The following is a 56,028-nucleotide window of genomic DNA, read 5'->3' as shown; positions in this document are numbered from 1 at the left end:
TCTTCGTCGTGGCCGGAAGCCGGCGAAGACCCTGAAGGTAACCGTCCGTCCGCGGGACCGCACCCCCCACGGGAGTGCGCGGCAGCGCCCGTACGGAACGAGTCCCGCCGGTCCCTGCCCCTTCCCGGCAGACCATGGCCGAGAATGGCCGACAATGATCTCCATGCGCCCGCTCCCGCCTCCACTGCTCGAACGTGCCCGAGCCCTCGCGGCCCCCGGAACGCGCCGGCTGCTGGGGATCGCCGGAGCACCAGGGGCGGGGAAGTCCACGCTCGCCGCCCGTCTCGTCGACGCCCTCGACGGCCTGGCCGTCCTCGTGCCGATGGACGGATTCCACCTCGCCCAGTCGGAACTGCTCCGCTTGGGCCGCGCCGACCGCAAGGGCGCACCCGACACCTTCGACGCCGACGGCTACGCCGCCCTCCTGACCCGACTGCGCACCCCGCCCGCGGCCTCCACCGTCTATGCCCCGGCCTTCGACCGAAGCCTTGAGGAGCCCGTCGCGGGCAGCATCCCCGTCCCCCCGGACGTGCCCCTGGTCGTCACCGAGGGGAACTACCTGCTGTACGGGGAAGGTCCCTGGGCGGCGGTCCGACCCCTGCTCGACGAGGTCTGGTTCCTGGAACTGGACGATGTGGTGCGCCACCGACGGCTGATCGGCCGGCATCTGCGTCACGGGAAGGAGCGCCCCGCGGCCGAGCGGTGGACGCTGGGGTCCGACGAGTCCAACGCCCGACTGGTGGCCCTGGGCAGGGACCGCGCCGACCTGATCGTGTCGATGGACTGACGGGCCCGCGAACCCGTTCGCGTTACCGGCACGGCACCCGCAGGGGTCGCCGTGACGACACCCTCCGCGATGAGGCGTGTCAGTCGTGGTGGGTAGGCTCGAAAGCGGGCAGGGATCGGCGCAGGAGCCAGGTGGGTGGAGCGTCGGATGAAAGGCGGTTGATGTGGGGTTGTTCCGGCGAGGACCGAAGCGGGATCGACAGGATGCGCCGCGGGACACCGAGTTTCCCTACTTCTCCGTCGACGAGGGCGCTCGGTTCAGGGGACAGGTGCGCGAGGCGTTCGCCGAGCAGGGGTTGGAAGTGACGGTCTTCGCGGACGCCGTCACCGACAGCGCGGGCCGCCAGTTCGGGCTCGCCAACCTCGCCGCCGTACTGCACAACGACGACCGGGGCCCGCGCTCCTGGCCCGAGTTGGTGCGCCGACACGTCGGCATGGTGCTGCGGACGATGGACGCGCCCTCGGCGCTCGACACACTCCCCACCGAACAGATCCGGGCGCAGCTCTATCCCCGGGTGCTGGGCGCGGACGGCTTCGATCCACGGAACTTCACCTATGCGCGCACGCTCGCGCCCGGGCTCCACGAGATCATCGCGCTCGACCTGCCCGAAAGCGTCATGATGCTCACCGACGAGGCGCTCGAACCCCTCGGCGACCTTCCCTACCTGCGGGAACAGGCCCTCTACAACCTCCGCGGACTGCCCATCGAGGCCCATGAGACCGTCAAGGGCGACGACGGCATGCGCTTCGAAGTCATCCTCGGTGACTCCTTCTACACGGCCAGTCGGGTACTGGCCCTGGAGAGCGTGGTCCGCGAGGTCACCGGCGACACCCTCACGGACGACGGCGCGCTCGTCGCCATGCCCTTCCGCCACCAGTTGGCCTTCCACGTCATCCATGACACCCGGGTCATCCCCGCACTCAACGCCATGGCCTCCTTCGCCGCCTCCGGGTTCACCGATACGCCCGGTGCGATCAGCCCCTACGTCTACTGGTGGCGCAACGGCGTGCTCACCCAACTCAGCGACCGCGAGGAGGACGGCGACGGACTGCGGATCGTCGTCGGCGAGGAGTTCCGGGCGCTGCTGGAGCGGCTGGTCGCGGAGGACGAGTGAGCGCCACAGCCCGGGAGGGTCCCGGGGCGGGCCCCGGCGGGGATGCGGTCGCGTCACCCGCCGGGCGGAGGGATCATGGGCTCATGTCCACCACGCCCGCGCCCTTCACCGCAGCCGACTACCGGGCCAGGATGGCGCGCGCCGCCCGATCCGCCGCGGACGCGGGGCTCGCCGGTGTGCTGGTCGCGCCCGGCCCCGACCTGGTCCACCTCACGGGCTACCGGCCCACGGCGGCCACCGAACGGCTCACCGTGCTCGTCCTGCGGGAGGGCCGGGACCCTGTGCTGGTCGTCCCCACGCTGGAAGCCCCCGATGCCGAGCAGGCCGCGGGCGCTGCGGCGCTGACCCTGCGGGACTGGACGGACGGCCACGACCCGTACGCCGTCACCGCTCCGCTGCTGGTGTCCGACGGCAGATTCGCCGTCAGCGACAACACCTGGGCCCTGCACCTGCTCGGATTCCAACAGCTCCTGCCGGCCAGTTCCTATGTCGCCCTCACCGAAGCACTGCCCATGCTGCGGGCCGTCAAGGACGCACACGAGTTGGAGCGGCTCGCCGCTGCGGGCGCCGCGGCCGACGCCACGTACGAGGAGATCATCAAGGTTCCCTTCGCGGGCCGCAGGGAGATCGACGTCGCCGGGGACCTGGCCTCCCTGCTGCGGCAGTTCGGTCACTCCCAGGTCGACTTCACCGTCGTCGGCTCCGGCCCCAACGGGGCCAACCCCCACCACGAGGCGTCGGAGAGGACCATCGGCGTCGGCGACATGGTCGTCCTCGACTTCGGCGGCCTCAAACACGGGTACGGCTCCGACACCACCCGTACCGTCCACGTCGGCGAACCGTCCCCCGCCGAACAGCACATCCACGACGTCGTACGGGAGGCACAGCAGGCGGGGTTCGCCGCGGTGCGCCCTGGGGTGGCCTGCCAGGAGGTGGACCGGGCCGCCCGCGAGATCATTGAGGAGGCGGGCTACGGGGACCTCTTCATCCACCGCACGGGCCATGGCATCGGGGTCACCACCCATGAGCCGCCCTACATGATCGAGGGCGAGGAACAGCCGCTCGTGCCGGGGATGTGCTTCTCCGTGGAGCCGGGGATCTACCTCCCGGGCAGGTTCGGGGTCCGCATCGAGGACATCGTCACGGTGACGGACGACGGTGGGCGCCGACTGAACAACACCGACCACGCGATGGCCGTCGTCGGCTGACCCCGACCCTCGGCCGTGGGGTCCTGGTCAGCCCGCGTCCAACTGGGCCAGCAGATCGTACGGGTACGGCAGCGGGCGCGCTTCCGCTGTTCCATGCAGCGAGCCTAGGAGATGGAGCGCACTCCAGGGCAGGTCGTCGTCAGAAGTCAGCGAGGACCGCACAGGAGTGACCGGCCAGCCTCAACAGCCCTTCGGGTCCCGGCGCTTGCACCGGGTCCCAGGCCGCGAGCACCCGGCCGCCCCGACCGAGCGGGATCGCCACGGGCTCCTCGGACAGATTGACGGCGATCCTGACCTCGCCCCGTCGCACCGCCAACCACCCGGCCCGTTCGTCGTACGCCACCTTCACCGCTGCGAGGTCGGGATCGGCCAGGTCGGGTTGGGCGCGGCGCAGGGCGATGAGTTCCCGGTGCCAGGCCAGCAGTCGGGCGTGCGGCGGGCGTTCGCGTTCGGACCGGTCCAGCCGTGAGCGTTCGTACGTGGCCGGGTCCTGGGGGTCGGGGACCTCCGCTTCCACCCATCCGTGCGCGGCGAACTCCCTTCGCCTGCCCTCCCGGACGGCCGCTGCCAACTCCGGATCGGTGTGATCGGTGAAGAACTGCCAGGGGGTGCCGGCACCCCACTCCTCGCCCATGAACAGCATCGGCGTGTAGGGGCCGGTCAGCACGAGCGCTGCTGCACAGGCCAGCAGTCCGGGGGAGAGGGACGCCGCCAGTCGGTCACCGAGGGCCCGATTGCCGATCTGGTCGTGCGTCTGCGCATAGCCGATGAAGCGGTACGCGGGCGTGTGCGTCACATCGACCGGGCGCCCGTGCGTCCGGCCGCGGAAGGTCGAGTACGTACCGTCGTGGAAGAACCCGTGGGTGAGCGTCTTGGCGAGGGCGGCCAGCGGTGCGACGGCGAAGTCCGCGTAGTAGCCCTGGGCCTCACCGGTGAGCGCGGTGTGCACGGCGTGATGGAAGTCGTCGTTCCACTGGGCGTGCAGTCCGAGCCCGCCGATCTCGCGCGGGGCGGTGGTCCGCGGGTCGCAGCGATCCGATTCGGCGATCAGGGACAGCGGCCGACCCAGTTCGCGGGAGAGGGCGTCGACGGCGGTGGACAATTCCTCCAGAAAGGTCAGCGCCCGGTCGTCGGCGAGGGCGTGGATCGCGTCCAGCCGCAGGCCGTCGAGCCGGTAGTCCCGCAGCCAGGCGAGTGCGCTTCCCGTCAGATAGGCGCGGACCTCGTCCGAGCCCGGCGCGTCCAGGTTCACGGCTGCTCCCCACGGCGTCGGGTGCGTGGGCGTGAAGTACGGGCCGAAGGCGGGCAGGTGGTTGCCGGACGGGCCGAGGTGGTTGTGGACCACGTCGAGCACCACGCCGAGCCCGTGCCCGTGGGCGGCGTCGACGAAGCGCTTGAGCGCCGCGGGGCCGCCATAGGGTTCGTGCACCGCCCAGGGCGCGACGCCGTCGTACCCCCATCCGTGCACACCGGGGAAGGGGCACACCGGCATCAGCTCCACATGGGTGATGCCGAGGTCGACGAGTTCGTCCAATCGGGCGGCTGCCGCGTCCAGCGTGCCCTCGTGCGTATAGGTGCCGACGTGCATTTCGTAGAGCACCGCGTGGCGCAGGTCCCGGCCCGCCCAGTCGTGGCGCCAGGCGTGGGAGTCGGGCAGGACCACGGCGCTCGGTCCGTCCGGCCCGTCGGGTTGGCGACGCGAGCGGGGGTCGGGCAGGACGGGGCCGTTGTCCAGGGCGAAGCCGTAGCGTGCTCCCTCGCCCGCTTCGGCTTCGACGCTCCACCAGCCGTCCCGGCCCGGCATCCGCGCCAGCGCCCTCTCGGCGCCGTCGAGCCAGAGCGTCACCCGTTCCAGGGCTTTGGGCGCCCATACGTCGAACTGCACTGGTGGTCCCCTCGTCGTCGGTACCGGCCTCCACCGCGTTCACCGGGAACGGGCCGGGCCCGGTGGGGCCTGGTTCCGGTGGAACCATCCTGGCAAGCACGCCGTCCGATGCGCCCCGCCCGCGCCGGCGACGCGCCGAACGACAGCCGCCCGTGGGGTCCGGGGCAGCGGACGTGCCCTCAGCCGGTCCCGTGGGCCGCGGCGTTCGCCGTGGCCGCCCGGGCGATGTTGCGTGCCATGCCACCGAAGACGACGGAGTGGAACGGCGACACGCTCCACCAGTAGGCGTGGCCCAACAGTCCCCGGGGATGGAAGACGGCCCGCTGCCGGTATCGCGTACGCCCCCGGTCGTCCTGGTCGGTCCGCATCTCCAGCCAGGCGAGACCCGGCAGCCGCATCTCGGCCCGTAGCCGCAGCAGCCGCCCGGGCTCGATCTCCTCCACCCGCCAGAAGTCCAGCGAGTCGCCCACCCGCAGCCGCTGTGCGTCCCGGCGCCCGCGTCTGAGCCCCACCCCGCCGACGAACCGGTCCATCCACCCCCTGATCGCCCAGGCGAGCGGGAAGGAGTACCAGCCGTTGTCCCCGCCGATGCCCTCGATCACCCGCCACAGGGCCTGCGGCGAGGCGTCGACCGCGAGCTCCCTGCGGTCGGTGTAGAGACTTCCGCCGGCCCAGTCGGGGTCCGTCGGAAGGGGGTCGCTGGGCGCTCCGGGGAGGGAGGCGGATGACCAGCGCGTGGTCACGTTGGCGTCCTGGACCCGCTGGAGCGCGAGCGTCAGCGCCTGCCGGAAGCCGAACGGCCGGCCGGGCAGGTCGGGAACGTACTCGGCGATGTCGTGCTCCCGACAGATCACCTCGTGGCGCAGGGACTCGGTTAGCGGGCGGGCGATCGAGTGCGGTACGGGGGTGACCAGGCCGACCCAGTGGCTCGACAGCCGGGGCGTGAGCACCGGGACCGGAACGATGAGCCGTCGGGGCAGCTTCGCGATGGCCGCGTACCCCCGCATCATGTCGAGGTAGGTGATGACGTCCGGTCCGCCGATGTCGAAGGTGCGGTTGACGTCCTCGGGCATCCCGGCCGAGCCGACGAGGTAGCGCAGCACGTCCCTGACGCCGATCGGCTGGATCCGGGTCCGCACCCAACTGGGCGTGACCATCACGGGGAGGCGTTCGGTCAGATAGCGCAGCATCTCGAAGGACGCCGAACCCGATCCGATGATCACCGCGGCCCGGAGCACCGTCGTCGGGACCGGAGAGTCCAACAGGATGCTGCCCACCTCGGCCCGGGAGCGCAGATGGGGCGAGAGCGTGTGGACGGGAACCCCCTGCGGGGTCAGCCCGCCCAGATAGACGATGCGCCGCACCCCTGCCGCATGGGCCTGCTCGGCGAAGATGCGGGCGGCCTCCCGGTCGGTGCGCTCGAAGTCCGATCCGGTGCCCAGGGCGTGGACCAGGTAGTACGCCACGTCGATGCCCTGCATGGCACGCGCCATGGACTCCGCGTCGAGCACATCGCCGCGAACCGACTCCACGTCCTTCGCCCAGGGGTGGTCGCGCAGCTTCTCGGGGGAGCGGGCGACCGTCCGCACCACATGGCCGGCGGCGAGCAGTTCCGGGACCAATCTGCCGCCGATGTAGCCGGTGGCTCCGGTCACCAAGGCGTGCAGTGCGGGGCCCGGCCGGGTCGTGGGGTGGTCGGTTCCTCGCCGGGGGTCCGAACCGTCCCCGCGGGGCGGCTCCGGCTCCTTCGGTCGGTCCGTCGTCATGGCGCTCTCCCTCCGCCCCCATCCTCGGGGATCGCTCCGCCGTCCGCCCTTCGAAGAGCGGTGCCCGTCGACGGGCGGCTGCCCGCAGCCGAACGCCGTCATGCACGGTGCCGGTGGGACGGCGCCCGGATGGCCCCGCGCACGTCGGCGCCCGATGGGGCCGGACGGCCGTCGTGGTGCCCGGTACGACCCGGCACCACGACGGCCACGGCAGGAAGGGTCAGTCGGTGCCCGGTCCGACGGGGGCGGGGACCAGGTGGATGCGTTCGCGGACCACCGGGTGTCCGGCCTTGGCGAAGTTCGCCGCCATGGGGAAGTTCCCCTGGTCGGTGGCGCCCGCGATGAACTCGGCGCCCTCCGCCGCCAGCACACGGGTGCACTCGACGAGCAGGTCGTAGGCGTAGCCGTGGCCGCGCTGTTCCGGGACGACGCCGATGAAGCCGATGCACGGGCCGGACGGGTTGTGCGCGGGGATGTGCAGGCCCACGAGGTCGCCCCCGGGCGTGTGGGCCAACTGCCACCAGGCGCGCGGTGAGGGGCACCAGTGGAAGAAGTCCAACTCCTCCTGCGCCGCCTGGTCGACCCCTCCCTCGGCGATCGCGTGCAGGGCGTGCGCGTCGAGCGTCGCCGAGTGCACCCGGCGCAGTACATCGAGGATCACGGCGTCATCCGGCTCGGGCCGGAACACCAGCCGTCCCGGACGTTCCGGCAGACCGCACTCGGGTGTCCAGCGGTACTGGTAGCGCTCCACGAAGACGCGCATTCCCGCGGCCCGGGCCACCCTCAGCCGGGCCTCACCGGCCGCGCGGAGCACGGGGTCGTCCCGCCAGTCGGCGGGCAGGTTGAGCAGATAGCCGACCGAGTACGGGGAGGTGCGCAGCAGTTCCGCGCCCGCCTCCTCCTCGCCGTCGGCGAAGTCGAGCCAGTTCAGTTCGATGGGCGCGGGGTCCTCGGGGCCGCCCCACCAGGCGGCCCGTGCGACGACCTTTCCGTCGCGCAGGGCGACCCGCTGCCACGCGGGTCGGAAGGTCACTCGGGACAGTGCTTCGCCGACCCCGAGCGGGTCGGGCAGGGAGTCGAAGAGATGTGCGTCGCGCTCGTCGAGCGCGCGGATGACCAGATCGGTCATGGAGGAGCCTCCGGGAAGAGATGCGTGTGAGCGCTCCCGGTCAGAATGCGAACGCCGGGCGGACGGGGCGGGAGCGCGGGAACTGTGGGGTGTGCACGGCACTCGCCTCCTCTCCGTCGGTCCTGGGCGTGGTGAGCACGCTAACCGGTCGATCGATGGGTCGTCCAGCTATTTCGCCGGGACAGGTCGTCGGGTCCGGCGGGCAGTGCTCGCGCCGGCCCCTGCCGGTCCTCGTCGGCCAGGGGCGCGACTGCCGGCTTTTTTCTGGACACCTTCCGCCCGGCCGCGGACAATTGAGGATGTGACGTCGCCCCCCGAGTTCCCCACGCACTCCGCTCCCGTGCGGCTGTCGGACGCCGAGCGGGATCGTGTCGTCGGTGTGCTCAGGGAGGGCGCGGCCCAGGGCAAGTTGTCCCACGACACCTTTCTGCGCCGGATGGAACTGGCGCTGGTCGCCCACCGGCCGGAAGAGCTGAAGGCGCTGACCGCCGACCTCGGGGCCGAGGGGAACCTCTCGCACCGGATCGTCGGCGCGGTCGGTGGGGTGTCCGCGTTCTTCGTCCGGCTCCGCAGGGCCTGGCACACGGAGAAGCTGCCGCCGTTGTTGTTCCCCGAGCCGGGCCCCTACCCCCTGCGCATCGGCCGGGATCCGGGCAACGGGCTGCGGTTGAGTCATGAGAGCGTCTCGCGGTCGCACGCCGAACTCGCCCTGAACAACAGCATCTGGCTGCTGCGCGACCTCGGCTCCACCAACGGAACCACGGTCAACGGGCGTCGGGTCACGGGCGCGGTGCCGGTCAGGGACGGCGACATGGTCGGCTTCGGCCATATGTGCTTCCGGCTGACCGAGCGCTGATCCCGCTGATCGGCGCTCTCTCCGAGGGCCCCGCCCGTGCCTCGGCGAGAGGCACTGCCGGACCGTCAGGCATCGGACCGTCAGGCATCGGACCGTCAGGCATCGGCCCGCACCAGGAGCGCGACGGGCCCCGGTCCGAAGAGGTCGCCCGCCCGTACCGGACCGCCCGTCAGTCGCCGTCCCGTGGTCAGCAGATCGGTCCACACCCCTTCCGGCAGCAGCACTTCGGTGTCCGCCCAACCACCCGCCCGCTCCAGCCGCAGCGACAGCCGGGTGACGGCCGCCACCACCTGTCCCGTGCGGCAGTAGGCCACGCAGTGCGCGGCGGCCGATCCTCTGACGGACAGGGGCGCATAGGTTCCCGAGGCGCCGAAGACCTCCGGGCGTTCGGCGCGCAGCCGTAGCGCCGCGCAGGTGAGCGCGGTCTTCTCGTCCGCGGCCTCCTCCGTGAACGGTGTCCGGTTGTCCGGATCGACCAGGGCGAGATAGGTGCGTTCGGTGCCCTGGTAGAGGTCGGGCACCCCCGGCACGGTCAGCTGGAGCAGGGTCGCGGCCAGCACTTGGGCCCGTACGTGGGGTGCCAACGCCCGCGCGAAGAGGGCCACCGAGTGCAGCGGATGCCCGGCCGGGCCGGCCGCCACGAAATCCGCGAGGGCCTGCTCGTAGGCCGGGTTCGGTTCGGTCCACCCGGTGTGGAGTGCAGCCTCCCGGGCTCCCTTGAGCAGCGCGGACCGCAGTCGTTCCCCGTACGGAAAGCCGAATCCGATCGCGGTCTGCCAGGTGACCCATGCGAGGTGCCCGTCGGGTGCCCGGCCCCCCTCCTGGTGGGCACTCTCCGCGGTGATCTGGCGCAAGAACTCCTCCCATCGCTCCGGACACTGGGACAACACGGCGATCCGGGCCCGTACGTCGGCACTCCGCTTGGTGTCATGGGTGGTCAGCACCACGCCCCCGGTGGGCCAGTCACGGGCCTGGCGGGCCCAGTGGGCGTGGAACTCGTCAGGTCCGACCGCCGGTCGTCCCGGATCGCCCCCGACCTCGTTCGCCGAGATCAACGGCGTGTGGCGGTAGAACGCCGTGTCCTCGACGGCCTTGGCCCGCACCGCGGAGCAGGTCTGGGCGAACCGCACCCGGAAGGCGACCCCGGCGGGGCTGTCCCCGAGCCGTCCGAGGGCCAGGTCCCGCACGGTGTCCACCGCCGTGGCCTCCTCGGCCACCGAGAAGGCCGCCCGGGCGCCGGCCGCGGCCTTCAACGGCAGCGCCGTCTCGTCACCGCTGCCGTACGGGCGGTAGACCGGCACCCGCACCAGCAGTTCGCGCACGGCGGCCCGCAGTGCCCACGGCGCATGGTCCCGAAGGGCCAGGTCCTCGGCGCACGCGCGCTCGGCCAGTCGGGTCAGTGCCGCGGTCTCGGCCGCCAGCTCCCGGGTGACGACCCGGTGGGCGGCGCGGCGAACCGTCGCGTCCCAGTACCCGCCGCGATCGCCGGCCGGATCCGCGTACCGCCGGAACTGGCCGGCCAGCGCGTCCGCGCCCACGGGGTCGGTGAGCAGCCCGTCGATGTGCCGCAGTGCGTCGTACCCGGTCGTGCCGGCCACCGGCCAGGTCGGCGGCAGCCGCTCGGCACCGGTGAGGATCTTCTCGACCACGGTCCAACAGGCGCCACCGGTTGCCGCGTCGAGCCGTTGGAGATAGCCCTCCGGGTCGGCGAGGCCGTCCGGATGGTCGATGCGCAGTCCGCTCACGACCCCGTCCCGGACCAGTTCGACGACCTTCGCATGAGTGGCGTCGAACACCTCCGGGTCCTCGACCCGTACCCCGATCAGCTCGGAGACGCTGAAGAACCGCCGGTACGTCAGTTCCGTTCGGGCCAGGCGCCACCAGCCGAGCCGGTACCACTGGGCGTCCAGCAGTGCGGGCAGCGCGAGTCCCTCGGTGCCCGCCCGCAGCGGGAAACGGTGGTCGCCGTAGTGCAGCTCACCGCCGTCGACGGTCAGCGACTCCAGTTCGCCCCCGATCGGTCCTCCGAGCACCGGCAGCAGCACCCGCCCGCCGCCCGCGTCCCAGTCGATGTCGAACCAGCGCGCGTACGGGGACGAGGGGCCCTCGCGGAGCACCTCCCAGAGCGCACGGTTGTGGCGCGGTACGGCCGCCATGTGGTTGGGCACGAGGTCCAGGACGAGGCCGAGGCCGTGCTCCCGGGCCGTCGCCGCGAGCGCCCGCAGCCCCTCTTCGCCGCCGAGTTCCGCCCGTACCCGGGTGGGGTCGGTGATGTCGTAGCCGTGCGTGGACCCCGGAAGCGCCTCCCATACCGGCGACAGGTGCAGATGGGAGATGCCGAGGGAGGCGAGGTAGGGCACGGCCGCCGCAGCGGATGCGAAGGGGAAGGCGGGCTGGAGCTGGAGGCGGTAGGTGGCGTTGGGCGTCATGGTGGCGTACGTACCCGCCCGGGCGGGTTCTGTGTCACGCCGGACGGCGCCGGACGGGTGGTGGGACCTCGTTCGTGGCCGGCCAGGTGAGCCTGGGAGCGCCGGGCTACGCCGGCCGCCGCAGCACCAACAGACTCCGCCCCACCAGCGTCATCAGCTCCCCCGCGTGCACTTCCTTCCCCTCGTCCACCACGGACCCCTGCGCACTGGCGGTGTCGACCACGATCCGCCAGTGCGAGCCGTGGTCGACCGGAACCCCGAAGTCCACCTCCCCGGGACTCGCGTTGAACATCAGCAGGAAGGAGTCGTCGCGGATGCGCTCGCCCCGGGGACCGGGTTCGGAGATGGAGTTCCCGTTCAGGAACACCGACAGGGCCCGGGTGTGCCGGGACTGCCAGTCCCGTTGCGTCATCTGTTCCCCCGAGGGGCTGAACCAGGCGATGTCGGTGAGGTCGTCATGGGCGTCGTCGACCGGGCCGCCGCGGAAGAACCGTCGGCGTCGGAAGACCGGATGCTCACGCCGCAGCCACACCATCGCCCGGGTGAACGCGAGCAGCGAGTCCCCGCCGTCGTCCTTTGACGCCTCCCCTGGCGCCTCCCCCGAGCCGGGCCAGCGCACCCAGGAGACCTCGTTGTCCTGGCAGTACGCATTGTTGTTGCCGCCCTGGGTGCGCCCGAACTCATCGCCGTGGCTGAGCATGGGAACGCCCTGCGAGAGCATCAACGTGGCGATGAAGTTGCGCATCTGACGCATCCGCAGCTCCCGCACCCGCGGATCGTCGCTCTCCCCTTCGACACCGCAGTTCCACGAACGGTTGTGGCTCTCGCCGTCCCGGTTCGACTCGCCGTTCGCCTCGTTGTGCTTCTCGTCGTACGAGACCAGGTCGCGCAGGGGAAAGCCGTCGTGGCAGGTGACGAAGTTGACGGAGGCGAGCGGCCGTCGGCCGTCGTTCTGGTAGAGGTCGGACGAGCCGGTCAGTCGGGAGGCGAACTCCGCGAGCGTGCGCGGTTCACCGCGCCACAGGTCCCGTACGCAGTCGCGGTACTTGCCGTTCCACTCGGTCCACAGCGGCGGGAAGTTCCCGACCTGGTAGCCGCCCTCTCCCAGGTCCCACGGCTCGGCGATCAGCTTCACCTGGCTCACGACCGGGTCCTGCTGGACGAGATCGAAGAACGACGAGAGCCGGTCCACCTCGTGGAACTGTCGTGCCAAGGTGGCGGCCAGATCGAAGCGGAAGCCGTCCACGTGCATCTCGGTCACCCAGTACCGCAGCGAATCCATGATCAGTTGGAGTACGTGGGGGCTGCGCATCAGCAGTGAGTTCCCGGTGCCGGTCGTATCGGTGTACAGCCGGCGGTCCTCCTCGGCGAGACGGTAGTAGGAGGCGTTGTCCAGACCGCGGAAGGAGAGGGTCGGGCCGAGCTCGTTGCCCTCCGCGGTGTGGTTGTAGACCACGTCGAGGATGACTTCGATGCCCGCCCGGTGGAGCGCCCGTACAGCCTCCTTGAACTCGGTGACCTGTTCGCCCCGGTCACCACGGGAGGCGTACGCATTGTGGGGGGCGAAGAACCCGATCGTGTTGTAGCCCCAGTAGTTGTTCAGACCCGCGTCGACGAGCCGATGGTCGTGGATGAACTGGTGCACCGGCATCAGTTCCAGCGTGGTCACGCCCAGTTCCGTCAGATGCGAGATCACCGCGGGGTGGGCCAGGCCCGCATAGGTGCCGCGCAGTTCCGGCGGCAACTCCGGGTGGAGCTTCGTCAGGCCCTTGACGTGCGCCTCGTACATCACGGTGCGGTGGTAGTCGATGCGCGGGGACCGGTCGTCGCCCCAGTCGAAGGAGGTGTCGACCACGACCGAGGCCATCGTGTGCGGTGCCGAGTCCCGCTCGTCGGGGGAGTCCGGACGGCCGAAGCGATAGCCGTACACCGACTCGCCCCAGTCGATGCTCCCGCTCATGGCACGGGCGTACGGGTCCAGCAACAGCTTGGCCGGGTTGCATCGGTGCCCCCGCTCCGGCGCGTACGGACCGTGCACCCGAAAGCCGTACCGCTGCCCGGGCATCACTCCCGGTAGATATGCGTGTCGGACGAAGGCGTCGGCCTCGCGCAGCTCCACCCTCGTCTCGGAACCATCGTCGTCCAGTAGGCAGAGTTCAATGCGCCGCGCGGCCTCCGAGTACACCGCGAAGTTGGTGCCCGCGCCGTCGTGGGTGGCGCCGAGGGGGTACGCCTGTCCTGGCCAGACCTGCATGCGTAGGGCCCTTCCGCGTCTGTTCCGGGCGATCGTCGGTTCAGGCCCGGCGCACCACAGTGCGCTTGGTCTGAATTCTCCCTAAAAGTATCGCTGGATCCCCCTATGAGAGCGGGGGGCGACGCGGTCGCTTCCGCCGTCAACCTGGCGACGGCGGGCTTCCCCCGGAGGAGGAGCAGGGTCGTACCCCTATGAATCACCTCACTACGGCAGATCTCGCCAGCAAGAACGCACCTGAGACAGAAGGGAGTTGGGAAATGAGCGCGTCGATCCGGCTGCACCCCGTCCCCTCGGGCGAGTAGTCTTCCTTGATCGTTGGGTGGGGGACGGAAGGCGGTGCGCGGGTGAGCTCTGGAGGGCTGGAGCTACCCCCTGGTGACACGGGTCACGAGGGGGGCGCCCCCGAGATTCCGCCCGGTGCGGTCTCGCTCGCCCGGCCCCTGGAGATCGGGGCCGAGCTGGAGTGGGACGCCGACGCCTGGAGCGAAGTCCGGACCCGAGCCCAGCGGGCGGGGCGGGCCTACATCTGGCTGAATCTGGTGGAACAGCGGCTGCGCGCCGTCGTGGCGGGGGTGCTGCGCCCCATCTATGAGCCGGTCCACGGCAGCGAGGACTGGGTGGTGGCCGCCGCGGGCCCCGCCGGACAGGAGTGGGTGCAGCGGGCCGTCGCGGTGCGCGAGGTCTCCCGACGCAAGGGCTATCTGCTCGACCCCGCCGATGACAACGTCCTCTCCTTCCTGACCCTGCCCCAGCTGCGGGAACTGATGGTCCAGCACTGGCCGTGCTTCGAGCCGTACTTCGACGAGCGACGCGATGTGGAACTCGCCCTCGACGAGTTGGAGGTCACGCGCAACGTCGTCTCGCGCAACCGTGCCCTCAACGAAACCGTCCTGGCCCAGGCCGAACGGGCCTCGGCCCGGCTGCTGGACATGCTCGGCAGCGGAATCGGCGCCCGCTCCGCGGACCGGCTGCCCGTGGACGCGGTCGAGGACCTCGTCGGAGACCGCTACGCCGATGTGGTCTCGGTGCACCCGGACCGGGTGCGGCTCCAGCGCCAGCTGCCGGCCGAGGACCTCTTCGGTGGAGCGCGCCGCGTGGACGCCGTCGGGATCGGCCTCAACCTCCTCGTCCAGAACTTCTCGGGCCGCCGGCTGGTCCGGCTGGCCGAGTCGGGTTGCCGGGTCCGGCTGCTCTTCCTCAACCCGGCGAGCAGCGCGGTCAAGCGGCGCGAACGCGAGCTGGGCATCAGGAAGGGCGAGCTCAGCCGCACGGTGGAGATGAACATCCTCCATATGCGGCGGGTGCGCTCACGACTGCGCGACCCCGGCGCGTTCGAGATCCAGGTCTTCGACGAGACCCCCCGCTTCACGGCCTATCTCGTGGACGGGGACGGGCCGGACGGAGTGGCCGTGGTGCAGACGTATCTGCGCAAGGCGCGCGGTATGGAAGCGCCCGTCCTGGTGTTGCGCGGAGGCGCCCGCAGTGTGGTCCGACCCGGTGCCGAAGGGGACCACGGGTTGTTCCAGACCTACCGCGAGGAGTTCGAGTCGGTCTGGGCGGACTCGCGACCTGTCTCCTGAACGCTTCGGCGTCGGGTCCCTGTCTCGGGGCGGGTGCCGGGCCCGCGGTGTCCAACGGTGGTTGCGCCCCCAACCGTCGCCCGCGGTTCGCCCCGACCCCGCGGTCGGGGGTCCGCAGCCGTTGTCAGTGGCCCGTGCGAAGGTGGGAACCCACTGGGGGAGAGCACCACAGCACACAGGAGGGGGCCACGATGGCTTGGCATGCAAAACCGCTGGTCGGCTTCGACCTGGAGACGACCGGCACGGACCCGCTGCAAGCGCGGATCGTGACCGCGGCCGTCGTCCAGGTGGGAGAGCGCGATCCGCTGGAGCTGCGCTTCTGGCTTGCGGACCCAGGGGTCCGCATCCCCGAGCAGGCGTCGGCGATCCACGGGATCAGCAGCGAGCGGGCCGCGGCCGAAGGGCGACCGGCGCGCGAAGTGGCGGACGAGATAGCGACCGCGCTGTGCGGGCACTGGGAGCGAGACATCCCGGTCGTCGCGTACAACGCCGCCTTCGATCTCACCCTGCTCTCGGCCGAGTTGCAGCGGTACGGTCTGCCCTCCTTGAGCGAGCGCCTTCAGGGGCGGTCCATCGGTCCCGTGATCGACCCGTACACGATCGACCGTGCCGTGGACCGCTACCGCAAGGGCAAGCGGACACTGGAGGCCGTCTCCGCCGAGTACGGCACACCGCTCGACGACGCCCACGACGCCATATCGGACGCAGTCGCCGCGGTACGGGTGGCCAGGGCGCTGGCGAAGCGTCATGCCCAGGTGGCGGCGCTCGACCCCGAGGAGCTCCATCAGCGTCAGATCGGCTGGTACGCGGAGTGGGCCCAGGACTTCGAGGCCTTCTTGAGGAGCAAGGGCACGGCCGACGCCTCCGTCGACGGCGCCTGGCCGGTGCGCGATCTCACCCCGGCGATCACGTGATGATCCTTTGAAGGACCTCGTCCCCAGGAGCTGACCCGGATGGACGCGGACGAACGCGCGGGGGGCGCTTCGTCGATGAACGCGTCCACCACGGGGTGCCGTCGTCTGCGTCGACGCGGTGGGGCACCAGCGGGGGAGGACCGCCGTCTCCGGCGGTCCCTCGGTCCGCTCGCCCGTGGGGCAGTGCGGTCGTGTGGCAGTGCTGTCGTGCGGTCGTCGTCAGAACGGGTACCAGCGGACCTCCGGCTCGTCCTCGCGCAGCGACCGGACCCTCCGTCGGAACTCCTCCAGCGCCTTGGGGTTGCTCGGGGCGTGCTGGGCCACCCACGCACAACTCGCCGTCTCCCGCGCGCCGCGGAGCACCGCACATCCGGACCACTCCCGCACGTCCCACCCGTACGCCTCGACGAACGACTCATACGCCCGGGCCGGCAGTCCATAGCGGTCCTTGGACAGCGCCATCACCACCAGATCGTGCTCGCGCAGATCCGACGAGAAGGTCTCCAGGTCCATCAGCACCGGCCCGGTCGGGCCCACATGGACATTGCGCGGTAGCGCGTCCCCGTGAATCGGACCGCGGGGCAGATGGGGTGTGAGCCGAGCCGAGGCCTCGGCGAAGCCGTCCCTGCGCGCGCGCAGGAACTCCGCGTCCCGCGGGTCGATCGCATCTCCGGCCAGCCGGAGCCAACGCTCCACCCCTCCCAGCAGTTCCCGCGGAGGGAGGGCGAAGCCGGGCGCGGGCGAGGCGTGCACCCGGCGCAGCAACTGCGCCAGATCCGCGGGTTCGGCGGGCCGCACCGCCTCCGGAAGCCGATGCCACATGGTCACCGGATGACCGTCGATCAGCCGTGCGCCGGGCCAGGCCGGTCGCACGGCGGGCACCCTGGACTCCGCCAGCCATGCGCCGACGGCAGCCTCCCGCTCGGCACGCCCGAGCAGTTCGTCCGTCCGACCCACCTTGATGACCACATCGCCCGAGGCGAAGACCGCGTTCTCACCCATGGCCAGCAGAGTTGCGTCAGCGGCCACCCCCGCCGCGACCAGCACCTCCCGTGCCCGTGCTTCATCCATCGCCGTGCCTCTTCCGCTTGCCTTCTGCTGATCACTGGTCCCACCGGTCACACCGGTTCTAACCCGCCAAAGTCTCGCATCCACCCCCCGACCTCCTTGACGAAGCCCGGGCCCGTCAGCACGATGACGTAAACCGTCGTTCAACCACAGATCAGGATCAATCTCCGTAAAGAAGGTCAAAAAAGCCTAAGGAGTTGAATCTGTGACATCGGCGAGCGCGGAACCGCGGTCCGGGAAGCAGACGGACCGAGGGGCCTGGTTTCTGGTCCTTCCCGCACTGATCCCGATCCTCGTGCTCAGCGTGGGACCGCTCCTCTACGGAATTGCGCTCGCCTTCACTGACTCGCAGGCCGGCCGCACCGCCCCGACCCAGTGGATTGGCACCCTCAACTTCCGTGACCTGCTGAAGGACACCCTCTTCTGGGACTCCTTCGGCATCGGGCTGCTGTGGGCCGTCGGAGTGACCGTCCCCCAGTTCCTGCTCGGTCTCGGTCTCGCCCTCCTCCTCAACGAGGAACTACGGCTGCGCTGGCTGGCCCGGGCCCTGGCCATCGTCCCGTGGGCGATGCCCGAGGTGGTCGTCGGCATCATGTGGCGGCTCGTCTACAACCCCGATGCGGGAATCCTGAACGAGACGATCCGCGACCTTGGACTCGGCGACGGCCGCGATTGGCTGACCGGACTGGGCACGGCGCTCCCCGCCGTGATCCTCGTCGGCATCTGGGCCGGAATGCCCCAGACCACCGTCACCCTCCTCGCCGGACTCCAGAACACCCCCGACGAACTCCACGAGGCAGCCGCCCTGGACGGCGCCGGTGCCTGGCGGCGGTTCTGGACCGTCACCTGGCCCGCCGTCAAACCCATCGCCCTGGCCATCAGCGCACTCAACTTCATCTGGAACTTCAATGCGTTCGCGCTGGTCTACGTGCTCACCAACGGCGGCCCCGGTGGGCGCACCCGCCTCCCGATGCTGTTCGCCTACGAAGAGGCATTCCGCTACGGACAGTTCGGCTATGCCGCCGCCATGGGATGCGTCATGGTCGCGGTGATCTCGGTGCTGCTCGCCGTCTATCTGGTGAGCCGGATCAGGGGAGGGGAAACGCGGTGAACCGGACCGGTGCCTTCGCCAGGACGGGACAGTACATCGCCCTGGCGGGCTATCTCGTCTTCTTGGCCTTCCCCTTCATCTGGCTGATCTCCACCGCCTTCAAACCGGCCCGGGAACTGGGCTCGCTCCACCCCACCTGGATTCCCCGGGACCCCACCCTCGACAACTTCCGGCAGGCCTTCGACGAACAACCACTGCTCCAGGCCGCCGCGAACAGTCTGATCGCCGCCTGCTGCACGGCGGTCATCGCCGTCGCCATCGCCACCCCCATGGCCTATGTGATGGCCCGCCATCGCAGCAGACTCTCCACGGCTGCCACCGGATGGGTGGTGATCAGCCAGGCCTTTCCCTTCGTTCTGGTGATCATCCCGCTCTTCCTCGTCCTGAAGAACCTTCGGTTGATCAACACCCTGTCGGGATTGGTCTTGGTGTACGTCGTCTGGTCGCTGCCGTTCGCGCTCTGGATGCTCGCCGGATATGTCCGGGCCGTCCCGATCGAACTGGAGGAGGCCGCGGCGGTGGACGGCGCGGGCCGACTCCGTACGCTCGTCTCCGTCACCGGTCCGTTGCTCGCGCCCGGTATCGCCGCGACGGCACTCTTCGCCTTCATCACCGCATGGAACGAGTTCTTCTTTGCGCTCGTCCTGCTGAAGACACCGGAGAAACAGACCCTGCCGGTCGTGCTGACGCACTTCCTGGGAGCCGAGGGCGTGGCCGACCTCGGCCCGCTCGCCGCCGCGGCCTTCCTGGCCACCCTTCCCTCACTCGTGGTCTTCGCGTTGATCCAGCGACGCATCACCGGGGGAATGCTGGCGGGGGCGGTGAAGTCCTGATGCGCATCCGTCCCGTACCGACGTCTGTCCGTTCGGCCCTGATCCGCATCCGTGCGGTGGCACTCATCGTCGTCTGTGCACTTCTGCTCGGCGGCTGCGCCGCGGACCGGGAGCGGACGACGGGCCAGATCCGGCTGCGCTTCCAGTCCCTCGCCTGGCAGAAGGAGTCCGTCGACGCCAATGAGCAACTGGTCCGGGAGTGGAACGCGCGCCATCCGAATGTTCAGGTCGACTACGTCCAGGGCAGTTGGGACAGCGTCCACGACCAGTTGCTGACCTCCTTCGAAGGCGGCGAAGCGCCCGACGTCATCCATGACGCGTCCGACGACCTCGCGGACTTCGCCTACGGCGGCTACCTCGCCGACCTCCGTGAGTTGCTGCCGCAGCGCCTGCGGTCCGACATCCCGGCCCGGAGTTGGGAGACGGTGACGTTCGGACGGGGCGTCTACGGCGTTCCCTTCCTCCAGGAACCCCGGGTCCTGATCGCCCAAGAGCAGATCCTCCGCGCTTCCGGTGTCCGCATCCCCACCCCGGAACGGCCCTGGAGTTGGGACGAGTTCCGTGCGGTGTGCAAGGACATCACCGCCATGCTGGGCGAGGGGAGGTACGCGGTCGCGTGGCCGCTCAAGGAGCCGGTGTCGGTCACCCTCAACCTGGGGCTCTCGGCCGGCGGGCGTCTCTTCCACCGCGGCCCCGAGAGCACCGCGAACTCCCAGAACACCGAGAACACCGAGGACGCCAACAAGGTGAGGGTCGACTTCACGACGGCCGACGGAGTGGTTCCCCGGACGATCCACGACCAGGTCAACGAGGACGGGACCGCCTCCCGCAGTGCTCTGGGCATGGGTGGATCGGACGCACTGCCGGGGTTCTTCGGCGGCAAGTATGCGATGGTGCCGCTCGGCTTCTCCTACCGCCAGCAGATCGTGCAGCAGGCTCCACCCGGCTTCCCTTGGACGGTGCTGCCGATGCCGGTCGGTGCGGAGGGTGCGGTGCAGGGGGTGAGTCCGCAGACCCTGTCCATCGCAGAGGACAGCCCGTACAAGCGGGAGGCGATGCAGTTCATCGACCACATGCTCCAGCCGTCCAACATGACCCGACTGGCCCGGGGGGACTGGATGTTGCCGACCGGACTGGCCGCGCTGGCGGACCCTTCGTTGCGGGTGCGGCGGTACGGCTGGTCCGTGGGGACGGAACTCGCCCGCGGGCTGCGATCGGCCCCCGCCCAGTCGGTGCGCGGCTATCCGGAGTGGAAGGACAAGGTGGCGACCCCCGCGTACCAGGAGTACTACAGCGGTGCGATCGACCTGGGTGAGTTGCGGGAGCGCCTGGTCGAGGACGGGAATCTGGTGTTGGCCAGGTACCAGCGCTGAGCACGGACGGCCCGAGCTTGCACGGAACGTATCGTCTCGTTTAATCTGAAGTCATGAACGCGCCACGACCTGCCCACATCGCCATGTTCTCCATCGCAGCGCCGGGCCACGTGCACCCCAGCCTTGAGGTGATCCGGGAACTGGTCGCACGCGGACACCGGGTCAGCTACGCGATCCCGGCCTCCTTCGCGGACCGCGTCGCCGAGACGGGTGCCACGCCCGTGGTCTACGACTCGACCCTGCCGACCGAGGACGACCCCGACGCATGGGGCACCGAACTGATCGACAACATCGAGCCCTTCCTCGCCGATGCGATCCAGGCGCTGCCGCAACTGGCGGCGGCGTTCGAGGGCGACGAACCGGATCTCGTCCTCCATGACATCACCGCCTACCCGGCACCCGTACTCGCCCTACGATGGGGCGTACCCGCGGTCGCCCTCTGGCCCAACCTCGTGCCCTGGGAGGGCTACCACGACGAGGTGTCAGGACCGATGGCCGAGGAACTGAAGAAGACCGAGCGCGGAGGGGCGTACTACGCGCGCTTTCGTGCCTGGCTCGACGAGAACGGGCTGCACGACACGGACCCGGACCATCTCGTGGGCCGGCCCCGGCGGGGGATCGTCCTCATCCCCGCGGCGCTCCAGCCGCACGCCGACCGGGTGGACACCTCAGTCTTCACCTTCGTCGGCGCCTGTCAGGGAGACCGTGCCGACCAGGGCCAGTGGCACCGCCCCGAGGAAGCGGAACGGGTGCTCCTGGTGTCGCTCGGCTCCTCCTACACCAAACACCCCGCCTTCTACCGGGAGTGCGTACGAGCCTTCGGCGAACTGCCCGGCTGGCACACCGTCCTCCAGATCGGCCGCCACGTCGACCGGGAGGAGTTGGGAGAGCTCCCGGCGACGGTGGAGGTCCACCCATGGGTGCCGCAACTCGCCGTACTGCGCCGGGCGGACGCCTTCATCACCCATGCCGGGGCGGGCGGCAGCCAGGAGGGACTGGCCACCGCGACCCCCATGGTGTGCGTCCCGCAGGCCGTCGACCAGTTCGGCAACGCGGACATGCTGGTGGGTCTGGGCGTGGCACGCCGGCTCGACTCGACCACGGCCACCGCCGAGCAGGTGCGGAAGGCCGTCCTCGACCTGGTGGACGATCCCGAGGTGGCCCGCCGGCTCGCGGAGATCCGTGAAGCGATGGCGCACGAGGGAGGGGCCGGCCGGGCGGCCACCCTGATCGAATCGGAACTCCTCCCCACCGGTTGACCGGTGGCGGCGCTTCCGCGCCGAGGGGCGGGATCCCCCCAAGGATCCCGCCCCTCGCCCTGCCACCCACAGGACTTCACACGGTCACGGGCGTTCGACTTCCGTCGTCGTCCTGACCCTCCACCGCGGGTGCGGCCTCCGGTCCGCTCTCGTCGTGCGTCATGTCCGGCAGCCACTCCAGCCACTTCGGGAAGTACCAGTTGTGCTCCCCGAGCAGTGCCATCGCGGCCGGCAGCAGCACGCCCCTGATCACCGTCGCGTCGATCAGCACCGCTGCCGCCAGACCGACGCCCATCTGCTTCATCGACTGCATCGACAGGGTTCCGAAGATCGCGAACACTGCCACCATGATCACTGCCGCGCTGGTGACCACGCCCGCCGTCGTCACCACCCCATGGGTGATCGCCTCCCGGGTCGTCCGGCCCTGCATCCGGGCCTCGCGAATCCGTGACACCACGAAGACGTGGTAGTCCATCGACAGGCCGAACAAGATGACGAAGAGGAACAGCGGCAACCACGCGACGACCGCCCCCACCCCCTCCGCGCCGACCAGCGAGGCGCCCCAACCGTGCTGGAAGACCGCGGTCAGGATGCCGTAGGCCGCCCCGACCGAGAGCAGGTTCAGCACGATCGACGTCACCGCGATCGTCAGCGAGCGGAACGACAGCAGCATCAGGACGAACGCGAAGACCACCACGAAGACGAAGACCGGGGTGACCGCGCCGGTGATCTGGTCGTTGAAGTCCTTCGAACGGGCCACCTGACCGGTGATGGGCGCCTCGACCCCGTCGACCTCGCCGAGGGTGGCCGGCCTGACCTCGTCGCGCAGGAGGTCCAGGCTCCTGGCGGCCTCGTCCTGGTCGGCGCCCCCGATCAGCGGCACGTACACGAACGCCAGATCCTCGGCATCGTGCACCACCACCTCGACCGGGCCGCCCGAGGCACCCGAACTGACCGCCCGGTCGCGGAACTCGGCGATCGCCCGCTTCACCGGCGCCGCATTGATGTCGTGCGCCTTCACCACGACCTCGGCGGGCTCCGCACCGCCGGGGAACGCCTCGTTGATGCGTTCGTACGTCGCCACGATCGGCATCGAGTCGCCGAACTCCTGGTTCAGCTTCAGGTCCTGCGTCTTCATGCCGAGCGCCGGCAGGGCGACCGCCACCAGGGCGCCCGTCGCCACCAACAGGGAGACCACCGGGCGCTTGAGCACCCCGCCGAGCACCGCGCTCCAGAAGCGGCTCTCGCCGTTGCCGCTCCCCTTCAGCTTTCCGATGAAGGGGACACGGCCCTTCTCCACCCGGTCGCCCAACAAGGACAGGAGCGCGGGGAGGACCGTCACCGAGCCGACCATGGCCACGGCGACCACCATCAGCGACGCCAGACCCATGGACTCGAAATCGCCAACTCCGGTGAAGAGCATTCCTGCCATCGCGACACAAACCGTCACGCCCGAGACCACGATCGCCCGACCGCTGGTGGCAGCAGCTATCTGGAGGGCGGTCTGGGCGTCCCGCCCGGCTGCCCTCTCCTCCCGTTCGCGCCGTAGGTAGAACAGGCAGTAGTCGACGCCCACCGCCAGTCCGACCAGCAGCATGATGGAGTTGGCGGTGTCACTCATCGGCATGATGTGGCTGACGACCGACATCAGGCCCATCGTCGCCATGATCGCCGTGATGGCCAGTGCCACCGGCAACAACGCCGCCACCAGGGCCCCGAACGCGATCAGCAGGATTCCCAGGGCCACCGGCACGGCCGAGAACTCGGCCTGCTGGAAGTCGTCCCCGAAGGCGTCGTCGAAGGTCTTGGTCATGCTGGCGCCGCCGATCTGCTCGATCCGCAGCCCGGAATGATCGTCCTGCACCCCCTCGACGGCCTTCAGCACCGGTTCGATCCGGTCCGTTGCCTTCTCGGGGTCGCCCCGCATGTCGAACTGGACGAGCGCGCTGCGCCCGTCCTCGGAGATGCTCTTACTGGTGTAGGGGGAGGTCACCCCCGTCACCTCGCCGGTGGCCTGCACGGCCTTGATGACCGCGTCCACGGCTGCCCGGAACTCGGGTGCGGAGGTCTTCAGTGCGCCGTCCTTGGCCTGCACCAGCACGGACTCGCTGACCGGCTCCTCGATGCCGGCCCGGTCGGCTATGCGGGCGGCCTGGCTCGTCTCGCCATCGAGCTGCTCACTCCCGTTGATGTCCTGCCGTCCCATGGCGGAGCCGGCCACCATGGAAACCAGTACGAACAGCACCCAGATGCCGACGGCCGCCCAGCGGTGCCGTGCGCTCCAGCCCCCGGCCCGTGCGGCGAACCCGCGCGGTCTTCTTGCCGCGTTCTCCATAACAGCCTCAATCCCCAGTGGGTGCGGTCGTGTTGCCTCGGTCCACGACGCTACGGCGGCACCCGCCGCCACCTCGTCGTACTGTCCGACGAACCTGGGATCGGGCTTCTACTCCCTTGGGATGCATGTATCCCTCAGAGGAACGGTCCGGGTCCCTTACATCTATTTCCGGCCAGATGTGAAACCCGTTCACATGAACTTTGCAACCCCCTTTGAGGAGTTGGCCTGTTGTAGTTGTGAATTCTTGTTGCCAAAGTCACAGATGGTGGAACCGCTTGAACTGGGCGCGTCAATCGGCCAAGGTTTCGAGCCATCTCCCGGAGGATCTCGCGACCGGGACATGCCCCCCACACACCTGCTGACGAGGAGATCCTCTCCATGGCAACTCACAGACGGAAAAGCAGGATCAAGTCAACGTCGGCCATGGCAGCCATCGTGGCCGTGTCCGGCGGCCTGTTCTTCGGCACGACGTTCGCCGGGGCCTCCACGGCGCCGGAGGGCGTGGTGTACGGCGTCAACGCCGAGGGCGCGGTGGCCGGAAGCTATATCGTGCTGCTCGACGAGAAGGCGGACAAGCGCAGCCTCGCCCAGGAGTACGGCGGCAGACTGAAGCGCGACTACAGCTCCGCCGTCAACGGCTTCTCCACCACCGGAATGACCGAGGACGAGGCCAAGAACCTCGCCCTGCACCCGGCCGTCGCCAAGGTGGTCCAGAACAAGCGGTTCAGCATCTCCGCGACGCAGACCAACCCGACCTGGGGCCTGGACCGCATCGACCAGGTCACGACCGCGGGCGACCGCCGCTACACCTACCCCGACACCGCGGGTGCGGGAGTGACGGCGTACGTCATCGACACCGGGGTGCGGGTCAGCCACCGCGACTTCGGCGGCAGGGCCACGCACGGGTTCGACGCGATCGACAACGACAACATCGCCACGGACGGCAACGGTCACGGCACGCACGTGGCCGGCACCATCGCGGGCGCCCGGTACGGAGTCGCCAAGCAGGCGAAGATCGTCGCCGTACGGGTGCTCGACGACCGTGGATCAGGCACCACCGAGCAGGTCATCGCCGGGATCGACTGGGTCACCAAGAACCGCAAGGGGCCCTCGGTCGCCAATATGAGCCTCGGCGGCAGCGCCGACCCGGCGTTGGACGCGGCCGTCCGCAGGGCGATCGCCTCCGGCGTCACCTTCGGCGTCGCGGCCGGCAACGAATCCCAGAACGCCAGCCTCGGGTCCCCCGCCCGGGTCCGGGAGGCCATCACCGTGGCGTCCTCGACCCGTACGGACACCCAGTCCGGCTTCTCCAACTTCGGCGGGATCGTCGACCTGTACGCCCCCGGTTCGGACATCCTCTCCACCTGGCACATCAGCGACGGTGCCACCAGAACGATCTCCGGAACCTCCATGGCCACCCCGCACGTCGTCGGCGCGGCAGCCATCTACCTGGCCAACCACCCAGGCGCCACCCCGGCGCAGATAGCCAAGGCCCTCACCGACGGCGCCACCCCCGGCAGGATCTCCAACGCCGGTCCGGGCACGGTCAACAAGCTCCTCAAGATCGTCCCGTAACCGAGCGGTGCCCCTGCCGCACTGACGGCGGTCGCCGTACCCTCCCCCACGGGGTGCGGCGACCGTCCTACGCTGAGCTCCATGACGACCAGATACGCACTCCTCCTGCGCGGCATCAACGTCGGCGGCAGCAGGAAGGTCCCCATGGCCGCCCTCAAGGGGGTTCTCACCGACCTGGGCCACGCGGACGTGACCACCTACCTCCAGAGCGGCAACGCGGCCTTCAGCAGTGCGTCGGGAGACGACGAGGAGGCGCTCGCCACCGCCGTGGAGCACGCCATCGAGAAGCACTTCGGCTTCGCGGTGGACTGTCTGGTGCGCGACCACGCCTATCTCACGTCCGTACGGGACGACTGCCCGTTCCCCGCGGAGGCGCTGGAGCCCAAACAACTCCACGTCACCTACTTCTCCGAACGGATCGCGGCAGACCGGTTGGCCGCCGTCGACCAGGCGTCCTTCGCCCCCGAGGAGTACCGGCTCGGGGACCGCTCGCTGTATCTGTACGCGCCCGACGGCCTCGGCCGGTCCAAGCTCGCCGAAGCGCTGGCCAAGCCGCGACTGCTGCCCGGGGTCATCGCGACCACCCGCAACTGGAACACCGTCCGCAAGCTGGTGGAGCTGACCGCTCAGTGACGGTGGCGCCGCGAGTGACGGCGCCAGGTGAACCCGCCGGGCAACCGGACCGCCGCTCCGCGCCTGCCGTGGCTGTCCCGGGTGAGATGGGCCCTGCGCCCGCCCAGGCTGAGGGACCAGCCGTGGGTGCCGATGGTGAGGTGGAGCAGCTTCGGGATCAGGGTGATGCGCTTGTGGTAATGAAACGACATGTCGGCCTCCTTCCCCCGATCCTGCCTCGCGCACGCCCTTCGTACGTCACCGGGACGCCACGAAACGGTCACCGGCCCACTGGCGCGCGGTCGCAGGGGCACCACCCGGCATCCACCCGACACCCCCCGGCACCACCGGGCACGACAGAAGCCGGGGCCCGTGGGCCCCGGCTCCGGCTTCCCCGCCCCCGGTCCGGGAAAGTTCCTGGTGCTCGACCCGGCGACCTATGCGAACGCGGCCATCTGACCGCCCACCAGCGCCGGCAGGGTCTCCTCGTACCGCTGCAACAGCAGCCGGGCCAACTCCGGCGCCGGACCAAGCACGTCCGCCAACACGTCCGCGCCCCGGGCCCCCTCCGCGATGCGGTCGGGCAACCGGCCCGGCGCGATCACATAGGGAGCCACCGCGACCCGCTCGAATCCGTCGGTGCGCAACGAGCGCACGACCTCATCGGTACGGGGAAGGAGTGCGGAGGCGAACGCGGGCCGCACAGCGCACCAACCGGTACGCCGCAGCTCCCGCGCTATGTTTGCGATCACCGCGATCGCCTCCGGGTCTGTGGAGCCCGCCGAGGCCAGGACCAGCCCCGTCGAGCGCTTGTCGGCCTCCCGGAGCCCCGCCTCCCGCAGCCGGCGCTCCAGAGCGGAGAGCAGCAGCGGGGACGGGCCGAGGACCTCGGCCTGATGGATCCGTAGCCTCGGCAGCCGCGCGGACGCCTCCCGCAGTACGGAAGGGATGTCCGACTTGGCATGGAAGGCCCGGGTCAGCAGCAGGGGAAGTGCGATGACGTCCTCGACGCCCTCCCTGGCCAGCCGTTCCAACACCCGCGGCACGCTCGGGGTGTTGAAGTCCAGGAAGGCTACCTCCACGGACAGCTCCGGCCGGTTCGACCGCACGCGCCGCAACAGCGCATCGACGGTCGAGGCGTGGCGCGGATCGCGACTGCCGTGGGCGATGACGAGAAGGACGGGAGGACGCATCACACCACTCAGTTCCTGACGAGGAGCCCGCGGCCCCGCAGGACCGCCCGCTCCAACGGGCTGAAGATCAGCAGATCGATGGCGATGCCGACCAGCAGGATCAGCAGAATTGCCAAGAACACCCCCGGCATGTCGGAGTTGTTCCGACCGTTCTCCAGCAACTGCCCGAGCCCCAGACCGAGATCGGGCGACGAGGCGATGATCTCCGCGGCCATCAGCGAGCGCCAGGAGAACGCCCAGCCCTGCTTGAGCCCGGCCACATAGCCGGGCAGCGCCGCGGGCATCACGATGTGCCACGTCCCCTTGAGGCCGGTCGCACCCATGGTGCGGCCCGCCCGCAGGAACAGCGGCGGAACCTGGTCGACACCGGAGACCAGTCCATTGGCGATGGACGGGACGGCACCGAGCAGGATCACCGCGTACATCATCTGGTTGTTCAGTCCGAGCCAGATCACCGCGGGCGGCACCCACGCCACCGACGGCAGCGACTGGAGACCCGACAGGATCGGACCGATGGCCGCACGGACGAACTTCACCCGGGCGACCAGCAGACCGAGCGGGGTGCCGATGGCGAGCGCGAGCAGGAAGCCGAGCAGACCGCGGGACACGCTCGTCCAGACGACCTCCAGCAGGGTGCCCGCCAGCCACAGTCTGGACACGCTGTCCCACACCGCGGAGGGCGCGGGCAGACTGCCCTCGTCGGTGACCTCGGCCCACACCAGCGCCTGCCAGACGGCGACCACCAGCAGGACCGCCACCACCGGCGGCAGCACCTTCTTCAGCAGAACCTCTTTGACCGGGGTGCGGTGCGACTCCACCGCATCCAGGGCGTCGAGTCCCGCTTCCAGTCCGGCGAGATCGTCGGGCTTTGCCTTGGCCTTGGCCTCGGTCGAGGTCTCAGTGCTGGCCATGTCGGCGGATCTCCCCACGCAGTTCTTCGGTGATCTCGATGGACAGCTCCGCCACGGCGGCGTCCTCGATGCGACGCGGCTGTTCGATGCCGACCGTCCACTCCCGGGCGATCCGGCCCGGTCGGGACGACAGCAGTACCACCCGTTCGGCGAGCCGCACAGCCTCGCGGACGTTGTGGGTGACGAACAGCACCGACAGCTGGGTCTCCCGCCAGATCCGCGTCAGCTCGTCGTGCAACACATCGCGGGTGATGGCGTCGAGAGCGGCGAACGGCTCGTCCATCAGCAGGAGTTGACTGTCCTGCGCCAGGGCGCGGGCGAGGGCCACCCGCTGGCGCATGCCGCCCGACAACTCGTGCACCCGCTTGCGGTACGCACCGCTGAGCCGCACCAGCTCCAGCAGCCGCTCCGCCTCCGTACGGCGTTCGTTCTTGGCGACCCCGCGCAGCCGCAGCGCGAGTTCGATGTTCTTGCCCGCCGTGAGCCAGGGAAACAGCGCGTGCTCCTGGAACATCAGCGCGGGCCGCCCGCCCGGGGTCTCGATGGACCCCGCACTGGGCTTGTCCAGTCCCGCCACCAGATTGAGCAGGGTGGACTTTCCGCACCCCGAGGCCCCCAGGAGGGTGACGAACTCTCCCGGAGCGACATCGAGGGTGATGTCGTCCAGGACGAGCTGCCGTCCCGCGGGTCCCGCGAAGGACTTCGATACGTGTTCGATGCGGGCAGCGGGCCCGGCCGTCGTCGTACGGCCGGTCGCCTGGTCCTTGGTGAGGGTATTGGCCATGGTCGTCACCTCCTGGGAACTCGGTTGTGCCGGGCTACTTGACGCCGAGTCCGGCATCGGCGACCGCGGGCTTGCCCTCGGTCTTGAGGACCTCGTTGAGCTCCCTGAGGTCGTAGATGCCGTTCAGGTCGGGCTTCTCCAACAGGCCGGCCTTCACCGCGTAGTCCGCCTGCGTCTTCAGCGTCGACGCCAGCGGGTCATCGGTGAACAGGATCGACTTCCACGCCGGGTCGATGATCTCGGGCGGCAGCTCCTTGCCCGTGAGGGCCTTCAGCTTGGCGTTCGCAGCCGCCTTCGCCAGATCCGGGTTCGCGTTGATCCAGGCGTTGGTCTTCACCGAGCCGCGCACCACGGCCTGCACCACGTCCGCGTGCTCCTTGAGGAACTTCTGCGAGACGATGATGTGGGTGATCACGAACTTGTTGTCGGGCCACAGGGTCGACTCGTCGAGGAGCACCTTGGCGCCCTGCGCCACGAGTCTGGAAGCCACGGGCTCCGGAACCCAAGCACCGTCGATCGAACCGGACTTGTAGGCATCCGGAGTGATCTTGTTGTCAGTGCGCACGACCGAGACGTCGCCCTTGCCGCTCTGCGCGTCGGCCTTCCAGCCCTTTTCGGCTATCCAGTTCAGGAAGGCGACGTCCTGGGTGTTGCCCAGCTGGGGCGTGGCGATCTTCTTGCCCTTGAGGTCGTCCAGGGTCTTGATCTTCTTGGGGTTGACCACGAGCTTCACGCCACCGGATGCGGAGCCGGCGACGATCCGCAGGTTCTTGCCCTTGGACTTGGTGAAACCGTTGATCGCGGGGGAGGGGCCGATGAAGCCGATGTCGATGGCACCCGCGTTCAGGGCTTCGATCTCGGAGGGGCCGGCATTGAAGGTCGTCGACTTGATCTGGGTGCCGCCCAGCTCCTTCTGGAGGATGCCCTGCTGCTCCCCGACGAGCGCAGTGGCATGGGTGAGGTTGGGGAAGTAGCCCAACTTCACGGTGTCGGCCGAGAGCTTCTTGCCCTTCGCGGCCGGGGTGGTCTTGTCGTCCTTCTTGGCGTCGGAACCGTAGCCGCAGGAGGCGAGTGCGCCGATCAGCAGCGGGATGGCGGCGGCTGCGGCGAGGCCGCGGCGCACAGTGGTACGGGTGGCAGGCACGGGAGGGTTTCCTCTCGAAGGCCCCGGCGGTCACGTCCGTAAGTCGTGGCCGGGAAGTTGGCAGAACGGTGTCTTCGTCGGTGAGGCGGCTTCCGGTGGTGCGTACGGTTCATCGCGCACAACACACGACACCTCCGGAACCTGCGCCGAGGGTGCCGCTGCCCACACGGCCCCCTTCCTTCGCGAAGGTCGCATACACGTCGGTCATCAGAAATCCCACCCCGAGTCTTCGATGCTGTCGGATGTCTGCACGGCCTTGGCCGTGGTGGCGAACGAGTCGCCGGCCATCCCGGCCGCCAGCGTGGTGCCGTCGGCCGGGTCGATCAGGAGGAAGGAGCCGGTACGCCGGGAGTCGGCGTAGGAGTCGAGCGCCAACGGTTCGGCGGTGCGCACGGTCACCAGACCGATGTCGTTGGCGACGAGTTGCCCGGGCTCCGGGTGTTGCGAGAGGTCGTCGAGGGTCAGCCGGGACGGGATCTCCTTGACGATCGCCTTCACCGTCCGCGTGGTGTGCTTGAGCAGCACCCGCTGCCCCACGGTGAGCGGCTGGTCGGCCACGTGGCACACGGTGGCCTCGACGTCCTGCGTGGTCGGCGGCGCGTCCCCGCTCGGCACGATCAGATCGCCGCGCGAGATGTCGATGTCGTCCTCCAGCAGCAGGGTGACCGACTGCGGGGTCCACGCGATGTCCACCGCCTGGCCCAGGAGGTCGATCCCCTTGATCCGCGAGGTGCGCCCCGACGGCAGTACGGTGACCTCCTCGCCGAGCCGGAAGGTGCCGGCCGCGATCTGCCCGGCGTACCCCCGGTAGTCCGGGTGGTCGGCCGTCTGCGGACGGATCACGTACTGCACGGGAAGCCTGGCGTGGCAGGACGCCAGATCGTGCGAGACCGGCACGGTCTCCAGGTGCTCCAGCACGGTCGGACCGCCGTACCAGTCCATGTTCGCCGACGGGTCCACCACGTTGTCACCGGCGAGTGCGGAGATGGGGATCGCAGTGATCTCAGGTACGCCCAGGGAAGCGGCGTACGAGGTGAACTCCTCGGCGATGGCGGCGAAGACGTGCTCCGCGTAGTCGACCAGGTCCATCTTGTTCACGGCGAGGACCACGTGGGGCACGCGCAGCAGGGCGGCCACGGCCGCGTGCCGCCGCGTCTGCTCCACCACGCCGTTGCGTGCGTCCACCAGGACGACCGCGAGTTCGGCCGTGGACGCACCGGTCACCATGTTCCGCGTGTACTGCACATGGCCCGGGGTGTCGGCGAGGATGAAGCGCCGCCGCGCGGTGGCGAAGTAGCGGTACGCCACGTCGATGGTGATGCCCTGCTCGCGCTCGGCCCGCAGGCCGTCCGTGAGCAGCGCCAGGTCCGGGGTGTCCTGGCCGCGCGAGAGCGAGGCCGTCGTCACCGCCTCCAACTGGTCGGTCAACACCGACTTGGAGTCGTGCAGCAGCCGCCCCACGAGCGTGGACTTGCCGTCGTCGACGGAGCCCGCGGTGGCGAAGCGCAGCAGGGTGGTGGCCGACAGTTGCTCGGCCGCCGAGGTGATGGCGGTCATTTAGAAGTACCCCTCGCGCTTGCGGTCTTCCATGGCGGCCTCGGACAGCTTGTCGTCGGCACGGGTGGCGCCCCGCTCGGTGAGCCGGGATGCGGCGATCTCGGCGATCACCGCGTCGAGCGTGGTGGCGTCGGAGTCCACCGCACCGGTGCAGGACATGTCACCGACGGTGCGGTAGCGGATCAGTCGGGTCTCGACCTGCTCGGACTCCTTGGGCCCGCCCCAGTCGCCCGCGGTCAGCCACATCCCCGAACGCCGGAACACCTCGCGCTCATGGGCGAAGTAGATCTCGGGCAGCTCGATCTTCTCCCGCGCGATGTACTGCCAGACGTCCAACTCGGTCCAGTTCGACAGCGGGAACACCCGCACGTGCTCGCCGGGGGCGTGGCGTCCGTTGTAGAGCTGCCACAGCTCGGGCCGCTGCCGGCGCGGGTCCCACTGCGAGAACTCGTCCCGCAGGGAGAACACCCGCTCCTTGGCGCGCGCCTTCTCCTCGTCGCGCCGCCCGCCACCGAACACCGCGTCGAAGCGGTGCTCCTGGATCGCCTCGGTGAGCGGCACGGTCTGAAGGGGGTTGCGGGTGCCGTCGGGCCGCTCGCGCAGCTTCCCGGCGTCGATGTACTCCTGTACGGAGGCGACGTGCAGCCGCAGGCCGTGGCGGGCCACCGTGCGGTCCCGGTATTCGAGGACCTCCGGGAAGTTGTGTCCGGTGTCGACGTGCAGCAGCGAGAAGGGGACCGCTGCCGGTGCGAACGCCTTCAGCGCCAGGTGCAGCATGACGATGGAGTCCTTGCCGCCGGAGAACAGGACCACCGGCCGCTCGAACTCGCCTGCCACCTCGCGGAAGATGTGGACCGCCTCGGACTCCAACGCGTCCAAGTGGCTGAGCGCATAGGGACTGTCGGTGTCCTGGACATCGGCGAGCGCCATCATGCGAGACCCCTCTCGGTGAGCAGCGCGTGCAGCGCTGCCGCGGACTCCTGCACGGTCTGGTGTTGTGACTCGATGCGCAGATCGGGGGAGACCGGCACCTCATAGGGGTCGTCGACCCCGGTGAGGCCGCTGATCTGTCCCGCGGCCTGGCGGGCGTAGAGCCCCTTGACATCGCGCTCGGAGCACACGTCCAACGGAGTGGCGACGTGCACCTCCACATAGGACGTGCCCTCGGCGGCATGACGCTTGCGTACTGCGTCCCGGCTGTCGGCGTAGGGCGCGATCACCGGGACGAGGACGGTCACCCCGTTGGACGCCAGCAGTTCGGCGACGAAGCCGATCCGCTGGACGTTGGTGTGCCGGTCCTCACGGCTGAAGCCGAGACCCGCCGACAGGAACTCACGGATCTCGTCGCCGTCCAGCACCTCGACCCGCCGTCCCTGGGCGGCCAGGCGCTCCGCCAACGCCAGGGCGATGGTGGTCTTACCGGCACTCGGCAGGCCCGTGAGCCAGATGGTGGCCCCAGTCACGTGTTCGTCTCCCAGCGTCGTCATCAGCCGTGCAGTCCGCATTCCGTCTTGCCCCGCCCGGCCCAGCGGCCGGCGCGGACGTCCTCGCCCTCCAGCACCCGACGGGTGCAGGGCGCGCAGCCCACGGAGGTGTAGCCGTCCATCAGCAGGGGGTTGGTGAGTACCCCGTACTCGGCGACGTAAGTGTCCACGTCGTCCTGGGTCCACCGGGCGATGGGGGACACCTTCACCTTGCGGCGGCGTGCGTCCCAGCCCACGACCGGGGTGTTCGCCCGGGTCGGGGACTCATCGCGACGCAGGCCAGTCGCCCAGGCGTCGTACCCGGTCAGCCCTTCTTCGAGCGGCTGGACCTTGCGGAGCTTGCAGCACAGATCGGGGTCGCGGTCGTGCAGGCGCGGGCCGTGCTCGGCGTCCTGTTCGGCGACGGTGAGGCGTGGGGTGAGCGTGATCAACCGGACGTCCATCACGGCCTCGACCGCGTCCCGGGTGCCGATGGTCTCGGGAAAGTGGTATCCGGTGTCGAGGAACACGACGTCGACCCCGGGCAGGGCCCGGGAGGCGAGGTGTGCCACGACGGCGTCCTCCATGGACGACGTCACACAGAACCTGGCGCCGAAGGTCTCGGTGGCCCAGGTGAGGATCTCCAGGGCGGTCGCCTCTTCGAGATCACGTCCGGCACGCTCGGCGAGTTCCTGGAGATTGGTTTGGTGAGTGACCGTCATATCTCTTCCCCTCCGGTGTCCTTGCGTTGAAAACCACGGGCGAGTAGCCCGAGGTACTTCAACTGAAAGGCCCGGTTGCAGGCGGCGCATTCCCATGCGCCGTGACCCTGCTCGTTGGGACGCAGGTCCTCGTCGCCGCAGTAGGGGCAGTAGAAGGGGGCGGCGCGCTCGCTCATGACAGGGCCTCCTCGGAGGCGCGGGCGGCCCAGGTGGCGAAGCGCTCGCCCTCCTCGCGCTGCTCCTGGAAGCGCCGCACCACCCGCTCGACGTAGTCGGGCAGTTCGGCGGAGGTGACCTTGAGCCCGCGGACCTTGCGGCCGAAGCCGGGGTCGAGGCCGAGGGCGCCGCCGAGGTGGACCTGGAAGCCCTCGACCTGGTTGCCGGAGTCGTCCAGGACCAACTGGCCCTTGAGGCCGATGTCGGCGACCTGGATGCGGGCGCAGGCGTTGGGGCAGCCGTTGACGTTGATGGTGATCGGCTGGTCGAACTCGGGCAGCCGGCGTTCCAACTCGTCGATGAGGGAGGCCGCCCGTGCCTTGGTCTCCACGATCGCGAGCTTGCAGAACTCGATGCCGGTGCAGGCCATCGTGCCGCGCCTGAACGGCGAGGGGGTCACCCGCAGGTCGAGTGCCTCCAGGCCCTCCACCAGGGATTCGACCCGGTCCTCGGGCACGTCGAGCACGATCATCTTCTGTTCGGCCGTCGTGCGCAGCCGGTCGGAGCCGTGCTCGGCGGCCAGCTCGGAGATCTTCAGCAGCGTGGTGCCGTCGACGCGTCCCACGCGCGGTGCGAACCCGACGTAGAACCGGCCGTCCTGCTGGCGGTGGACGCCGACGTGGTCGCGCCACTCCTGTACGGGGCGCTCGGGCGCGGGGCCGTCCGCCAACTTGCGCTGGAGGTAGTCGTCTTCGAGGACCTGGCGGAACTTCTCCGGGCCCCAGTCGGCGACCAGGAACTTCAGCCGGGCGCGGGTGCGCAGGCGCCGGTAGCCGAAGTCCCGGAAGATGGAGATGACGCCTTCGTACACATCGGGAACGTCGTCGAGGGAGACCCAGGCGCCGAGCCGTACGCCGATCTTCGGGTTGGTGGAGAGTCCACCGCCCACCCAGACGTCGAAGCCGGGGCCCAACTCGGGGTGTTCGACACCGACGAAGGCGATGTCGTTGATCTCGTGCGCGACGTCGAGCAGCGGGGATCCGGAGATCGCGGACTTGAACTTCCGGGGCAGGTTGGAGAAGTCCTTGTTGCCGACGATCCGGCGGTAGATCTCGTCGATCGCGGGGGTGCCGTCGATGATCTCGTCCTCGGCGATGCCCGCTACGGGCGAGCCCAGGATGACGCGGGGGGTGTCGCCGCAGGCTTCGGTCGTCGAGAGGCCGACCTCTTCGAGCCGCCGCCAGATCTCGGGCATGTCCTCGATGCGGATCCAGTGGTACTGGACGTTCTGCCGGTCGGTGATGTCGGCGGTGCCGCGGCCGAACTCCTGGGAGATCTCGCCGATGACCCTGAGTTGGCGGGTCGTCAGCCGGCCGCCGTCGATGCGGACCCGGAGCATGAAGTACTCGTCGTCCAGCTCCTCCGGCTCCAGGATCGCGGTCTTGCCGCCGTCGATCCCGGGCTTGCGCTGGGTGTAGAGGCCCCACCAGCGCATCCGACCGCGCAGATCGGCGCCGTCGATGGAGTCAAAGCCGCGCTTGGCGTAAATCGTCTCAATGCGCGTCCGCACATTGAGACCGTCGTCGTCCTTTTTGGTCTGCTCGTTGGCATTCAGGGGCGTCATGTGGCCAACGGCCCACTGACCCTCGCCGCGGTGACGTCCGGTTCTACGGCGGGACACGGCGGGGGCGGGCTTGTCCGGGGTGGCGGCCATGGCGATATGTCCTTCGAGACAACAGGAGGGCGGCTCTGAGCTGCACACTCGTGAGGGCGCGCGACGGTGCGCAGGGCAGGTGAACCCAAGGGGCTAAGTGCGACGGCTGCGGGCTCGGTGACTCAGCTGGGGCTGGCGGTGCTCTGGGGGCTCAGACGGTGAAATGCTCGGCGGTGCTGGGCTGTCAGCAGGCGGGACAGATGGCGCTGGACATGCGGCCGAGGTCGACGTGGCGTCGACTCACCAAGGCAATTCCAGTCCGAGACATGACGGAAGCGTGGCACGGCGGTCCGATGGCAGTCCACCATCATCCACATGTTGGACAATGATGTCTCGCATCGTGAGACATGTGCGAGTGGTCCGGGCTGTGGGGTGCCCCACCGGGCGATGGCTCGATCGAATCGTGACCCAGGGCCGGAAGTGGACCTCGGCGGTCTATCTGGGAGGAATGACCCTATATGGATGCCGGAACGGAGTCGTCGAACGTGAGGCCGGCCACCCATAGGGGGAGATGCGCGACGACTCTTCCCCTCCATCGCGGCCCGTATCGCGGCGCGATCGCGTGGCGCCCGTGTGAGCACGCACACGGACGCCGGTGCAGCGCAGGGCGGTGAAAAGGGAAGGCGGCGCAGGGCGGTGGAAACGAAGCGCAGTGAAACGAAGCGCAGTGAAGCGTGGTGCAGTGAAACGAAGGGCGGCTCACGCCGCGGGCGCAGAAGCGTGTGCCGAGCGGTGTCAGGGTCGGGCGCCGGGCCAGGGGCCAGGGGTCACCGTCTCCTCCTCCTCGGTCACCTTGGTGTCGAAGACCGTGAACCCGCGGCGCAGATAGTTGTCCATCGCGTGCGGGCCGTCCTTGGAGCAGGTGTGGAGCCAGACCCGCTTGGTGGGCTCCCGGTCCGGCCAGCGCTCCGCCAGGTCCCAGGCCCGGGCCACCGCGTACGACAGCAGGTGGCCACCGATACGACGTCCCCGGAACGCCGGGATCAGTCCGAAGTAGACGATCTCCACCGCACCGTCGCTCTGGGCCTCGATCTCCGCGTACCCGGCGGGGGTGCCCTTTTCGTAGGCCACCCACGTCTCGGTGCCGGGCCGGGCGAGCATCTCGTCCCACTCCTCGTGGGTCAGGGGGAGCCGATCCGTCCAGTGGATGTCTCCGCCGACCGCCGTATAGAGGAAGCGGCTGAACTCCGGTGAGGGGACCTCGGCGCGGACGATCCGCACCTCGCCGACCGTCGCGGAGGGGCGCTGCTCGGCGGGGGACGTCTGCTCCAGGGACCAGGTGGTCATGGTGATGCTCATGAACGCAGGGAATCACGCGGATCACCCCTGGTCCAAGCCGCGCCGGGTGCGATACCTGTCACGGTGGGACGGCCGGTGATCCGCTGTCCTGGTCCACCGGGGCGTCTGCCCCTTTGGCCCCTTTGACCTCCTCGACCACGTGAATTCCGGCGGCCGGGGTGTCCGGGAAGGCCAGCGGTTGGGCCGTGAGTTCCAGCACCTCCACCTCGACCCGGTCCGCGAACCGGTACGGGCGACTGGCCAGCACCTGGGCGAGATGCCGGCGTAAACGGGACATCTCCGCCCGTACGGTTACGGTGCGTGAGGCATCACCGAAGAGGTCTTGTGCCAGTTGCGCGGCGCTCAGCCCACCCCGGTTCCTGGCCAGGGAGTACAGCAGCTCGGCGTGGCGCGGGCTGAGGCCCTGCGACCAGCTGCCCGCCTCGCCGTGGATCGAGACCGAGGCCCGGTGGCGACGGCGGAGGTCCAGCACCACCCGGGTCGCACCGGTGGAGTGCTCCTCCACCACGCGTACCAGCCAGCCGCCCGGGAGAGGCTCCAGAATGCACAGGCCCAGCGACGGCAGCCACAGCCGTCCGTCCGTGGGCACCGAGGGCAGCCGGATCCGACCGGGCAGATGCATCCCCGTCACGGCTGCCGGCCAGCCGTCGGCGTCCACCGCCATCGCCCGCCCGGTGAGGCGGCACAGCAGCGGGGACGCCACGCTGCGTAGCCGGTCGAGCGCCGTGGAATGCCGCTGGCGCAACTCGTGCTCCGCGAGGCGGGCGATGGACGTGACGAGCGGCAGCGTCGCCGGATGCATGGTGGACAGCGGCCCGCTGGCGTTGATCACTCCCAGCAGCCTGCCGTCCCGCGGATCGGTCACCGGCGCACCGGTACACGTCCAGCTGTGGTGTGCGGAGACGAAGTGTTCGGCGGCGTGCACTTGGACCGGTCGGCCCACCACGAGGGCCGTTCCCACGCCGTTGGTGCCCACGTACTCCTCGGCGAGGTTCGCCCCGAGGACGAACCCGTGGGCGTCCCCCTTGCGCAGGACTGAGGTCTTGCCCTCGCGCCACAGCAGTCGACCGTCCGAGTCCGAGACGAGCATGATGTGCTGCGCCGCCTCGGCCACCGACACCAGCCCGTCCCGCAGGACGTGCAGCACCTCGCGCAGGGGCGAGGCGTCGCGACGGCGCTCGATCTCATCGCGCGGCAGCAGACCGACCCGGCGGTCCCGCTCGGGGTCCAGCCCCCGGTGCAGCAGCCGCTGCCAGGACTCCCCGATGACCGTGCGGGGGCCGACGGCCGAGCGTCTCCCGCTGAGTGCGTCCTCGCGGATGCCCTTCAGTAGACGGGTGGCCTCCGCGGTGTCCATCGCTGCGAGGCGGGCCAGGTCGATCGGTCTGGTCTGCACGCGATGTTCCTCCTGGGCGGCGACGGGTACGTGGGCTGCAACCTCTTGCAACCCTCGCGAACGGGTGTTCGTGTGTACGAAGGTGGAGAGCGCGAGGGGTGGTGCCGTGTCGGCGCGGCACCACCCTGAGCATGATCATCTCTGATGGCGGTCCGCCGTTCGGTCGCCACCCCTCGGGTCCCGCCCGGCCGTCGGCCTCACTCCACGGCGCGCGCCCGGTCCACCACGGTCCGCAGCGCCAGCGTGTGCGGCAGCGTCCCGAACGCGGCTCCCCGGTCCCCGCCCAGCCTGGACGCGCAGAAGGCGTCCGCCACCTCGGCCGGAGCCCACCGCACCAGCAGCGATCCCTGGAGCACCGTGGCCATGCGCTCGGTCACCCGCCGGGCCCGCGCCTCGATCCCCTCCAGATCCGCCAGTTCGGTCAGCAGCTCCTTGATGGCCCGGTCCAGCCGGTGATCCGCTCCCCGGGTCTCGCCCACCTCCTGGAGGAAGGCGTTCAGCGCCAGCGGCTCGCGCTGGAGTACCCGCAGGACGTCCAGCGCCTGGATGTTGCCCGCCCCTTCCCAGATCGAGTTGAGCGGTGACTCGCGCAGCAGCCGGGGCAGCCCCGAATCCTCAACGTAGCCGTTGCCGCCCAGACACTCCAGGGCTTCGGCGGCCACGGGCGTACAGCGTTTGGTCACCCAGTACTTGGCGGCGGGCACCGCGAGCCGGGCGAACGCCGACTCCTCCTCGGTGCCGCGGTCCACGGCGGCGGCCAGTCGAAGGGCCAGCGCGGTCGCCGCCTCCGACTCCAGGGCGAGATCGGCGAGGACGTTGCGCATCAGCGCCTTGTCGACGAGCGGGCCGCCGAACGCGCTGCGGTGCGAACAGTGGTGGATCGCCTGAGCCACCGCCTGCCGCATCAGGGCCGCAGAGCCGACCACGCAGTCGAGCCGGGTGGCGGCCACCATCTCCAGGATGGTGCGCAACCCGCGGCCCTCCTCGCCGACCCGGCGCGCCCAGGTGTCGGCGAACTCCACCTCGGCGGAGGCGTTGGACCGGTTGCCCAGCTTGTCCTTCAGCCGCTGGATGCGGAAGGCGTTCCGCGTGCCGTCCTCCAGCACCCGGGGCAGCAGAAAGCAGGTCAACCCGCCCGGGGCCTGCGCCAGCACCAGGAAGCCGTCGGACATCGGCGCGGAGCAGAACCACTTGTGGCCCGTCAGGAGGTACTCCCCTGACGCGTCCAGCGCGACCGCCGACGTGGTGTTGGACCGTACGTCGCTGCCGCCCTGCTTCTCCGTCATCCCCATGCCGAGCAGGCGACCCGCCTTGGCACCCGGCGGCAGCAGATCGGCCGTGTAGGTGCGCGAGGTCAGCCGGGGCTCCCACTCCGCGGCCAGTTCCGGATCGGTGCGCAGCGCGGGCACCGCGGCGTGCGTCATCGACAGCGGACAGCCGTGCCCCGCCTCCGCCTGGGTCCACACGAAGAACCCGGCCGCCCGGCGCACATGGCCGGACGGCCGGCTCCAGGCATCGGTGAGACCCGCCGACACGGCGTGGCCGAGCAGTCGGTGCCAGGCAGGATGGAACTCCACCTCGTCGATCCGGTTCCCGTACCGGTCATGGGTGAGCAGTCGGGGCGGATGTTCGTTGGCCTCGGCGCCCCAGCGCTGCACCTGGGCCGAACCGGAAGCACGGCCCAACTCCGTCAACTCCGCACGGGCCTCGTCGAGCGCTTCGGGGACGACGTGTCGCTCCACGGCCTCGGTCAGCGCCCGGTCCGCGGCGTAGACGTCGTACCCCACCAGGGGCGGAGGCTGGTTGGTCACTGTGTGGGTGCTCGCTGCCATGCCGATACGGTAAGGAGGTGCAGGCAGCAAATGAAACACCCGAGCGGCCGTCGGGCCGGCTCCATCGAGCGCGCGTCCTCTACCGCAACGTTTCCAAGCGGAAGATGACATGGCTGCTGCTGAAGGACACGGTGAACTCGTGCATCGAGTACCGCATCCTGGGGCTCGCCGCCGAAGCCGCGTTCTTCACGCTGCTCTCCCTGCCGCCCCTGATGCTCGGTCTGATCGGGCTCCTCGGCTACATAGACGACTGGACCAACACCACCACCGTCGCCTCCATCGAGGAGAACATCCTCAATGCCGTCGGTACGGTCCTGTCCGACCGTGGCGTCAACGACATCGCCAAACCGCTCTTGGAGGACGTCACCCACGGCGGCCGTCCGGACATCATCTCGATCGGCTTCGCGATCGCCCTGTGGTCGGGGTCGCGGGCGGTCAACGTCTTCATCGACACGATCACCGTGATGTACGGCCTCGACGGCCAGCGGGGCATCGTCGCGACCCGGCTGCTGGCCTTTCTGCTCTACCTGATCGCCCTGCTCATCGGCGCGGTGGTGCTCCCGCTGGCGGTCGTCGGCCCCGATCGGGTGGTGGCGCTGCTGCCGTGGGGGACCACGCTGGTGACGATCCTGTACTGGCCGGTCGTCAGTCTGCTGTCGATCGCCTTCCTGACCACGCTCTACCATGTGTCGGTTCCGGTCCGCTCGCCCTGGATCGAGGACGTGCCCGGCGCGCTGGTCGCCCTCGGCATGTGGGTCTTCGGCAGTTTCCTGCTGCGGATCTACCTCACCAACACCGTCGAAGGGCCCACCATCTACGGCTCGTTGGCGGCGCCGATCGCCGTCCTGCTGTGGATCGGCATCTCCGCGTTCGCGGTCCTGGTCGGCGCCGCGGTGAACGCTGCCATCGACCGGGTGTGGCCCGCTGCGGCGACTGCCGCCGCCCGCGCGGCCAACGAGCGGCTGCGGGCCGAGCAGGCGGCCGAACTCGTCGCCCGGGCCAGGGCCGCCCATCTCTATGGCAGCGACGACGATGACGACGACGATGACGACGAGGGGCCGGGGGACATGCCGTCGGAGTTCCCCGAGCGCTGGTCGCGCTTCCTGCCCCCGGACGACGTGAAGTCCCGACTCCACACGGGCCGCGACCCGCATAAGTCGTCCCCGCCCCCGGACCGGGACGACTACCCCTGGCAGTGACGCCGGGCACCGGCCCGGACGGTCCGGGCCGGCGTACTACGCTCGACCACATGTACGAGGAGCGGCCCGCCGGGCTCGACGGTGCCGTCGTCTGGACCTTGACCCCGACCGAGGGGGCCACCGCTCGACCGGTGCTGCCCGACGGGTGCATGGACCTCATCTGGACGCCCGGCCGGCTGCTGGTCGCGGGCCCCGACACCCGCTCCCACCTGCCGGACGCGGTCCCCGGGACCTGGTACGCAGGAGTCCGCTTCGCCCCCGGGTCGGCGCCGGCCGTCCTGGGCGTGCCCGCACACGAACTACGGGATCTCCGGGTGGACCTGGACGCCCTCTGGGGAGCGTCCCGGGTGCGGGGGCTCACTGCGCGGGTCGACGCGGCCGTCGACCCGGCCGACGCACTGGCCGCCTTGGCGCGCGCTGCCGCAGACCGTGCCGGGCGGCCCGACCCGGTGGTGGGGGACATCGTGCGCCGGCTGGCCGCCGGGGAGGGCGTCGCCGAGGTGGCTGCCGCGGCCGGCCTCGGCACCCGGCAGCTCCACCGCCGCTCCCGTGAAGCCTTCGGATACGGGCCCAAGACCCTAGCGAGGATCCTGCGGCTGCAACGGGCGCTCGGCCTCGTCCGGCTCGGGGCCTCGTACTCCGCTGCCGCGACCGGTGCGGGCTGTGCCGATCAGGCGCATCTCGCGCGGGAGATGCGCGCTCTCACCGGTATGACGCTCGGGGGCTACTGCGCGTCGGCGAAGAGCGAGACGCCGCAGCCGTCGGGGTCCAGGACGACCGCGTAGCGCTGGCCCCAGACCGCGTCCCACGGCTTCAGATGTCCCTGGTGGCCTGCCTCGATCAACTCGGCGTAGAGCGAGTCGACCTCGGCGGCGTCGGCGCAGCGGAAGGCGAGACCCAGCCGCTCGGCACCCGCGGCGGGCCGGGTCCACGTGGGGTCGAAGGAGGCGATCACGGCTTCCGTGTCCCACATCACGCGCAGCCCGCTGGGGAGGGTCGCCTCCACGTGGGGGGCGGTGTCCGCGTCGGCCGGGATGTCGAGGCCGAGTCGGCGGTAGAAGGCGAGGGACGCGGCCATGTCGGCGGTGACGATGCCGAGCGCGTCGAGTCGTGGAGTCATGGGACCACCGTAGGCACTGGTGGGGCCGTGCGTCTTGAACGAATCGGACGTACCGCCCGTGCCGACCGCTGCCGGGGCGGCGGTCGGTACGGGCGGTCGGTACGGGCGGCGCGGGGCTCAGGCCGCGACGGCCGACAGCGGCCTCTTCGCCGTGAGCAGTCGCTCCGCGAGTTCCCCGAAGACCAGCCCGAAGACGGTCCACAGGGTGGCCTGGATGGCCAGGGTCGCCAGGCGGAACTCCCACACCACGGTGGCCGGGAAGCCCTTGGGCACCTCGTTGAAGGACGGCAGCAGGGCGAACGCCAGCCCCACGACCAGGACGAAGCCGGCCGCCGCGACGACCGTTGCGTTCCAGTTGCCGAGCCGGCCTGAGAGCCGTCGTCCCAGGATCACGGCCGCCACCGCGAGCAACACGCTCAGCAGGACCATCAGGAAGTACAGGGCCGTGCGCTGCCCGATGGTGTCCGGGTCGCCGACCGCGGGCGGGTTGGGCGGGTACTTCAGATACGGCACCACGTACACGGTCAGCAGGGCGCCACCGGCGACCAGGGCCGCCGTGGCGCGCGGGCCGAACCCACCGATGCGGCCGAGTGCGACGCAGTAGGCGAGTGCCGCGATGCCACCGACGGCCACGCCGAACACCAGCACACCGGTGGCCAGGCCGGCCGTGGACTGGAGGGCGCGGCTGACGAGTTCCTCGCCGCCGTGTTCATGGCTGTGGCTCTCCTCGAACGCGATGGCCGCGTCCACCGGGCCCTCGCCGAGGAAGTAGGCGACGGCCATGGCGACGGCCCCCGCGATCAGGCCCGCGATCATGCCGCGGACGAGCAGGTCTCTGACGGATATGGAGTTCATGGACGTTCCCCTGGGGATTGCGAGCGGTGCGGGTCCGATGTGCTCAGTGGCAGGGGAAGCCGAGGAGGTGGCGTCCGTCGTGGACCCACTCGTGCACGTTCTCGCCGGAGAGGAGGGAGGTGGCGCCCTGTTCGGCGCCGACGAAGTAGAGCAGGACCAACATCAGCACTCCGACGAAGGCCGCCCAGGGAGCGATGGCCTTCAGGGAGATGGGGGTGATGGCCGGTGCGGCGGTGGTGGCGGGCGCAGCGGACTGGGCCATGGCAGAACCTCCTGGGGGAACGACGCGTCCCGATCGTGGTGCCTGAGACGAAGGTGCCGGGTCTGACTTCCCGCTGCGGTGCGGGTACACAGTGGCGCGACCGTGCCGGATTCTCACCGGGCTTCCGTCACACCGTCGTCATGTCCACGCGACCGTACCGCCTGTGGGGCGGCTGCCGCCATGGTGCGGCACACCGTGATGTTCTTGTGCCGTTGAGCGGTATGACCGGTGGGGAGTGTGACGATGACGGTACGGGTGATGTTCGTTTCACCTGCGATGACGGCCGATCTGCGGCAGGCGCGGTTCGGCGGGCGGTCACCGTTGGACGAGAGCGGGACACGTGCCGCCACCGCGGCGGCCGACGCCGTACCGCGTGCCGATCTGGTGGTGCGGGGGTCCTCGTCGCGCTGCCGTCAGACTGCCGATGCGTTGGGGCTTCGGGCCGAGCCGGTCGAGCAGCTCGCCGACTGGCACGTCGGCAGTTGGACCGGGCGGACGTTGGACGAGGTGGGCGAAGCCGACCCCGAGGGCCTCGCGCTGTGGTTGCGGGACCCTTCGGCGGCTCCGCACGGGGGCGAATCGCTGCGGCAGTTGTCGGCACGGGTGGAGCGGTGGTTGGCGGCTCTGCCTGCCGGGCGGGTGCTGGCGGTGGTGGAGCCCGCGGTGGTGCGGGCCGCCACGGTGGTCGCGTTGGGGTTGGCGTCGGAGGCGTTCTGGCGACTGGACGTGGGACCCCTGACACTCACCGAACTCAGTGGCAGGGCCGGGCGTTGGAACCTGCGCTGCGGGCGGCCCCTGGGCGGATCGAGGGAGTAGCCCGCCGCCACCGCCGTCGGGCGTGCCCCGTACCGACCGGTCGGTGTGACACCGGCGTGCGGTCCGAACGGCTGGGACGGGCCATGGGCACCGGACCACCCGGGGGGATGTTTCCGTACGCACCCGTCCAAATGTCCAACCCGCGGATAGATGGCAGCGTCATATGACGGGGCTCGTGGGGGAGGAGGGGCGCCAGATATGGCAACCGGCCTCCCTCGGAGGGCTGCTTCGTGAATGATGGGCCCGCCATGACGTGGACCCCCACCCTTGCCACGGCACTCCACCCCCACGCGGGAGCCCTTGGCGTGCCTCGGCGCCTCCCGTCCCCCCACGATTCGTTACGAGGAGAACCATGAGCAACGCACCCCTGCGGATAGCCCTGTCCGGGGCCCTGGCCCTGACCGCGGCACTGGCCGTGGCCACACCCGCCTCGGCTCACGCGGGTGTGACCGCGTCCGACGGCCGAGCCTTGGCGAAGGACGTCACCTTGACCTTCACCTCGGCCGCGGAGTCCAAGTCGGCGGGCCTCGCCATGCTCCAGGTCGTTCTGCCCGAGGGCATCAGCCCCGGCGCGGTCAGCTTCAAGAAGGGCCCCGCGGGCTGGAAGTTGGCCCAGGCCCAGGGCGGCTTCACCCTCACCGGCAAGCCCCTCGCCGTGGGCGAGGACGCCGTGTACAGCATTCAGGTGAAGCAGTTGCCCGACGCCAAGTCCCTGGTCTTCAAGACCGTGGAGACCTACAGCGACGGCAAGTTGGCCCGCTGGGTCGAGGAGCCCAAGGACGGCAAGAAGCCGGAGAACCCGGCCCCGGTCCTCAAGCTGAAGTCCGCCGACAAGAAGGCCGAGTGGGAGGGCACACCGCTCTCCCCCAGCAAGGCGCCCGCGCCGGCATCGGACAAGGGATCGGACGGCTCGGGCACCGACACGGGCTCCTCGATCCAGGCCGAGGCCAGCGAGGAGACCAAGGACAGCGGCGGCATGGGGATCGCCATCGGTGTGCTCGCACTGGTCGTGGTGGTCGCGGGCGGCGTGATCATGTGGGTGTTCAAGCGCCGTTCCAGCGCGCAGGCCTGAGTGGGCCCGGTGCGGGGGAGACCGTCCCCCGCACCGTCCCCCCCGCCTCCGTACCGACCGCGGCACGACTGGCGAGCGGGCATCCCTTGCGGCGAGCGGGATCCGGCCCGGGTGATCGGGTCCGCAGGCGCCGCGGCCGTGGCGACCCGCTTGACGAACGTGCAGTTCGGTTGGCGCGGAGCGGTGTGCACGGGTTGCACCTTCCGTAGCGGCATGTGGTCGGGTGGACCTGCGTCCCGCCCCCTTGAGGAAGATCCCCGCTCATGCACGCGTCGTTCACGCCACCCCGCCAGGTCAAGATCGGTGACGCGGCGGCCTTCGCCGGCACCACCCCACGGGCGATTCGCCACTACCACGAGATCGGCCTGCTGCCCGAGCCCGAGCGGGGAGGCGATGACCGCCGCCGCTACGAGTACGAGGACATGATCCGCCTGCTGTGGATCCGCAAGATGGCCGACGCCGGGATCGCCCTGAACGACATCCGTGACGCCTTCACCACCGGTACGGCTTCCGCCGGTGCGGACGGCGGAGAAGACATCGCAGGCATCCTGGAGCGGTTGGAGGAAACCCTCGCCGAGCAGGAGGCGAAGTTGCGGCGGCAACGGACCGCCGTGCAGCGGATGCGCACCGAAGGCAGCCGGATGGGCCTGCTCTCCGACTTCGTCACCGAACGCCTCACGAGTCTGCCCGAAGGCTCCCTGCGCGAGGCGGACCTGGACAGCCTGCTGGTCATGGAGCGGATCTTCGGCCCGCTCGGCGCGGCCATCCACGCCACCCGTTTCATCGCCCTGGCCACGCATCCCGCTCTGCGCGAGGATTCCGACCGCATCGATGACGCCGAGGAGGCACTCGACGACAGCGTCGCCGTCGATGATCCACGGGTGGCCCAAGTGGCCGTCGAGCGACACGCCTTCGAAAGCGCCCTCCATGCCGTCATCGAGGACTCCGGTTTGCATGAGGAGGACGATGCCCTCTGTGCCGCCTGGGACGCCTTGCACCCTGATGACGGCGATGACGGCGATGACGGCGAGGCCGAGGCCGACCTCAGTTCTGGCAGGCGGGAGGCCGACTCCATGAGTGCCTTCGAAGCCATCGGCAAGATGCCCTACGACTTCTCCCCGGCCCGCCTGCGCGCCATGGAACTGGCCGAGGAACTCTCCGCCCAGGACGCACCCGTCACCTAGAACACCACCCAACAGAGCATTACGAGTCCGGCAGCGGCTGTTCCGTCCAGATCACCTTGCCCCCCGGGGTGTAGCGCGTTCCCCAGCGTTCGGCGAACTGCGCCACCAGGAACAGCCCCCGGCCGCCCTCGTCGGTGATGGTGGCCTGGCGCAGATGGGGCGAGGTGCTGCTGCGGTCCGACACCTCGCAGATCAGGGCCCGCTCCCGGATCAGCCGCACCCGAATGGGCCCGGTGGCGTACCGGATCGCGTTGGTCACCAACTCACTGAGGATCAACTCGGTGGTGAACGCCGCGTCCTCCAAACCCCACTCGTCGAGCTTCTGCGCGACGGCTGCCCGCACCTCGGCCACCGCCGAAGGGTCGCTGGGCACCTCCCAGTCGGCGACCTCGCTCGCCTCGAAGACCTTGGTGCGTCCCACCAGCAGTGCGATGTCGTCCCGCTGGGGCTCGGGCAGCATGGCATCCAGGACCGCCTCGCAGATCTCCTCGGGAGTGCGCTCCGGATGCCCGCGGAGTGTGTCGCACAACATGGACAGCCCCACATCGATGTCACGGGTGCGATCCTCCACCAGACCGTCCGTGTACAGGACGAGCGAACTGTTGCGGGGAAGCTCCACCTCCAACGTTTCGAAGGGCAGCCCCCCGAGGCCCAACGGCGGCCCACCCGGTACGTCGGCGATCTCGGCGCTACCGTCCGGTCGCAGGACCACGGGTTGCAGATGTCCCGCCCGGGCCATCGTGCACCGCCCCGACGCCGGATCGTAGATCGCGTACAGACAGGTGGCGCCGGTGACACCCGCCTCCACGCCGCCCTCGGCCTCGTCCTGGTCGATGCGGGTCACCAACTCGTCGAGGTGCCACAACAACTCGTCCGGCGGCAGATCCAGGGTGGAGAAGTTGTGCACCGCGGTCCGCAGTCGGCCCATGGTGGCCGCCGCGTGCAGTCCGTGCCCGACCACGTCCCCCACCACCAGGGCCACCCGGGCGCCGGGCAGCGGAATGATGTCGAACCAGTCCCCGCCCACACCGCCGAGGCCCCCGAGCCCGGCTTGCGCGGGCCGGTACCGAAAGGCGACGTCGAGGGCGTCCTGCTCCGGCAGCCCACGGGGCAGGAGACTGCGTTGCAGGGTGACGGCCATGGTGTGCTCGCGCGAGTAGCGGCGGGCGTTGTCCACGCTCACCGCGGCCCTGGCCACCAGTTCCTCTGCGAGCGAGCGGTCCTCCTCGTCATAGGCTTCGGGCCGCTCCGCACGCCAGAAGATCGCCACCCCCAGGATGGCCCCCCGCGCCCGCAGCGGAACCGCGATCATCGAATGGAATCCGGACTCCACCAGGACCCGCGCCCGCTCCGGCGCCTGCTGCTCCCACCCGTTGAAGGTGTTGAGCACCGGCTCCAGCACCGCTTCGCCCCGGTTCAGCCCGTCGCCCAGCCGGGTGGAGGGCAGATAGCGGATGACGGTGTCGAGTTGGAAGTGTGCCGTGTCCAGGCCGTGGCCACCCGCGGCGATCCGCCGCATCGTCTCGCCCGCGCCGATCTTCAGCGGCTCCTCACCGCGCAGGACCTCCTCCACCAGATCGACGGTCGCGTAGTCGGCGAACCTGTCGACGGCGAACTCCACGAGTTCCTCGCAGGTGCGCACCACGTCGAGTTTGGTGCCGATCTCCTCACCGGCGTCGTACAGCAGCTTCAACCGGCCCCGGGCGATGTCCGCCCGGCCGCTGAGCGCCTGGAGTTCGGTGGTGTCCCGGAAGGTCGCCACGCTGCCGGGCGGGCCGCCGTGCCGATCGGTGGGTCGCTGATTGACCACGAGCAGCCGGTCGCCGACCTGGTGCATCTCGTCGCTGGCCACCCGGCCCGACTCCAACAGTTCGACGGTCCGCGGCTCCAACCCCACCTCGGCCACCCGGCGGCCCTCCACCGTGGCGGGCAGGTCGAGTAGCCGTCGTGCCTCGTCGTTGGCGAGGAGGAGGCGTCCCTCCCCACCGACGATGAGGACTCCCTCCCGAACCGAATGCAACACCGCATCGTGGTGTTCGTACATTCGGGTCATCTCTTCCGGTCCCAGACCGTGGGTCTGGCGGCGCAACCGCTTGCTCACCAGGGCGGCCCCCGCGGTGGTGAGCACCAGGACCACGCCCGCCGCGCCGAAGATCAGGGGGAACTGGTCGTTGGCCGCCCCGCTGACCCGCTCCAACGTCACCCCCGCCGACACCGCCCCGATGACGGTGGAGTCCCGATCCCGCACCGGGACCGCGACCTGCACCAGCGGCCCGATGCCGCTGTCGAGCTTCTTGGTGACGGTCTCGCCGTCGAGCACGCGTTGGAAGTCGCCGGTGAACTTCTTGCCGATCAGCCCCGGCACCGGATGGGAATAGCGGGTGCCGTCCCTGCCGAAGACCACCAGGAAGTCGACGTCGGCGTCCTCGCGCACGGCCTCGGCGCGCGGCTGGAGGATCACGGCCGGTGCGGCGCTCTTGAGCGCAGCGTCCACGCCGGGCGAGTTGGCGAATGTCTCGGCCACCGCCAGGGAGCGGCTCACCGCCTCGTTCTCGCTGTCCGCGTGCGACTGGAGGACGAGCGCGACGATGCACGTGGCGACGAGCAGCAGCACGATCGCCACCTGGAGGAGGAAGACCTGGCCCGCGACGGTCCTCATCCCCAGGACCGAGCGCCGGCCGTTCCGTTGGGCCATGTCCTCTTTCTACACCTCCCGTGTACGGCGGGCCGTTCGCGCACCGTGGAACACGGCGGTCGCACGGACGGCCGGGCCCAGGGGCCCGAGCCGTCCGTGCGACCGCCGACGAGGCGACCCGCCTGGACGGCTACCGCCCGTGCACCGCACCGGGGACTTCCGGCACCGAGCCGAGGCGCAGGAGTTCGACCAGCGCGGCGGCCACGCTCTCCTCCGGATCCGCCGCCGCGCCCTCGGAGCGCCAGGCGATGAACCCGTCCGGGCGGACCAGGACGGCACCCCGGTCCGTCAACCCGTGCCGCTCCGCCCACTCCGGACCCACCTCGGGGGCCAGATCGGCATCCGCGCCGCCGCCCAGCCCGTACACGTCCAGGGGAACCGCAAGACGGGCTGCTGCCCTTCGACCGCCGTCCGCCCACTCGGACCCCTCGCCGCACAGCAACACGAACGAGCGCTCGTACAGGTCCAGCGTCGACAGCCGCTCGCCCGCCCTGACCACCCACAGATGGGGAGCGCGGGTGCCCGGCTCACCGACGAGCCGCAGCTCGCCCGGCACCACGGGCCGGCCCGCGTCGGCACCGATGACCGCACCGTACGGATACCCGTACCCCATGGCCACGGTGAGGACGCCGCCCTGCGGGCCGCCGCCGGGGGTGATGGCCGGCGTGTAGCCGGGGTGACTGTGTTCGACCGAGCGGGCCGATGCGCGCTCGCTGGTCGCCCGGGCCACCGGCATCCGCTCCTCGCCGTAGGTGTCGAGCAGCCCGTGGCCGGCCCAGCCGCCCAGCACCGCCGCCAGCTTCCAGGCCAGGTTGTGGGCGTCCTGGATGCCGGTGTTGGAACCGAAGGCCCCGGTCGGCGACATCTCGTGCGCGGCGTCGCCCGCCAGCAGGACCCTGCCTTCGCCGTAGCGCAACGCCACCCGTTCGGCGGCGTGCCACGGGGCCTTTCCGGTGATCTCCACATCGAGGTCGGCAGCCCCGACCGCCCTGCGGATGTGCTCGCGGCAACGCTCGTCGGTGAAGTCCTCCAGCGTCTCGCCCCGCTCGGGATGCCACGGCGCGTGGAACACCCAGTGCTCGCCGTTGTCCACCGGCAGCAGGGCACCGTCGGCGTCCGGCTCGGTCAGATAGCAGACGATGAAGCGCCGGTCGCCGACGATCGCGGCGAGCCCGCGGGAGGTGAAGGTCAGGCTCACGTTGTGGAACAGCTCGCCGTTGCCGCTCTGCCCGATGCGCAACTGCTCCCGCACCGGGCTGCGCGGCCCGTCGGCCGCCACCAGGTAGTCCGCACGCACGGTGGTGTGCTCACCCGTCAGATGGTCCTTGACGACGGCGGTCACCCCGTCCGGGTCCTGATCGAAGGTGAGGAGTTCGGTCGAGAACCGCAACTCCGCCCCGTACTCGCGCGAATGCCGGGCGAGCACGGGCTCGATGTCGTTCTGGCTGCACAGGCACCAGCCGGACGGGCTGATCCGGGCCAGCCCGCCACCCGGGTCGATCTCTTTGAACAACCACTCCTGGTCGTCGCCGGTCAGCGAGCGGGCCTGGAGGATGCCGTGGTTGCCGGCGAGGACCGCGGCGGCCTCGCGGATCTCCCCCTCCACCCCGGCACGGCGGAACAGTTCCATCGAACGGACGTTGATGCCGCGGCCACGGGGATGGGTCGAGGTGCCCGAGTGCTTTTCGACGAGCAGGTGCCCGATGCCGTGCCTGCTGAGGAACATCGACGTGGACAGGCCCACCAGGGACCCGCCCACGATCAGTACCGGCACCCGGTGAACAGTGGTCTCGGTGGTGTTTGCTGGGGGCTCTTCCATGCAGTTTGTGTGCCCACCGGGCCGGCTGTTGCCTCGCCCATTCACCCGCATGGTGCCCATCACTCGCGCCACACGTGGTACGGGACCACGATCGGTTCACGAGAGCGCGTTCGCGCCCAGCGGGGCGATGGCGCACATCACCGCAGCGGCCCGACCCCATCGAAGGTCGCCGCGGGCGGATTTCCCACTGATGACTGACGACGGGCCATCCCTGTGGCGGCGGCTCAGTCGCGAAGGAGTGTGAAGAGGGATGACCACCCTGTCGGAACGGATATCGCAGTCCGCCTTCGATGGCTCACGACTGCGGGTCATTCTGCTGCTGGACCTCCACGACGGAGCCCAGAAGCAGTTCCTTGAGGCGTACGAGCACATGCGCAACCACGTGGCCTCGGTGCCCGGCCACATCAGCGACCAGCTCTGCCAGTCGATCGAGAACCCCTCGCAGTGGCTCATCACCAGCGAGTGGGAGAGCGCACCCCCCTTCCTCGCCTGGGTCAACAGCGAGGAACACGTGGAGACCGTCCAGCCCCTGCACAGCTGTGTGCGGGACACCCGCTCGCTGCGCTTCAGCGTGCTGCGCGAGACCGGACAGCCCTTCGTCGCCACCCACCCCGCCGCCCGGGCCGGGCTCCAGGCCGCACCCCGCGTCGGTGAAGGCGTGGTGCGCCACGCCCTCACCTTCACCGTCAAGCCGGGCAGCGAGCAGGCCGTCGCCAAGATCCTCGCCGGCTACAGCTCACCGGCCGCCCGCGTCGACGAACACACCCGGCTGCGCCGCACCTCCCTCTTCATGCAGGGCAACCGCATCGTGCGCGCCATCGAAGTGCAGGGCGATCTGATGGCCGCGCTGCGCCATGTCTCACGACAGCCCGAGGTGCGGGCCGTCGAAGAGGCCATCAACCCCTATCTGGAGCAGGACCGGGACCTGGACGACCCCAACTCCGCCCGGCTCTTCTTCACCCGCGCCGCGCTCCCCGCCGTCCACCACGTGGCAGCCGACGGCCGCAGCGGCGACGAGGTCAACCGGCACGCGCTGTTCTACCGGGCCAAGGCCGACTGCGGGCTCGCGGTAGCCCGGTTCCTCGCCCAGCAGGACGAGGTGGCCGCCGACGATCCCCGCAGCCCGGTGGCGAGCAGCACCGTCTTCCAGCGCGACGACATCGTGGTCCGGCTGATCGACGTGAGCGGACCGCTCACCGGCAAGCCGTCGCTGGCCCTCGGGATCCAGGGCCACCGCAAGGCGGCGACCCTCGCGCGGCTGCTCATCGGCGGCGAACGCGTCGCCGACGGCGACGAAGCGAAGATCTCCCGCTTCCTCCGCGACGCCGACATGCAGCTCATCACCGACCGCTATGCCCCGCCCGAGTCCTGACCCCGCCCGGCTCCGCGGCCGGCCGAACCCGCCCGCGGCCAACTGGAGGAACGAGAATGACCACGCACAGCCCACGCATCGTGGACCTCAGCGAGACCCTGCCCAACACCCGCCGCGGAGGCGATCTGCGTGCCCTGCTCACCCCCACCGCGGTGGGAGCGACCAGCGGGTTCATGGGTCTGGCGATCGTGCAGCCCGGTGAGCGCATCGCCGAGCACTACCACCCGTACTCCGAGGAGTTCATCTATGTGGTGAGCGGCCTCCTCGAAGTGGACCTGGACGGCGAGACCCACAAGCTCCGCCCCGACCAGGGGCTGCTGATCCCGCTCAATATGCGGCACCGGTTCCGCAACGTCGGCAATGTTGAGGCGCGCATGGTCTTCCACCTCGGCCCGCTCGCGCCCCGCCCCGAGCTGGGCCACGTCGACACCGAGGCGCCCGAGAGCACATCGGCCGTCGACGAAGGCAGGCCACCGGAACGGTCCGGGGCGGTCTCATGAAGCGGCGGGTGGCGGTCACCGGGGTCGGTGTCGTGGCCCCCGGCGGTGTCGGCGCCCCGGCGTTCTGGGACCTCCTGGAGAACGGGCGCACGGCCACCCGGGGCATCACCCTCTTCAACCCGGAGGGCTTCCGCTCCCGCATCGCCGCCGAGGTCGACTTCGACCCCGACGCCCATGGACTCGACCCGGTCGAAGCGGCCCGCTCGGACCGGTACATCCAGTTCGCGCTGGTGGCGGCCCGGGAAGCGATACGCGACGCGGGGCTCGACCCCGAACAGCAGGACGCGTGGCGCATCGGTGTGTCATTGGGAACCGCGGTGGGCGGCACCACCCGGTTGGAGCACGACTACGTCGCCGTGTCCTCGCGCGGGGAGCGTTGGGACGTCGACCACCGCCCGGCCGGTCCGGACCTGCACCGCGCCTTCTCGCCCAGCACGCTCGCCTCCGCGGTCGCCGAACAGATCGGTGCGCACGGCCCGGTGCAGACCGTCTCCACCGGCTGCACATCCGGGCTCGACGCCGTCGGATACGCCTTCCACACCATCGAGGAGGGCCGCGCCGACATCTGCATCGCCGGCGCGTCCGACTCGCCGATCTCCCCGATCACGGTCGCCTGCTTCGACGCCATCAAGGCGACCTCGCCCAACAACGACGACCCCGCCCACGCATCACGGCCGTTCGACGCCAACCGGGACGGGTTCGTCATGGGCGAGGGCGGTGCGGTCCTGGTGCTGGAGGAGTTGGAACACGCCCGCGCCCGCGGTGCCACCGTGTACTGCGAGATCAGCGGGTACGCCACCTTCGGCAATGCGTACCACATGACCGGACTGACCCCCGAGGGGCTGGAGATGGCCCGCGCCATCGACACCGCCCTCGCCCACGCCCGGATCGACAGTTCGACCATCGACTACGTCAACGCGCACGGCTCGGGCACCAAACAGAACGACCGTCACGAGACCGCCGCGGTCAAGCGCTCCCTCGGCGCGCACGCCTACGACACGCCCATGAGCTCCATCAAGTCGATGGTGGGGCACTCATTGGGCGCGATCGGTGCGATCGAACTCGTCGCCTGCGTCCTCGCGATGGACCGTCAGGTCGTACCGCCCACCGCCAACTACGAGACCCCGGACCCCGAGTGCGATCTGGACTACGTCCCGCGCACCGCCCGGGCCAGGAAGCTGCGCAATGTGCTCTCCGTCGGCAGCGGATTCGGCGGGTTCCAGTCCGCGGTCGTCATGACCAGGCCCGATGGGAGGGCACCATGAGCGGCTCCCGTACGCAACGCGATCCGGGGCGCCGGGACGCGGTGATCACCGGCATCGGTGTGATCGCCCCGAACGGAATCGGTGCCGACGTCTTCTGGAAGTCCACCCAGGAGGGCATCAACGTCCTGGACCGGATCACCCGCGAGGGATGCGCGGACCTTCCGCTGAAGGTGGGCGGCGAGGTGCGCGACCTGGACCCGGGCACCATGGTCGAGGACCGGTTCCTCGTCCAGACGGACCGGTTCACGCACTTCGCGATGGCGGCGGCCGACCTCGCCCTGGCGGACGCCAGACTCGGCCGCGCGGACTACGAGGACTCGCCGTTCGACGTCGGCGTGGTCACCGCGTCCGGCTCGGGAGGGGGCGAGTTCGGACAGCGCGAACTCCAGGAGCTGTGGGGCAAGAGCCCCCGGTTCGTGGGTCCGTACCAGTCCATCGCCTGGTTCTACGCGGCCAGCACCGGCCAGATATCCATCCGCGGCGGCTTCAAGGGGCCCTGCGGGGTGGTGTGCAGCGACGAGGCGGGCGGTCTGGACGCGTTCGCCCATGCCGCGGGCGCCATCGCCCGGGGCACGGACGCGGTCGTCGTCGGCTCCGCTGAAGCGCCCCTCGCGCCGTACTCGGTCGTGTGCCAACTCGGCTACGAGGACCTGTCCACCAGCGACGATCCGGCCCGGGCCTACCGGCCCTTCACCCGGGACGCCCACGGTTTCGTACCGGCCGAAGGCGGTGGGATGCTGGTCGTCGAAGAAGCCGAGGCGGCTCGGCGCCGGGGTGCCCGCCCCCGGGCCCGCATCGCGGGACACGCGGCCACCTTCACCGGCCCCTCCCGCTGGGAGGAGTCGCGGCAGGGTCTGGCGAGGGCGATCCAAGGCGCGCTCGCCGAAGCCGACTGCGCCCCCGAGGAAGTGGACGTCGTCTTCGCCGATGCGCTCGGAACGCCCGCAGCGGACCGGGCCGAAGCCCTCGCCCTCGTCGACGCGTTGGGCGAGCACGGCCGCCGAGTGCCGGTGACCGCGCCCAAGACCGGCATCGGGCGGGCCTACTGCGGGGGTCCGGTGCTCGATGTGGCCGCCGCGGTCCTGGCCATGGAGCACGGTCTCGTCCCTCCCACACCGAACGTCTTCGACGTCTGCCATGACATCGATGTCGTCACCGGCCGGGCCCGTCGTGCACCCCTGCGCACCGCCCTGGTGCTCAGCCGGGGGCTGATGGGGTCGAACGCCGCGCTGGTCGTGCGGATCGTCGACACCGCCTGATCCACGAACGGGTGCACAGCCCGACCACGCCACACCCGAAGGAGAACACCCCATGTCTGAGGCACTGACCCCCCAGGAACTCGCCGCGCTCATGCGCAAGAACGCCGGAATAGCCGTCGAGCCGGACCACCTGGCGGACAACCTCGACTCGCGCTTCGACGCCTACGGCCTGGACTCGCTGGGCCTGCTCGGCATCGTCGCCGCACTGGAGAACCACCGCGGCGCCTCGATGCCGGCCGATGCCGAGAAGTGCGCCACCCCGCGGGAATTCCTCGCACTCGTCAACAACACCCTCACCAAGAGCGGAGCCTGAAGTGCCCGGACACACGGAGAACGAGATCACTGTCGCCG

Annotated in this window: 52 protein-coding genes (2 of these 52 running past the window's edge); 25 read left to right on the top strand and 27 right to left on the bottom strand. The window is 70.1% G+C overall.

The genetic code is table 11. The features are described from left to right. From ABZ348_RS14365 to ABZ348_RS14350, 4 genes are all read left to right on the top strand, one after another. Positions 1-35: the end of a methyltransferase domain-containing protein gene (locus ABZ348_RS14365; RefSeq protein WP_358932787.1), read on the top strand. It extends 697 nt beyond the left edge of the window; only the last 35 of its 732 coding nucleotides appear in the window; its start codon lies beyond the left edge, outside the window; its stop codon occupies positions 33-35. 128 nt (positions 36-163) lie between these two features. Beyond that, positions 164-787, top strand: a complete 624-nt coding sequence (locus ABZ348_RS14360; RefSeq protein ID WP_358932785.1) for a nucleoside/nucleotide kinase family protein — start codon at positions 164-166, stop codon at positions 785-787. Positions 788-950: 163 nt separating this feature from the next. Further along, positions 951-1,901, top strand: coding sequence for a hypothetical protein (locus tag ABZ348_RS14355; protein WP_358932783.1), 951 nt, complete (start codon positions 951-953; stop codon positions 1,899-1,901). An 83-nt stretch (positions 1,902-1,984) separates the two neighbouring features. Next, positions 1,985-3,109 (top strand): aminopeptidase P family protein, encoded by a 1,125-nt coding sequence (locus ABZ348_RS14350; RefSeq protein ID WP_358932781.1) that lies wholly within the window; start codon positions 1,985-1,987, stop codon positions 3,107-3,109. Between the two features lie 139 nt (positions 3,110-3,248). Here ABZ348_RS14350 and treZ read toward each other — a convergent pair whose 3' ends face one another. The 3 genes from treZ to ABZ348_RS14335 all read right to left on the bottom strand — a co-directional run bounded on the left by treZ (position 3,249) and on the right by ABZ348_RS14335 (position 7,889). Further along, positions 3,249-4,994 carry a malto-oligosyltrehalose trehalohydrolase gene (gene treZ, locus ABZ348_RS14345; protein WP_358932779.1) on the bottom strand — a complete coding sequence of 582 codons (1,746 nt, stop codon included), beginning with the start codon at positions 4,992-4,994 and terminating at the stop codon, positions 3,249-3,251. A gap of 179 nt (positions 4,995-5,173) precedes the next feature. Continuing rightward, the gene (locus ABZ348_RS14340; protein ID WP_358932777.1) at positions 5,174-6,760 is read right to left on the bottom strand and encodes an SDR family oxidoreductase; all 1,587 of its coding nucleotides are present in this window, start codon (positions 6,758-6,760) and stop codon (positions 5,174-5,176) included. Between the two features lie 220 nt (positions 6,761-6,980). Next, entirely contained in the window at positions 6,981-7,889 is a 909-nt protein-coding gene (locus tag ABZ348_RS14335; RefSeq protein ID WP_358932775.1) for a GNAT family N-acetyltransferase, read from the bottom strand. Between the two features lie 301 nt (positions 7,890-8,190). Between ABZ348_RS14335 and ABZ348_RS14330 the strand changes: the two genes are divergently transcribed. After that, positions 8,191-8,745 carry a DUF1707 and FHA domain-containing protein gene (locus tag ABZ348_RS14330; protein ID WP_358932773.1) on the top strand — a complete coding sequence of 185 codons (555 nt, stop codon included), beginning with the start codon at positions 8,191-8,193 and terminating at the stop codon, positions 8,743-8,745. A 95-nt stretch (positions 8,746-8,840) separates the two neighbouring features. Here ABZ348_RS14330 and treY read toward each other — a convergent pair whose 3' ends face one another. Then, complete coding sequence (treY, locus tag ABZ348_RS14325) at positions 8,841-11,174, bottom strand: malto-oligosyltrehalose synthase (protein ID WP_358932772.1); 2,334 nt, start codon at positions 11,172-11,174, stop codon at positions 8,841-8,843. 106 nt (positions 11,175-11,280) lie between these two features. Further along, complete coding sequence (glgX, locus tag ABZ348_RS14320) at positions 11,281-13,428, bottom strand: glycogen debranching protein GlgX (protein ID WP_358932770.1); 2,148 nt, start codon at positions 13,426-13,428, stop codon at positions 11,281-11,283. A gap of 344 nt (positions 13,429-13,772) precedes the next feature. Between glgX and ABZ348_RS14315 the strand changes: the two genes are divergently transcribed. Continuing rightward, positions 13,773-15,008 carry an SAV2148 family HEPN domain-containing protein gene (locus ABZ348_RS14315; RefSeq protein WP_358932768.1) on the top strand — a complete coding sequence of 412 codons (1,236 nt, stop codon included), beginning with the start codon at positions 13,773-13,775 and terminating at the stop codon, positions 15,006-15,008. A gap of 191 nt (positions 15,009-15,199) precedes the next feature. After that, complete coding sequence (locus tag ABZ348_RS14310) at positions 15,200-15,922, top strand: 3'-5' exonuclease (protein WP_358932766.1); 723 nt, start codon at positions 15,200-15,202, stop codon at positions 15,920-15,922. Positions 15,923-16,141: 219 nt separating this feature from the next. Here ABZ348_RS14310 and ABZ348_RS14305 read toward each other — a convergent pair whose 3' ends face one another. Next, a complete protein-coding gene (locus tag ABZ348_RS14305; protein WP_358932764.1) occupies positions 16,142-16,993 on the bottom strand; it encodes an aminoglycoside phosphotransferase family protein in 852 nt (283 codons plus the stop codon). Positions 16,994-17,195: 202 nt separating this feature from the next. Between ABZ348_RS14305 and ABZ348_RS14300 the strand changes: the two genes are divergently transcribed. The 4 genes from ABZ348_RS14300 to mgt are packed head-to-tail and all read left to right on the top strand — an operon-like array spanning position 17,196 to position 21,566. Continuing rightward, positions 17,196-18,101 carry a sugar ABC transporter permease gene (locus ABZ348_RS14300; RefSeq protein WP_358932762.1) on the top strand — a complete coding sequence of 302 codons (906 nt, stop codon included), beginning with the start codon at positions 17,196-17,198 and terminating at the stop codon, positions 18,099-18,101. Continuing rightward, entirely contained in the window at positions 18,098-18,934 is an 837-nt protein-coding gene (locus ABZ348_RS14295) for a carbohydrate ABC transporter permease (protein WP_358932760.1), read from the top strand. The genes ABZ348_RS14300 and ABZ348_RS14295 overlap by 4 nt, the downstream gene beginning before the upstream one ends. Continuing rightward, a complete protein-coding gene (locus ABZ348_RS14290; RefSeq protein WP_358932758.1) occupies positions 18,934-20,307 on the top strand; it encodes an extracellular solute-binding protein in 1,374 nt (457 codons plus the stop codon). The genes ABZ348_RS14295 and ABZ348_RS14290 overlap by 1 nt, the downstream gene beginning before the upstream one ends. A 53-nt stretch (positions 20,308-20,360) precedes the next feature. Next, complete coding sequence (gene mgt, locus ABZ348_RS14285; RefSeq protein ID WP_358932756.1) at positions 20,361-21,566, top strand: macrolide-inactivating glycosyltransferase; 1,206 nt, start codon at positions 20,361-20,363, stop codon at positions 21,564-21,566. 76 nt (positions 21,567-21,642) lie between these two features. Here the strand turns inward: mgt and ABZ348_RS14280 are convergent, their stop codons facing one another. After that, entirely contained in the window at positions 21,643-23,901 is a 2,259-nt protein-coding gene (locus tag ABZ348_RS14280; RefSeq protein ID WP_358932754.1) for an MMPL family transporter, read from the bottom strand. A gap of 378 nt (positions 23,902-24,279) precedes the next feature. Between ABZ348_RS14280 and ABZ348_RS14275 the strand changes: the two genes are divergently transcribed. Together ABZ348_RS14275 and ABZ348_RS14270 are read left to right on the top strand one after the other, a co-directional pair. Then, entirely contained in the window at positions 24,280-25,476 is a 1,197-nt protein-coding gene (locus ABZ348_RS14275; RefSeq protein ID WP_358932752.1) for a S8 family peptidase, read from the top strand. Positions 25,477-25,557: 81 nt separating this feature from the next. Next, positions 25,558-26,109, top strand: a complete 552-nt coding sequence (locus ABZ348_RS14270) for a DUF1697 domain-containing protein (protein ID WP_358932750.1) — start codon at positions 25,558-25,560, stop codon at positions 26,107-26,109. On the opposite strand, the gene ABZ348_RS14265 is transcribed toward ABZ348_RS14270, so the two are convergent. Further along, the gene (locus tag ABZ348_RS14265; protein ID WP_358878397.1) at positions 26,103-26,300 is read right to left on the bottom strand and encodes a DUF4236 domain-containing protein; all 198 of its coding nucleotides are present in this window, start codon (positions 26,298-26,300) and stop codon (positions 26,103-26,105) included. The genes ABZ348_RS14270 and ABZ348_RS14265 overlap by 7 nt on opposite strands. Here ABZ348_RS14265 and ABZ348_RS14260 point away from each other — a divergent pair. After that, on the top strand, positions 26,299-26,547 hold the full coding sequence (locus ABZ348_RS14260) for a hypothetical protein (RefSeq protein WP_358932748.1): 249 nt from the start codon (positions 26,299-26,301) through the stop codon (positions 26,545-26,547). The two genes, ABZ348_RS14265 and ABZ348_RS14260, sit on opposite strands and share 2 nt — an antisense overlap. On the opposite strand, the gene ABZ348_RS14255 is transcribed toward ABZ348_RS14260, so the two are convergent. The 14 genes from ABZ348_RS14255 to ABZ348_RS14190 all read right to left on the bottom strand — a co-directional run bounded on the left by ABZ348_RS14255 (position 26,526) and on the right by ABZ348_RS14190 (position 40,259). Beyond that, complete coding sequence (locus ABZ348_RS14255) at positions 26,526-27,281, bottom strand: sirohydrochlorin chelatase (RefSeq protein WP_358932746.1); 756 nt, start codon at positions 27,279-27,281, stop codon at positions 26,526-26,528. The two genes, ABZ348_RS14260 and ABZ348_RS14255, sit on opposite strands and share 22 nt — an antisense overlap. Positions 27,282-27,289: 8 nt before the next feature. Next, positions 27,290-28,192: an ABC transporter permease gene (locus tag ABZ348_RS14250; RefSeq protein ID WP_358932744.1), complete on the bottom strand. Its 903-nt coding sequence runs from the start codon at positions 28,190-28,192 to the stop codon at positions 27,290-27,292. Beyond that, positions 28,179-28,976, bottom strand: a complete 798-nt coding sequence (locus ABZ348_RS14245; RefSeq protein ID WP_358932742.1) for an ABC transporter ATP-binding protein — start codon at positions 28,974-28,976, stop codon at positions 28,179-28,181. The genes ABZ348_RS14250 and ABZ348_RS14245 overlap by 14 nt, the downstream gene beginning before the upstream one ends. 34 nt (positions 28,977-29,010) lie before the next feature. Next, a complete protein-coding gene (locus ABZ348_RS14240) occupies positions 29,011-30,120 on the bottom strand; it encodes an ABC transporter substrate-binding protein (RefSeq protein WP_358932740.1) in 1,110 nt (369 codons plus the stop codon). Between the two features lie 207 nt (positions 30,121-30,327). Then, positions 30,328-31,668, bottom strand: coding sequence for a GTP-binding protein (locus ABZ348_RS14235; RefSeq protein WP_358932974.1), 1,341 nt, complete (start codon positions 31,666-31,668; stop codon positions 30,328-30,330). A 9-nt stretch (positions 31,669-31,677) separates the two neighbouring features. Then, complete coding sequence (gene cysD, locus ABZ348_RS14230) at positions 31,678-32,610, bottom strand: sulfate adenylyltransferase subunit CysD (RefSeq protein ID WP_358932738.1); 933 nt, start codon at positions 32,608-32,610, stop codon at positions 31,678-31,680. Beyond that, complete coding sequence (cysC, locus tag ABZ348_RS14225; protein ID WP_358932736.1) at positions 32,607-33,182, bottom strand: adenylyl-sulfate kinase; 576 nt, start codon at positions 33,180-33,182, stop codon at positions 32,607-32,609. The genes cysD and cysC overlap by 4 nt, the downstream gene beginning before the upstream one ends. Beyond that, positions 33,164-33,862: a phosphoadenylyl-sulfate reductase gene (locus ABZ348_RS14220; RefSeq protein WP_358932734.1), complete on the bottom strand. Its 699-nt coding sequence runs from the start codon at positions 33,860-33,862 to the stop codon at positions 33,164-33,166. The genes cysC and ABZ348_RS14220 overlap by 19 nt, the downstream gene beginning before the upstream one ends. Continuing rightward, the gene (locus tag ABZ348_RS14215; protein WP_329024490.1) at positions 33,859-34,038 is read right to left on the bottom strand and encodes a hypothetical protein; all 180 of its coding nucleotides are present in this window, start codon (positions 34,036-34,038) and stop codon (positions 33,859-33,861) included. Before ABZ348_RS14215 ends, ABZ348_RS14220 begins: the two co-directional genes overlap by 4 nt. Continuing rightward, the gene (locus ABZ348_RS14210; RefSeq protein ID WP_358932732.1) at positions 34,035-35,732 is read right to left on the bottom strand and encodes a nitrite/sulfite reductase; all 1,698 of its coding nucleotides are present in this window, start codon (positions 35,730-35,732) and stop codon (positions 34,035-34,037) included. The genes ABZ348_RS14215 and ABZ348_RS14210 overlap by 4 nt, the downstream gene beginning before the upstream one ends. Positions 35,733-35,916: 184 nt before the next feature. After that, the gene (locus tag ABZ348_RS14205) at positions 35,917-36,000 is read right to left on the bottom strand and encodes a putative leader peptide (protein ID WP_329027864.1); all 84 of its coding nucleotides are present in this window, start codon (positions 35,998-36,000) and stop codon (positions 35,917-35,919) included. 467 nt (positions 36,001-36,467) lie between these two features. After that, positions 36,468-37,031 (bottom strand): GNAT family N-acetyltransferase, encoded by a 564-nt coding sequence (locus tag ABZ348_RS14200; protein ID WP_358932730.1) that lies wholly within the window; start codon positions 37,029-37,031, stop codon positions 36,468-36,470. A 58-nt stretch (positions 37,032-37,089) separates the two neighbouring features. After that, positions 37,090-38,427 (bottom strand): GAF domain-containing protein, encoded by a 1,338-nt coding sequence (locus ABZ348_RS14195; protein WP_358932728.1) that lies wholly within the window; start codon positions 38,425-38,427, stop codon positions 37,090-37,092. Positions 38,428-38,624: 197 nt separating this feature from the next. Further along, entirely contained in the window at positions 38,625-40,259 is a 1,635-nt protein-coding gene (locus ABZ348_RS14190) for an acyl-CoA dehydrogenase family protein (RefSeq protein ID WP_358932726.1), read from the bottom strand. A gap of 17 nt (positions 40,260-40,276) precedes the next feature. On the opposite strand from ABZ348_RS14190, the gene ABZ348_RS14185 reads away from it, so the two are divergent. Beyond that, positions 40,277-41,458, top strand: a complete 1,182-nt coding sequence (locus ABZ348_RS14185; RefSeq protein WP_358932725.1) for a YihY/virulence factor BrkB family protein — start codon at positions 40,277-40,279, stop codon at positions 41,456-41,458. Positions 41,459-41,508: 50 nt separating this feature from the next. Then, positions 41,509-42,243 (top strand): DUF6597 domain-containing transcriptional factor, encoded by a 735-nt coding sequence (locus ABZ348_RS14180; RefSeq protein WP_358932723.1) that lies wholly within the window; start codon positions 41,509-41,511, stop codon positions 42,241-42,243. On the opposite strand, the gene ABZ348_RS14175 is transcribed toward ABZ348_RS14180, so the two are convergent. The 3 genes from ABZ348_RS14175 to ABZ348_RS14165 all read right to left on the bottom strand — a co-directional run bounded on the left by ABZ348_RS14175 (position 42,183) and on the right by ABZ348_RS14165 (position 43,695). After that, positions 42,183-42,578 carry a VOC family protein gene (locus tag ABZ348_RS14175; protein ID WP_358932721.1) on the bottom strand — a complete coding sequence of 132 codons (396 nt, stop codon included), beginning with the start codon at positions 42,576-42,578 and terminating at the stop codon, positions 42,183-42,185. The two genes, ABZ348_RS14180 and ABZ348_RS14175, sit on opposite strands and share 61 nt — an antisense overlap. A gap of 117 nt (positions 42,579-42,695) precedes the next feature. Then, positions 42,696-43,433 (bottom strand): CbtA family protein, encoded by a 738-nt coding sequence (locus ABZ348_RS14170; RefSeq protein WP_358932719.1) that lies wholly within the window; start codon positions 43,431-43,433, stop codon positions 42,696-42,698. 43 nt (positions 43,434-43,476) lie between these two features. Beyond that, positions 43,477-43,695 (bottom strand): CbtB domain-containing protein, encoded by a 219-nt coding sequence (locus tag ABZ348_RS14165; protein ID WP_358932717.1) that lies wholly within the window; start codon positions 43,693-43,695, stop codon positions 43,477-43,479. 243 nt (positions 43,696-43,938) lie between these two features. On the opposite strand from ABZ348_RS14165, the gene ABZ348_RS14160 reads away from it, so the two are divergent. The 3 genes from ABZ348_RS14160 (at position 43,939) to ABZ348_RS14150 (ending at position 46,767) form a co-directional block, all read left to right on the top strand. Beyond that, complete coding sequence (locus ABZ348_RS14160; RefSeq protein ID WP_358932715.1) at positions 43,939-44,511, top strand: histidine phosphatase family protein; 573 nt, start codon at positions 43,939-43,941, stop codon at positions 44,509-44,511. Positions 44,512-44,863: 352 nt separating this feature from the next. Beyond that, positions 44,864-45,583 carry a DUF1775 domain-containing protein gene (locus ABZ348_RS14155; protein ID WP_358932713.1) on the top strand — a complete coding sequence of 240 codons (720 nt, stop codon included), beginning with the start codon at positions 44,864-44,866 and terminating at the stop codon, positions 45,581-45,583. A gap of 263 nt (positions 45,584-45,846) precedes the next feature. Beyond that, positions 45,847-46,767 carry a MerR family transcriptional regulator gene (locus ABZ348_RS14150; RefSeq protein WP_358932711.1) on the top strand — a complete coding sequence of 307 codons (921 nt, stop codon included), beginning with the start codon at positions 45,847-45,849 and terminating at the stop codon, positions 46,765-46,767. A 19-nt stretch (positions 46,768-46,786) separates the two neighbouring features. On the opposite strand, the gene ABZ348_RS14145 is transcribed toward ABZ348_RS14150, so the two are convergent. Both ABZ348_RS14145 and ABZ348_RS14140 read right to left on the bottom strand, forming a co-directional pair. Then, on the bottom strand, positions 46,787-49,462 hold the full coding sequence (locus tag ABZ348_RS14145) for a SpoIIE family protein phosphatase (RefSeq protein WP_358932709.1): 2,676 nt from the start codon (positions 49,460-49,462) through the stop codon (positions 46,787-46,789). 130 nt (positions 49,463-49,592) lie between these two features. Then, positions 49,593-51,281, bottom strand: a complete 1,689-nt coding sequence (locus ABZ348_RS14140; protein ID WP_358932707.1) for an FAD-dependent monooxygenase — start codon at positions 51,279-51,281, stop codon at positions 49,593-49,595. Between the two features lie 250 nt (positions 51,282-51,531). On the opposite strand from ABZ348_RS14140, the gene ABZ348_RS14135 reads away from it, so the two are divergent. The 6 genes in view from ABZ348_RS14135 to ABZ348_RS14110 are tightly spaced (at most 56 nt apart) and all read left to right on the top strand, a layout consistent with a single transcriptional unit that may run on beyond the window. Next, positions 51,532-52,653 (top strand): SchA/CurD-like domain-containing protein, encoded by a 1,122-nt coding sequence (locus ABZ348_RS14135; RefSeq protein WP_358932705.1) that lies wholly within the window; start codon positions 51,532-51,534, stop codon positions 52,651-52,653. 56 nt (positions 52,654-52,709) lie between these two features. Then, positions 52,710-53,153 (top strand): cupin domain-containing protein, encoded by a 444-nt coding sequence (locus ABZ348_RS14130; protein WP_358932703.1) that lies wholly within the window; start codon positions 52,710-52,712, stop codon positions 53,151-53,153. After that, positions 53,150-54,418 carry a beta-ketoacyl-[acyl-carrier-protein] synthase family protein gene (locus tag ABZ348_RS14125; RefSeq protein ID WP_358932701.1) on the top strand — a complete coding sequence of 423 codons (1,269 nt, stop codon included), beginning with the start codon at positions 53,150-53,152 and terminating at the stop codon, positions 54,416-54,418. Before ABZ348_RS14130 ends, ABZ348_RS14125 begins: the two co-directional genes overlap by 4 nt. After that, positions 54,415-55,677, top strand: a complete 1,263-nt coding sequence (locus ABZ348_RS14120) for a beta-ketoacyl synthase N-terminal-like domain-containing protein (RefSeq protein ID WP_358932699.1) — start codon at positions 54,415-54,417, stop codon at positions 55,675-55,677. The genes ABZ348_RS14125 and ABZ348_RS14120 overlap by 4 nt, the downstream gene beginning before the upstream one ends. A 52-nt stretch (positions 55,678-55,729) precedes the next feature. Then, positions 55,730-55,990, top strand: a complete 261-nt coding sequence (locus ABZ348_RS14115) for an acyl carrier protein (protein ID WP_358932697.1) — start codon at positions 55,730-55,732, stop codon at positions 55,988-55,990. 1 nt (position 55,991) lies between these two features. Further along, positions 55,992-56,028: the 5' portion of an SRPBCC family protein gene (locus ABZ348_RS14110; RefSeq protein WP_358932695.1), read on the top strand. Its footprint extends 443 nt past the window's final position; 37 of the gene's 480 nt are visible here — the first part of the coding sequence; its start codon is at positions 55,992-55,994; its stop codon lies beyond the right edge, outside the window.

Source organism: Streptomyces sp. NPDC005963, from assembly GCF_040638655.1.
Lineage (GTDB): Bacteria > Actinomycetota > Actinomycetes > Streptomycetales > Streptomycetaceae > Streptomyces.
This window is presented reverse-complemented; position numbering and strand designations above follow the sequence as displayed.

Excerpts from the sequence above, each read along its gene's own strand:
- ABZ348_RS14360 (WP_358932785.1), top strand. The coding sequence starts at position 164 with ATGCGCCCGCTCCCGCCTCCACTGCTCGAACGTGCCCGAGCCCTCGCG.
- ABZ348_RS14350 (WP_358932781.1), top strand. The coding sequence starts at position 1,985 with ATGTCCACCACGCCCGCGCCCTTCACCGCAGCCGACTACCGGGCCAGG.
- ABZ348_RS14340 (WP_358932777.1), bottom strand. The coding sequence starts at position 6,760 with ATGACGACGGACCGACCGAAGGAGCCGGAGCCGCCCCGCGGGGACGGT.
- ABZ348_RS14335 (WP_358932775.1), bottom strand. The coding sequence starts at position 7,889 with ATGACCGATCTGGTCATCCGCGCGCTCGACGAGCGCGACGCACATCTC.
- treY (WP_358932772.1), bottom strand. The coding sequence starts at position 11,174 with ATGACGCCCAACGCCACCTACCGCCTCCAGCTCCAGCCCGCCTTCCCC.
- glgX (WP_358932770.1), bottom strand. The coding sequence starts at position 13,428 with ATGCAGGTCTGGCCAGGACAGGCGTACCCCCTCGGCGCCACCCACGAC.
- ABZ348_RS14310 (WP_358932766.1), top strand. The coding sequence starts at position 15,200 with ATGGCTTGGCATGCAAAACCGCTGGTCGGCTTCGACCTGGAGACGACC.
- ABZ348_RS14305 (WP_358932764.1), bottom strand. The coding sequence starts at position 16,993 with ATGGATGAAGCACGGGCACGGGAGGTGCTGGTCGCGGCGGGGGTGGCC.
- ABZ348_RS14290 (WP_358932758.1), top strand. The coding sequence starts at position 18,934 with ATGCGCATCCGTCCCGTACCGACGTCTGTCCGTTCGGCCCTGATCCGC.
- mgt (WP_358932756.1), top strand. The coding sequence starts at position 20,361 with ATGAACGCGCCACGACCTGCCCACATCGCCATGTTCTCCATCGCAGCG.
- ABZ348_RS14280 (WP_358932754.1), bottom strand. The coding sequence starts at position 23,901 with ATGGAGAACGCGGCAAGAAGACCGCGCGGGTTCGCCGCACGGGCCGGG.
- ABZ348_RS14275 (WP_358932752.1), top strand. The coding sequence starts at position 24,280 with ATGGCAACTCACAGACGGAAAAGCAGGATCAAGTCAACGTCGGCCATG.
- ABZ348_RS14270 (WP_358932750.1), top strand. The coding sequence starts at position 25,558 with ATGACGACCAGATACGCACTCCTCCTGCGCGGCATCAACGTCGGCGGC.
- ABZ348_RS14260 (WP_358932748.1), top strand. The coding sequence starts at position 26,299 with ATGTCGGCCTCCTTCCCCCGATCCTGCCTCGCGCACGCCCTTCGTACG.
- ABZ348_RS14265 (WP_358878397.1), bottom strand. The coding sequence starts at position 26,300 with ATGTCGTTTCATTACCACAAGCGCATCACCCTGATCCCGAAGCTGCTC.
- ABZ348_RS14255 (WP_358932746.1), bottom strand. The coding sequence starts at position 27,281 with ATGCGTCCTCCCGTCCTTCTCGTCATCGCCCACGGCAGTCGCGATCCG.
- ABZ348_RS14250 (WP_358932744.1), bottom strand. The coding sequence starts at position 28,192 with ATGGCCAGCACTGAGACCTCGACCGAGGCCAAGGCCAAGGCAAAGCCC.
- ABZ348_RS14245 (WP_358932742.1), bottom strand. The coding sequence starts at position 28,976 with ATGGCCAATACCCTCACCAAGGACCAGGCGACCGGCCGTACGACGACG.
- cysD (WP_358932738.1), bottom strand. The coding sequence starts at position 32,610 with ATGATGGCGCTCGCCGATGTCCAGGACACCGACAGTCCCTATGCGCTC.
- cysC (WP_358932736.1), bottom strand. The coding sequence starts at position 33,182 with ATGCGGACTGCACGGCTGATGACGACGCTGGGAGACGAACACGTGACT.
- ABZ348_RS14220 (WP_358932734.1), bottom strand. The coding sequence starts at position 33,862 with ATGACGGTCACTCACCAAACCAATCTCCAGGAACTCGCCGAGCGTGCC.
- ABZ348_RS14215 (WP_329024490.1), bottom strand. The coding sequence starts at position 34,038 with ATGAGCGAGCGCGCCGCCCCCTTCTACTGCCCCTACTGCGGCGACGAG.
- ABZ348_RS14210 (WP_358932732.1), bottom strand. The coding sequence starts at position 35,732 with ATGGCCGCCACCCCGGACAAGCCCGCCCCCGCCGTGTCCCGCCGTAGA.
- ABZ348_RS14205 (WP_329027864.1), bottom strand. The coding sequence starts at position 36,000 with ATGTCTCGGACTGGAATTGCCTTGGTGAGTCGACGCCACGTCGACCTC.
- ABZ348_RS14200 (WP_358932730.1), bottom strand. The coding sequence starts at position 37,031 with ATGAGCATCACCATGACCACCTGGTCCCTGGAGCAGACGTCCCCCGCC.
- ABZ348_RS14190 (WP_358932726.1), bottom strand. The coding sequence starts at position 40,259 with ATGGCAGCGAGCACCCACACAGTGACCAACCAGCCTCCGCCCCTGGTG.
- ABZ348_RS14180 (WP_358932723.1), top strand. The coding sequence starts at position 41,509 with ATGTACGAGGAGCGGCCCGCCGGGCTCGACGGTGCCGTCGTCTGGACC.
- ABZ348_RS14175 (WP_358932721.1), bottom strand. The coding sequence starts at position 42,578 with ATGACTCCACGACTCGACGCGCTCGGCATCGTCACCGCCGACATGGCC.
- ABZ348_RS14170 (WP_358932719.1), bottom strand. The coding sequence starts at position 43,433 with ATGAACTCCATATCCGTCAGAGACCTGCTCGTCCGCGGCATGATCGCG.
- ABZ348_RS14165 (WP_358932717.1), bottom strand. The coding sequence starts at position 43,695 with ATGGCCCAGTCCGCTGCGCCCGCCACCACCGCCGCACCGGCCATCACC.
- ABZ348_RS14160 (WP_358932715.1), top strand. The coding sequence starts at position 43,939 with ATGACGGTACGGGTGATGTTCGTTTCACCTGCGATGACGGCCGATCTG.
- ABZ348_RS14155 (WP_358932713.1), top strand. The coding sequence starts at position 44,864 with ATGAGCAACGCACCCCTGCGGATAGCCCTGTCCGGGGCCCTGGCCCTG.
- ABZ348_RS14150 (WP_358932711.1), top strand. The coding sequence starts at position 45,847 with ATGCACGCGTCGTTCACGCCACCCCGCCAGGTCAAGATCGGTGACGCG.
- ABZ348_RS14145 (WP_358932709.1), bottom strand. The coding sequence starts at position 49,462 with ATGGCCCAACGGAACGGCCGGCGCTCGGTCCTGGGGATGAGGACCGTC.
- ABZ348_RS14140 (WP_358932707.1), bottom strand. The coding sequence starts at position 51,281 with ATGGAAGAGCCCCCAGCAAACACCACCGAGACCACTGTTCACCGGGTG.
- ABZ348_RS14135 (WP_358932705.1), top strand. The coding sequence starts at position 51,532 with ATGACCACCCTGTCGGAACGGATATCGCAGTCCGCCTTCGATGGCTCA.
- ABZ348_RS14130 (WP_358932703.1), top strand. The coding sequence starts at position 52,710 with ATGACCACGCACAGCCCACGCATCGTGGACCTCAGCGAGACCCTGCCC.
- ABZ348_RS14125 (WP_358932701.1), top strand. The coding sequence starts at position 53,150 with ATGAAGCGGCGGGTGGCGGTCACCGGGGTCGGTGTCGTGGCCCCCGGC.
- ABZ348_RS14120 (WP_358932699.1), top strand. The coding sequence starts at position 54,415 with ATGAGCGGCTCCCGTACGCAACGCGATCCGGGGCGCCGGGACGCGGTG.
- ABZ348_RS14115 (WP_358932697.1), top strand. The coding sequence starts at position 55,730 with ATGTCTGAGGCACTGACCCCCCAGGAACTCGCCGCGCTCATGCGCAAG.